Annotated in this window: 53 protein-coding genes and 1 tRNA gene; 20 read left to right on the top strand and 34 right to left on the bottom strand. The window is 63.5% G+C overall.

What is annotated here, in order from left to right:
• Positions 1-19: 19 nt before the first annotated feature.
• The 3 genes from rpmB (at position 20) to EOC94_RS03000 (ending at position 1,783) form a co-directional block, all read left to right on the top strand.
• Entirely contained in the window at positions 20-316 is a 297-nt protein-coding gene (gene rpmB, locus EOC94_RS03010) for a 50S ribosomal protein L28 (protein WP_006328411.1), read from the top strand.
• 81 nt (positions 317-397) lie between these two features.
• Positions 398-1,078 carry a queuosine precursor transporter gene (locus tag EOC94_RS03005; RefSeq protein WP_095485934.1) on the top strand — a complete coding sequence of 227 codons (681 nt, stop codon included), beginning with the start codon at positions 398-400 and terminating at the stop codon, positions 1,076-1,078.
• Positions 1,079-1,081: 3 nt separating this feature from the next.
• Entirely contained in the window at positions 1,082-1,783 is a 702-nt protein-coding gene (locus EOC94_RS03000; protein WP_126104719.1) for a hypothetical protein, read from the top strand.
• Between the two features lie 41 nt (positions 1,784-1,824).
• Here EOC94_RS03000 and EOC94_RS02995 read toward each other — a convergent pair whose 3' ends face one another.
• The 4 genes from EOC94_RS02995 to EOC94_RS02980 all read right to left on the bottom strand — a co-directional run bounded on the left by EOC94_RS02995 (position 1,825) and on the right by EOC94_RS02980 (position 6,503).
• Positions 1,825-2,856: an esterase-like activity of phytase family protein gene (locus EOC94_RS02995; protein WP_127288527.1), complete on the bottom strand. Its 1,032-nt coding sequence runs from the start codon at positions 2,854-2,856 to the stop codon at positions 1,825-1,827.
• Positions 2,853-4,751 carry a cobaltochelatase subunit CobT gene (gene cobT / locus EOC94_RS02990; protein ID WP_127288526.1) on the bottom strand — a complete coding sequence of 633 codons (1,899 nt, stop codon included), beginning with the start codon at positions 4,749-4,751 and terminating at the stop codon, positions 2,853-2,855. The genes EOC94_RS02995 and cobT overlap by 4 nt, the downstream gene beginning before the upstream one ends.
• A gap of 12 nt (positions 4,752-4,763) precedes the next feature.
• Positions 4,764-5,750 carry a cobaltochelatase subunit CobS gene (gene cobS, locus EOC94_RS02985; RefSeq protein ID WP_095485930.1) on the bottom strand — a complete coding sequence of 329 codons (987 nt, stop codon included), beginning with the start codon at positions 5,748-5,750 and terminating at the stop codon, positions 4,764-4,766.
• A 123-nt stretch (positions 5,751-5,873) separates the two neighbouring features.
• Positions 5,874-6,503: a J domain-containing protein gene (locus tag EOC94_RS02980; RefSeq protein ID WP_095485929.1), complete on the bottom strand. Its 630-nt coding sequence runs from the start codon at positions 6,501-6,503 to the stop codon at positions 5,874-5,876.
• Between the two features lie 193 nt (positions 6,504-6,696).
• Between EOC94_RS02980 and EOC94_RS02975 the strand changes: the two genes are divergently transcribed.
• Complete coding sequence (locus EOC94_RS02975) at positions 6,697-6,999, top strand: BolA family protein (RefSeq protein WP_127288525.1); 303 nt, start codon at positions 6,697-6,699, stop codon at positions 6,997-6,999.
• 3 nt (positions 7,000-7,002) lie between these two features.
• Here the strand turns inward: EOC94_RS02975 and EOC94_RS02970 are convergent, their stop codons facing one another.
• The 4 genes from EOC94_RS02970 to EOC94_RS02955 all read right to left on the bottom strand — a co-directional run bounded on the left by EOC94_RS02970 (position 7,003) and on the right by EOC94_RS02955 (position 10,559).
• A complete protein-coding gene (locus EOC94_RS02970) occupies positions 7,003-7,806 on the bottom strand; it encodes an alpha/beta hydrolase (protein ID WP_127288524.1) in 804 nt (267 codons plus the stop codon).
• Positions 7,807-7,888: 82 nt separating this feature from the next.
• The gene (locus EOC94_RS02965) at positions 7,889-8,782 is read right to left on the bottom strand and encodes a transporter associated domain-containing protein (RefSeq protein ID WP_127288523.1); all 894 of its coding nucleotides are present in this window, start codon (positions 8,780-8,782) and stop codon (positions 7,889-7,891) included.
• On the bottom strand, positions 8,779-9,957 hold the full coding sequence (aroB, locus tag EOC94_RS02960) for a 3-dehydroquinate synthase (RefSeq protein WP_127288522.1): 1,179 nt from the start codon (positions 9,955-9,957) through the stop codon (positions 8,779-8,781). The genes EOC94_RS02965 and aroB overlap by 4 nt, the downstream gene beginning before the upstream one ends.
• Positions 9,954-10,559 carry a shikimate kinase gene (locus EOC94_RS02955; RefSeq protein ID WP_127288521.1) on the bottom strand — a complete coding sequence of 202 codons (606 nt, stop codon included), beginning with the start codon at positions 10,557-10,559 and terminating at the stop codon, positions 9,954-9,956. The genes aroB and EOC94_RS02955 overlap by 4 nt, the downstream gene beginning before the upstream one ends.
• A gap of 147 nt (positions 10,560-10,706) precedes the next feature.
• On the opposite strand from EOC94_RS02955, the gene EOC94_RS02950 reads away from it, so the two are divergent.
• The 5 genes from EOC94_RS02950 to EOC94_RS02930 all read left to right on the top strand — a co-directional run bounded on the left by EOC94_RS02950 (position 10,707) and on the right by EOC94_RS02930 (position 14,680).
• On the top strand, positions 10,707-10,859 hold the full coding sequence (locus tag EOC94_RS02950; protein WP_095485924.1) for a histidine kinase: 153 nt from the start codon (positions 10,707-10,709) through the stop codon (positions 10,857-10,859).
• Positions 10,860-10,883: 24 nt separating this feature from the next.
• A complete protein-coding gene (locus tag EOC94_RS02945; RefSeq protein ID WP_095485923.1) occupies positions 10,884-11,801 on the top strand; it encodes a site-specific tyrosine recombinase XerD in 918 nt (305 codons plus the stop codon).
• A gap of 99 nt (positions 11,802-11,900) precedes the next feature.
• Positions 11,901-12,851, top strand: coding sequence for an acetyl-CoA carboxylase carboxyltransferase subunit alpha (locus tag EOC94_RS02940; protein WP_095485922.1), 951 nt, complete (start codon positions 11,901-11,903; stop codon positions 12,849-12,851).
• A 198-nt stretch (positions 12,852-13,049) separates the two neighbouring features.
• Positions 13,050-14,378, top strand: coding sequence for a murein L,D-transpeptidase family protein (locus EOC94_RS02935; protein ID WP_095485921.1), 1,329 nt, complete (start codon positions 13,050-13,052; stop codon positions 14,376-14,378).
• A gap of 11 nt (positions 14,379-14,389) precedes the next feature.
• Positions 14,390-14,680, top strand: coding sequence for a sulfurtransferase TusA family protein (locus EOC94_RS02930; RefSeq protein WP_095485920.1), 291 nt, complete (start codon positions 14,390-14,392; stop codon positions 14,678-14,680).
• 14 nt (positions 14,681-14,694) lie between these two features.
• Here the strand turns inward: EOC94_RS02930 and EOC94_RS02925 are convergent, their stop codons facing one another.
• On the bottom strand, positions 14,695-15,810 hold the full coding sequence (locus tag EOC94_RS02925; RefSeq protein WP_127288520.1) for a GTP-binding protein: 1,116 nt from the start codon (positions 15,808-15,810) through the stop codon (positions 14,695-14,697).
• A gap of 4 nt (positions 15,811-15,814) precedes the next feature.
• Positions 15,815-16,987, bottom strand: a complete 1,173-nt coding sequence (locus tag EOC94_RS02920) for a D-alanyl-D-alanine carboxypeptidase family protein (protein WP_127288519.1) — start codon at positions 16,985-16,987, stop codon at positions 15,815-15,817.
• A gap of 224 nt (positions 16,988-17,211) precedes the next feature.
• On the opposite strand from EOC94_RS02920, the gene EOC94_RS02915 reads away from it, so the two are divergent.
• On the top strand, positions 17,212-18,375 hold the full coding sequence (locus tag EOC94_RS02915) for a M20 aminoacylase family protein (protein WP_127205111.1): 1,164 nt from the start codon (positions 17,212-17,214) through the stop codon (positions 18,373-18,375).
• Between the two features lie 326 nt (positions 18,376-18,701).
• Here EOC94_RS02915 and EOC94_RS02910 read toward each other — a convergent pair whose 3' ends face one another.
• Positions 18,702-19,001: a DUF768 domain-containing protein gene (locus EOC94_RS02910; RefSeq protein WP_095485916.1), complete on the bottom strand. Its 300-nt coding sequence runs from the start codon at positions 18,999-19,001 to the stop codon at positions 18,702-18,704.
• A 149-nt stretch (positions 19,002-19,150) separates the two neighbouring features.
• Between EOC94_RS02910 and EOC94_RS02905 the strand changes: the two genes are divergently transcribed.
• Positions 19,151-19,227: transfer RNA gene (locus EOC94_RS02905), tRNA-Arg, on the top strand.
• A gap of 270 nt (positions 19,228-19,497) precedes the next feature.
• Here the strand turns inward: EOC94_RS02905 and EOC94_RS02900 are convergent.
• The 3 genes from EOC94_RS02900 to EOC94_RS02890 all read right to left on the bottom strand — a co-directional run bounded on the left by EOC94_RS02900 (position 19,498) and on the right by EOC94_RS02890 (position 22,189).
• Positions 19,498-20,127, bottom strand: coding sequence for a hypothetical protein (locus EOC94_RS02900; RefSeq protein WP_245465473.1), 630 nt, complete (start codon positions 20,125-20,127; stop codon positions 19,498-19,500).
• Positions 20,128-20,158: 31 nt separating this feature from the next.
• On the bottom strand, positions 20,159-21,196 hold the full coding sequence (locus tag EOC94_RS02895; RefSeq protein WP_281032959.1) for a hybrid-cluster NAD(P)-dependent oxidoreductase: 1,038 nt from the start codon (positions 21,194-21,196) through the stop codon (positions 20,159-20,161).
• A 135-nt stretch (positions 21,197-21,331) separates the two neighbouring features.
• Complete coding sequence (locus EOC94_RS02890; protein WP_127288516.1) at positions 21,332-22,189, bottom strand: LysR family transcriptional regulator; 858 nt, start codon at positions 22,187-22,189, stop codon at positions 21,332-21,334.
• A gap of 133 nt (positions 22,190-22,322) precedes the next feature.
• Between EOC94_RS02890 and EOC94_RS02885 the strand changes: the two genes are divergently transcribed.
• The 6 genes from EOC94_RS02885 (at position 22,323) to EOC94_RS02860 (ending at position 29,136) form a co-directional block, all read left to right on the top strand.
• The gene (locus EOC94_RS02885) at positions 22,323-23,405 is read left to right on the top strand and encodes an amidohydrolase family protein (protein WP_127288515.1); all 1,083 of its coding nucleotides are present in this window, start codon (positions 22,323-22,325) and stop codon (positions 23,403-23,405) included.
• Positions 23,406-23,417: 12 nt separating this feature from the next.
• Positions 23,418-23,771, top strand: a complete 354-nt coding sequence (locus EOC94_RS02880; protein WP_023797723.1) for a Rieske (2Fe-2S) protein — start codon at positions 23,418-23,420, stop codon at positions 23,769-23,771.
• A 114-nt stretch (positions 23,772-23,885) separates the two neighbouring features.
• Positions 23,886-25,493 (top strand): ABC transporter substrate-binding protein, encoded by a 1,608-nt coding sequence (locus tag EOC94_RS02875; protein ID WP_245330031.1) that lies wholly within the window; start codon positions 23,886-23,888, stop codon positions 25,491-25,493.
• Positions 25,494-25,566: 73 nt separating this feature from the next.
• The gene (locus tag EOC94_RS02870) at positions 25,567-26,613 is read left to right on the top strand and encodes an ABC transporter permease (RefSeq protein WP_127288514.1); all 1,047 of its coding nucleotides are present in this window, start codon (positions 25,567-25,569) and stop codon (positions 26,611-26,613) included.
• Positions 26,610-27,494, top strand: a complete 885-nt coding sequence (locus EOC94_RS02865; RefSeq protein WP_095488653.1) for an ABC transporter permease — start codon at positions 26,610-26,612, stop codon at positions 27,492-27,494. Before EOC94_RS02870 ends, EOC94_RS02865 begins: the two co-directional genes overlap by 4 nt.
• Positions 27,484-29,136, top strand: coding sequence for an ABC transporter ATP-binding protein (locus tag EOC94_RS02860; protein ID WP_095488654.1), 1,653 nt, complete (start codon positions 27,484-27,486; stop codon positions 29,134-29,136). Before EOC94_RS02865 ends, EOC94_RS02860 begins: the two co-directional genes overlap by 11 nt.
• 294 nt (positions 29,137-29,430) lie before the next feature.
• Here the strand turns inward: EOC94_RS02860 and EOC94_RS02855 are convergent, their stop codons facing one another.
• Positions 29,431-30,063, bottom strand: a complete 633-nt coding sequence (locus EOC94_RS02855) for a tyrosine-type recombinase/integrase (RefSeq protein WP_127288513.1) — start codon at positions 30,061-30,063, stop codon at positions 29,431-29,433.
• 930 nt (positions 30,064-30,993) lie between these two features.
• On the opposite strand from EOC94_RS02855, the gene EOC94_RS02850 reads away from it, so the two are divergent.
• A complete protein-coding gene (locus EOC94_RS02850; RefSeq protein ID WP_127288512.1) occupies positions 30,994-32,535 on the top strand; it encodes an acetolactate synthase large subunit in 1,542 nt (513 codons plus the stop codon).
• A gap of 100 nt (positions 32,536-32,635) precedes the next feature.
• Here the strand turns inward: EOC94_RS02850 and asnB are convergent, their stop codons facing one another.
• A complete protein-coding gene (asnB, locus tag EOC94_RS02845; RefSeq protein WP_127288598.1) occupies positions 32,636-34,540 on the bottom strand; it encodes an asparagine synthase (glutamine-hydrolyzing) in 1,905 nt (634 codons plus the stop codon).
• 337 nt (positions 34,541-34,877) lie between these two features.
• On the opposite strand from asnB, the gene EOC94_RS02840 reads away from it, so the two are divergent.
• A complete protein-coding gene (locus EOC94_RS02840; protein WP_127288511.1) occupies positions 34,878-35,072 on the top strand; it encodes a hypothetical protein in 195 nt (64 codons plus the stop codon).
• 173 nt (positions 35,073-35,245) lie between these two features.
• Entirely contained in the window at positions 35,246-36,961 is a 1,716-nt protein-coding gene (locus EOC94_RS02835) for a hypothetical protein (RefSeq protein WP_127288510.1), read from the top strand.
• 7 nt (positions 36,962-36,968) lie between these two features.
• On the opposite strand, the gene EOC94_RS33980 is transcribed toward EOC94_RS02835, so the two are convergent.
• The 18 genes from EOC94_RS33980 to EOC94_RS02750 form a co-directional block, all read right to left on the bottom strand.
• Positions 36,969-37,139 (bottom strand): hypothetical protein, encoded by a 171-nt coding sequence (locus tag EOC94_RS33980; RefSeq protein WP_185928135.1) that lies wholly within the window; start codon positions 37,137-37,139, stop codon positions 36,969-36,971.
• 528 nt (positions 37,140-37,667) lie between these two features.
• A complete protein-coding gene (locus EOC94_RS02830) occupies positions 37,668-38,120 on the bottom strand; it encodes a VOC family protein (RefSeq protein ID WP_127288509.1) in 453 nt (150 codons plus the stop codon).
• Positions 38,121-38,156: 36 nt separating this feature from the next.
• Entirely contained in the window at positions 38,157-38,918 is a 762-nt protein-coding gene (locus tag EOC94_RS02825) for a pyrroline-5-carboxylate reductase dimerization domain-containing protein (RefSeq protein ID WP_281032958.1), read from the bottom strand.
• A complete protein-coding gene (locus EOC94_RS02820) occupies positions 38,911-40,152 on the bottom strand; it encodes an ATP-grasp domain-containing protein (protein WP_127288507.1) in 1,242 nt (413 codons plus the stop codon). Before EOC94_RS02820 ends, EOC94_RS02825 begins: the two co-directional genes overlap by 8 nt.
• Positions 40,153-40,465: 313 nt before the next feature.
• Positions 40,466-41,755, bottom strand: a complete 1,290-nt coding sequence (locus tag EOC94_RS02815) for a Gfo/Idh/MocA family oxidoreductase (RefSeq protein WP_127288506.1) — start codon at positions 41,753-41,755, stop codon at positions 40,466-40,468.
• A complete protein-coding gene (locus EOC94_RS02810) occupies positions 41,752-42,447 on the bottom strand; it encodes an SDR family NAD(P)-dependent oxidoreductase (protein WP_127288505.1) in 696 nt (231 codons plus the stop codon). Before EOC94_RS02810 ends, EOC94_RS02815 begins: the two co-directional genes overlap by 4 nt.
• Entirely contained in the window at positions 42,444-42,716 is a 273-nt protein-coding gene (locus EOC94_RS02805; RefSeq protein ID WP_127288504.1) for a hypothetical protein, read from the bottom strand. The genes EOC94_RS02810 and EOC94_RS02805 overlap by 4 nt, the downstream gene beginning before the upstream one ends.
• Positions 42,717-42,719: 3 nt before the next feature.
• Positions 42,720-43,562 (bottom strand): hypothetical protein, encoded by an 843-nt coding sequence (locus EOC94_RS02800; RefSeq protein WP_127288503.1) that lies wholly within the window; start codon positions 43,560-43,562, stop codon positions 42,720-42,722.
• Positions 43,535-44,458 carry an aminotransferase class IV gene (locus tag EOC94_RS02795; protein WP_127288502.1) on the bottom strand — a complete coding sequence of 308 codons (924 nt, stop codon included), beginning with the start codon at positions 44,456-44,458 and terminating at the stop codon, positions 43,535-43,537. Before EOC94_RS02795 ends, EOC94_RS02800 begins: the two co-directional genes overlap by 28 nt.
• Positions 44,455-45,087, bottom strand: coding sequence for a class I SAM-dependent methyltransferase (locus tag EOC94_RS02790; protein WP_127288501.1), 633 nt, complete (start codon positions 45,085-45,087; stop codon positions 44,455-44,457). Before EOC94_RS02790 ends, EOC94_RS02795 begins: the two co-directional genes overlap by 4 nt.
• Entirely contained in the window at positions 45,084-46,121 is a 1,038-nt protein-coding gene (locus EOC94_RS02785; protein WP_127288500.1) for an HAD-IIIC family phosphatase, read from the bottom strand. The genes EOC94_RS02790 and EOC94_RS02785 overlap by 4 nt, the downstream gene beginning before the upstream one ends.
• Positions 46,118-47,233, bottom strand: coding sequence for an acyl-CoA dehydrogenase family protein (locus EOC94_RS02780; RefSeq protein ID WP_127288499.1), 1,116 nt, complete (start codon positions 47,231-47,233; stop codon positions 46,118-46,120). Before EOC94_RS02780 ends, EOC94_RS02785 begins: the two co-directional genes overlap by 4 nt.
• The gene (locus EOC94_RS02775) at positions 47,230-47,472 is read right to left on the bottom strand and encodes a phosphopantetheine-binding protein (protein ID WP_185928134.1); all 243 of its coding nucleotides are present in this window, start codon (positions 47,470-47,472) and stop codon (positions 47,230-47,232) included. The genes EOC94_RS02780 and EOC94_RS02775 overlap by 4 nt, the downstream gene beginning before the upstream one ends.
• Complete coding sequence (locus EOC94_RS02770) at positions 47,465-48,316, bottom strand: 3-hydroxyacyl-CoA dehydrogenase family protein (protein WP_185928133.1); 852 nt, start codon at positions 48,314-48,316, stop codon at positions 47,465-47,467. The genes EOC94_RS02775 and EOC94_RS02770 overlap by 8 nt, the downstream gene beginning before the upstream one ends.
• On the bottom strand, positions 48,313-51,162 hold the full coding sequence (locus tag EOC94_RS02765) for a type I polyketide synthase (protein WP_127288496.1): 2,850 nt from the start codon (positions 51,160-51,162) through the stop codon (positions 48,313-48,315). Before EOC94_RS02765 ends, EOC94_RS02770 begins: the two co-directional genes overlap by 4 nt.
• Positions 51,159-54,398, bottom strand: coding sequence for an amino acid adenylation domain-containing protein (locus EOC94_RS02760; protein WP_127288495.1), 3,240 nt, complete (start codon positions 54,396-54,398; stop codon positions 51,159-51,161). Before EOC94_RS02760 ends, EOC94_RS02765 begins: the two co-directional genes overlap by 4 nt.
• Entirely contained in the window at positions 54,391-55,362 is a 972-nt protein-coding gene (locus EOC94_RS02755) for a hypothetical protein (protein ID WP_127288494.1), read from the bottom strand. Before EOC94_RS02755 ends, EOC94_RS02760 begins: the two co-directional genes overlap by 8 nt.
• On the bottom strand, positions 55,340-56,617 hold the full coding sequence (locus EOC94_RS02750; protein WP_127288493.1) for a hypothetical protein: 1,278 nt from the start codon (positions 56,615-56,617) through the stop codon (positions 55,340-55,342). Before EOC94_RS02750 ends, EOC94_RS02755 begins: the two co-directional genes overlap by 23 nt.
• Between the last annotated feature and the right edge of the window lie 259 nt (positions 56,618-56,876).

The raw sequence follows: 56,876 nt of genomic DNA, 5'->3' as shown, positions 1-56,876 counted from the left end.
GAACTGAAGGTTTAGAACCATGTCCCGCACCTGCGAACTCACTGCCAAGGCAGTCATGTCCGGCAACAATGTGAGCCACGCCAACAATAAGACCAAGCGTCGCTTCCTGCCGAATCTCGTCAATGTGACGCTGATCTCGGAAGCGCTGAACCAGAATGTGCGCCTGCGCATTTCCGCCAACGCGCTGCGTTCGGTCGAGCATCGCGGCGGCCTTGATGCGTTCCTGGCCAAGGCCGACGCCAAGGAGTTGTCGCAGCGCGCCCGCCTGCTGAAGAAGCAGATCGCCAAGAAGCTGGCCGAACAGCCGGCCGCTTAATTTTTCAAGCGGCTGCCTTCCAAGGAGTGTCGTCCGAACTCGGCATGACACCCCGCTGGTTCCATTACCCAGGATAAAAAAATGAGTTTCTTCTCCCGATATCTACCCTTTGTTGCGGCCATGGCGCTTGTCGTCGTGGCGTCGAACATCCTCGTGCAGTTCCCGGTGCAAGGTGCGATCGGCGGCCTGTCGCTGGCCGACATTCTGACCTGGGGCGCCTTCACCTACCCCTTCTCGTTCCTGGTCACCGACCTTGCCAATCGCCGCTACGGCCCGGCCGTGGCGCGCCGGATCGTCTTTGTCGGCTTCATGGCGGCGGTGATCTGCTCGATCCTCATCCCGCCCTTGCTGTTCCACCACGGTCTGATCGAATTCGAGACGGCCGCCGACCGGCTGGTGCGCATTGCGGCGGCTTCCGGCGCCGCGTTCCTGATCGCGCAATTGCTCGACGTGACCGTATTCAACCGGCTGCGCCGGCAGAGCTGGTGGCGCGCGCCGATCGTCGGCACGCTGGTCGGCTCGGTGTTCGACACCGCCGTGTTCTTCACCGTCGCCTTTTCGGCGGCCTTCGCCTTCGCTGGCCCGAACGATGGCTTTGCGCTCGAAACCGCGCCGCTGATGGGCGTGCTGCCGGTCGAGACCATGCGCTGGGTGTCATGGGCGCTCGGCGACCTCGGCGTGAAGCTGATCATCGCCGTGGTGGCGCTGATCCCCTATCGGCTGCTTGCCGCCCGCTGGAGCCAGCCGGCACTGGCGGCATAGGCAGTGATCCCATGGGTCCAGCTCGACACTGCAAAAACGCCTGACGGCGGCCAGGAGCTTCGCCTGAAACGGCGCGGCGCCGAGTTCTCGATCATGCTTGGCTCGAACGAGCTGATGAACAGCCGCCTCAGCGGCTCCGAGGAAGCGCTGGCCAGCCTGACTTGCCAAAGGATTGCCGGCCGCAGCCAGCCGAAAATCCTGATCGGCGGGCTGGGCATGGGCTTCACGCTGCGCGCTGCCCTTGCCGAGCTTGGCGCCGATGCCGGTATCGTTGTTGCCGAGTTGGTGCCCGCCGTCGTGGCGTGGGCGCGCGGCCCGATGGCCTCGGTGTTCGGCGGCTGTCTCGACGATCCGCGTGTGATTGTTCGCGAAGCGGATGTCGGGCAGCTCATGCGATCGGAAGCCTCTGCCTGGGATGCCATTCTGCTCGACGTCGACAACGGGCCGGAAGGAATCGTCCACAAGGCCAACGATGCTCTTTACAGTCTAGCCGGGTTGAACAGCGCGAGAGCAGCGCTCAAGCCCGGCGGCGTACTGGCGGTCTGGTCGCAGGGACCCGACAGCGGTTTTACCCGCAGGCTCAAGCAGGCAGGCTTCGCGGTCGAGGAAGTCAAGGTCCGCGCCAACGGCAAGCGTGGCGCGCGCCACGTCGTCTGGGTCGCGATCAACGGACTCCGGCCTGCGGCAGCCAGCGCGAAGCTTTAGACTTCTTTTCGGCTTATCGGCCATCCCTCGCCGACCGCCTCTCAATCCTCGTGCAGGACGAATTCCAGGTAGAGGTTGCGTTGCAGCATCGAGTGGTTGTCGTCCGAGATCAGCGACACCATCAGCGCGCCATCGTCGCGGGTCCAGACGTCGAGCCCTTCCATATTGTCGATCTGGTAGGCCATGTCGGCTTCCATCAGCACCGGCCCGTCGGCGACGGCGCCCTTCTCGACGCTTTCACCATAGATGCGCCTCAGCCGCATCTTGACGCCGCCGGCCATCGAGAAGCTGCGCTCCAAAAGCAGAAGGTCGCCGTCCGGCAGGAACGCACCGTCGGTGATGTCGAATTCACCGTTGCGCTTGACGGTGAAGACGCCCTTGTGCGGCCCTTCGATGACAGCCGCATAGATATTGCCTGATTTGTCGAGGCTCTTTTCCGACACCACGACCAGCCCGCCCTCGTGCTGCCCGTGAGGATTGGCATGGGTGCCTGTCTCAAAGCCGCGATTCCGACGAAGCTCCCAGGCCGGAATCAGGAAGTCCAGTTGCTTCAACGGCGCCTTCATATCGTGCGGATCGAATTTGAACTGGGCGACACGGTGGTTGCGCTCGAAGCCGACCGTGGCAATGCCGTCCTTGACCGCAAGGCCTTCGGCGTCGACCTCCCATTTCTCGTCGATCGGCTGGCCTGATGCGTCGATCATCTGCTGCATGCGGAAATTCTGGATGCCCGACGGGCGCTTGTCGGCATCATGAGTGACCGTGCCGAAGAACCAGAAACCGGTGTCGGCGACGCCGATGAAATCACTGCCGGGCTTGAGGAAGCGAAACGCCGACAGCGCGCCGAAATCGCGTGACGGCGAAGTCATTTCCAGCCCGCCGACGAATTCGAGCGGACCGAACCGCTTTTCGTCACGGCCGATGTGAAACCGGGTTATCGGCCGTGCCGAGATTTCGATCGGCTCGACCGAAACCGGGCCGACGGCGATGGAAGGCGACAAGGCGATGCCGGCAACGAACAGCGCTGTGGCGGCGAAAAGCGTCTGCCGAAAGCCGCCCCGCAAAAAAATCATCCGGCACGCCGCATGCCGCCGCGTCGCGTGTCCCGCGCGCTTTCCTCGCCAAACAGCGACGCGAGCTGCTCGGTCATGGCGCCGGCCAGTTCCTCGGCGTCGACGATGGTGACGGCGCGCCTGTAATAGCGGGTGACGTCGTGGCCGATGCCGATGGCCAAGAGCTCGACCGGTGAGCGCGTCTCGATCAGTTCGATAACGGCGCGCAGATGCCGTTCGAGATAGTTGCCCGGATTGACCGACAGTGTCGAATCGTCAACCGGCGCGCCGTCCGAGATCATCATCAGGATCTTGCGCTGCTCCGGCCGGGCGATCAGGCGGTTATGCGCCCACAGCAACGCCTCGCCGTCGATGTTTTCCTTAAGCAGGCCCTCGCGCATCATCAGGCCCAGATTGCGGCGTGCCCGCCGCCACGGATGGTCGGCGGATTTGTAGATGATGTGGCGCAAATCGTTGAGCCGCCCGGGATTCGGCGGCTTGCCTTCCTTCAGCCATTTCTCGCGTGCCTGACCGCCCTTCCAGGCGCGGGTGGTGAAGCCGAGGATCTCTACCGAGACGCCGCAGCGCTCCAGCGTCCGCGCCAGAATGTCGGCGCAGGTGGCGGCGACCGTGATCGGCCGGCCGCGCATCGAGCCCGAATTGTCGAGCACCAGCGTCACCACCGTGTCGCGGAATTTGGTGTCCCGTTCCTGCTTGAAGGACAGCGGCTGCATCGGATCGATGACGACGCGCACCAGCCGCGCCGGATCGAGATAACCCTCTTCGAGATCGAAATCCCAGGACCGGTTCTGCTGCGCCATCAGGCGGCGCTGCAGCCGGTTGGCCAGCCGGCCGACAACACCCGACAGGTTGGCAAGCTGCTTGTCGAGGAAGGCGCGCAGCCGATCCAGCTCCTCTTCCTCGCACAGGTCTTCCGCACCCACCGTCTCGTCGAAGGCGGTGGTGAAGACCTTGTAGTCGATCTCCTTCGACAGATTGGCGAAGGGATTGTCGTTGCGGCGCGCCTCGCCGGGCGTCTCGGCATCGGCGTCGTCATCGTCGGACAGGTCGTCGGCGGTGGCATCTGACGCCTCCGTCTCGGCCGATTGCTCGTCGTCGGACGACGCCTCGGTGTCGTCGGACTGCGACTGCTCGGAGCCGGAATCGTCCTCGCCGCCCTCCTCGCTCTGCTCCTCGCCTTGCGGCTGGTTGTCGTCATTGTCCTCGGAGTCTTCGGTCTCCTGGTCGTCGCCGAGCTCCTCGGCCATTTCCATGGAAGCCAGCATCTCGCGCACGACACGGGCGAAGGCCTGCTGGTCGTCGAGCTTTGCCGACAGCCCGTCGAGATCGGCACTGGCCTTCTCCTCGACCCACGGGCGCCAGAGGTCGACCAGCCGCTCGCCGCTCTTCGGGACAGTGCGGCCGGTCAGCTTTTCGCGCACCATCAGGGCCAACGCCTCCTCGATCGGAGCATCCGCCTTGTCCTTGACGTCGATGAGGTTGGCTCTGGCGTATTTGTCCTCGAGCATCGAGCCGATATTGTCGGCCACACCTTGCATGGCGCGGGAGCCGATCGCCTCGACGCGGGCCTGCTCGACCGCATCGTAGATGGCGCGGGCCTGCTTGCCTTCCGGCGCCAGCCTGGTGTGGATGCGCGCGTCGTGGCAGGCGCGCTTCAGCGCCATGGAATCGCCGAGACCGCGGGTGATGGCGATATCGGCCTTCGACGCCTTCTTCGGCAGTTCAGGCAGACGGGCGCGGCTGCCGGCGAGCGCCGGCCGGTCCTTGGCGAAACTGACCTCGAGTTCTTTGTCGCCGGCAATCGCGCGCATGCAGACGGTGACGGCACGCTTGAAGCTGTCGGCTTCAGACCCCGTCTTCGACTTGTTGCGCGTGTTGTCGCCCGGACCCGCCATCGAGAACTCTGTTTAGCCCAGCACCACATTGGCCGCCGATTCCGGCAGATCTTCGCCGAAGGCACGCTGGTAGAACTCGGCCACGAGCGAGCGTTCCAGCTCGTCGCACTTGTTGAGGAAGGTCAGCCGGAACGCCATGCCGATATCACCGAATATCTCGGCATTCTCGGCCCAGGTGATGACCGTGCGCGGGCTCATGACAGTCGAAAGATCGCCGTTGATGAAGGCCGAACGCGTCATGTCGGCGACGCGCACCATCTTGTTGACGATCTCCTTGCCCTTGCCGTCGCGGTAGTGCTTGGCCTTGGCCAGCACGATGTTCACCTCATTGTCGTGCGGCAGATAGTTCAGCGTGGTGACGATCGACCAACGGTCCATCTGCGCCTGGTTGATCTGCTGGGTGCCGTGATAAAGGCCGGTGGTATCGCCCAGCCCGACCGTGTTGGCGGTGGAAAACAGCCGGAACGCCGGATGCGGGCGGATAACCCGGCTCTGGTCGAGCAGCGTCAGCCGGCCGGACGATTCCAGCACGCGCTGGATGACGAACATCACGTCCGGACGGCCGGCATCGTATTCGTCGAAGCACAGCGCGACATTGTGCTGGTAGGCCCAGGGCAGGATGCCGTCGCGGAACTCGGTGATCTGCAGCCCGTCCTTGACGACGATCGCATCCTTGCCGACGAGATCGATACGGCTGACATGGCTGTCGAGATTGACGCGCACGCACGGCCAGTTGAGACGGGCGGCGACCTGCTCGATATGCGTCGATTTGCCGGTGCCGTGATAGCCCGACACCATGACGCGGCGGTTGTAGGCGAAGCCGGCGAGGATCGCCATCGTCGTGTTCTTGTCGAACAGATAGTCCGGATCGATGTCGGGCACATGCTCGCTCGTCACTGAGTAGGCCGGCACCACCATCTTGGACTCGAAGCCAAATTTCTCCTTCACCGACACCGTGGTGTCGGGCAGGTTGGCGATGTCGCGATCGACCTTGTTCATCACTATCAACGTCTCCACGGGCGAAACGCCTGATTTCGCCGGCAATCTATTTTGTCCGGGGGCGGTCTTAGAGCCTTTTCCAACCTTATGAAAGTTGGAAAACGACACGAACCGTAAGGTCGCTCAGCACAATCCTGCCTGCTTGAGCACGCGATATGCCTGGAGCACATCGCGGAACCGGTCTTCCGAACCTCTGTCGCCGCCATTCGCATCCGGATGGTGGCGTTTCACCAGTTCCTTATAGCGCGCCTTGATATCCTTGCCAGTCGCCTTTGTATCAAGGCCAAGCGTTTCCAGCGCCTTGGCCTCAAGCGGCTTGGCCTTGCGCTCGCGCACCTCGCGCGGATCCTTCGGACCTTTGAACAGGTCGAACGGATCGCGCATGCGGTTGTAGTAGCCGGCGCGGCCGGAACGCTGCTGGGCGAAATCCGGCGAGGAGCGCGTCGAGGCGCCGTTGACGCCCATCTTCCATGTCGGCCGGTGGCCGGTCATCGCTTCCTTCTGGAAGCGGGCGATCTCGGTGTCGGGGACGCCGGAGAAATAATTGAAGCCCTTGTTGTACTCACGCACATGATCGAAGCAGAACTGAAAATATTCGCCCTCCTTCATGCGCCCGACCGGCGCGCGATGGGTGCCGGCCTCCTTGCAACCGTCCCACTGGCAGATCGGCGAGCGCGACTTCAGCTCCGCATCCTTCTCCGGGCGGATGCGGATTTTCTCGAAATATTTGGGGTACGGTTTCATCTCACCCATTTATGGGCTGTTCGCCGGTGCGAAACAAGAATTGACATTTTCGCGATGATCGCCCTAACCGCTGAATCGCGGCATAAAGCGGGCGATTGGCGAATTTTGTCGCGGCGACGGCATTGCGCGTCCTCCTGGACGCGCAAAGAGCACCGATTTTCGGGGATCATGCGCCAGCCATATGTGGTGAAGGGAAGTACGAATGTCCATACAGTCAACGATGGAAGGCAAGTTGAAGAAGGCGTTCTCGCCGGAGCGGCTGGTCATCATCAACGAAAGCCATCTCCATGCCGGCCATCACCATCAGGACTCCGACCATCACGGCACCTATGACGGCACCGGCGAGACGCATTTCCGCGTCCGCATCGTCTCCTCGGCCTTTGCCAGCATGAGCCGCATCGAGCGTCACCGAGCGGTCAACGAATTGCTGGCCGACGAGCTGAAGGCCGGTGTCCATGCGCTGGCGATCGAGCCGGCCGCGCCGGACGAAAAGACCAGGTGGTAGGCATCAGCCGAGCGCTGCCTTCAGGAAAATCATCACCGCACGGGTCAAGGCATCGCCTTCGTCGCCGAAATCGCGATTGATCGACATGTGCGAATAGGCGCTGCCGTCGAACAAAATGACTTCCGTTCCGGTTGCCCGCAGGCGCTCGGCGAAGGCCTGTGAGGCTGCCGCACGACCCGCTGCTCGCGAATAGGCGACGAAGGCAGGCGGATGCTTGCGGCTCCCGACGTGGAAGGCTGGCGACAGCGCGCGCCATTGCGCCGGATCGGGAAAGGCCCGGGCATAGGCCCGTGTCATGCCACCGCTCCTCGCAAGTGCCTCCAAATCATAGGCTCTGGTATCGTTCAGTACCAGCGCCGCAACACCGGGCAGACCGCCGCGCAGCCCGGTCAACGCAGCGAGATGGCAGCCGGCCGAATGGCCCATGACCGCTATCCGGTTCGGATCGCCGCCGTGTCTGGCGATGTTGGCGCGCACGTAGCGATATGCCTGCTCGACGTCGTCGGCCTGGGTGGCGACATCGGCCTTGGGCAGCATCCGGTAGTCGATGGAGACGAAGCAGAAGCCATTGTCGAGCAGGAAGCCCGGCTTGACGTCGACGTTGGTGCGGTTGCCGGCCCGCCAGGCACCGCCATGGATGAAAATGACCACAGGCAGGCCGCTTGCGCCATCGCGCGAGTAGATGTCGAGCTTGGCCGGTCCGTAGTCGAACGTTTGCGGAGAAAGAGAGCGCCGGCGCGATGACGCTGAAGCGCTGGCAGGCAGCAAAGCCATCGACATCAAAAGCAGGGTTCGCCGATCGATCACCGTCATCTCCAGACAGCCCAGTCGAAAGTGCACGCGAGCGCGGCGAGCGTCCAGTCAAGGATTGGTTAGCCGGGACAAGAAGCTAAATGTCGCCGGCCGGCCTGATCCTCAGCCTTGCGATCCGGTTCTTGTCGCGCTTCATGACGACGAAGCGCTTGCCGTGAAAGGTGAAAGCCTGCTTCTCGTCCGGGATCAATTGCGTCTCGTGGATGACGAGACCGGCAATGGTGGTGGCTTCCTCGTCCGGCAAGTCCCAGTCGAGCGCCCGGTTCAGGTCGCGGATCGGCACAGTGCCGTCGACGACGACGGAGCCGTCGGCTTCCTGCTTGACGCCCTGAATGTCGATATCGTGCTCGTCGGCGATCTCGCCGACGATCTCCTCGATGATATCCTCCAGCGTCACCAGCCCCTCGACCTCGCCATACTCGTCGACGACGATGGCGAAATGCGCCTTGCGACGCAGGAAGGCGTTGAGCTGTTCCTGCAGCGTCGTGGTGTCGGGCACGAACCACGGTTTTGTCGCGATCTTCATCACGTCAATCTGGGAAAAGTCGTTGCCGACATCGTTCAGCGCGCGCAGGAGGTCCTTGGCATGCAGCACGCCGACGATGTTGTCGAGTGAGCCCTTCCACAAGGGCATGCGGGTATGCGGGCTCTGCAGGATCTCGCGCACCACCGCTTCCGGCGGATTGTCGGCGTTGACCGAGCGCATATTGGTGCGGTGGACCATGACATCGGACACTTCGAGCTCGTCGAGATCGGACAGGCGGCCGATGCGGCCGCGATCCTCGCGCACCGCCTGGCCGTTGCGCCGAACATCATCGACGGCGCCGCGCGATTCATCATGGTTCGAATGCTGCGGCTCGATGCGCTGCAGTTCATAGCCGAAGGCGGCGAGCAGGCGCGCGCGAAAGGCGAAAGCGAGCAGGCCGAGCCCGGCTAGGACAGCAGCGACAATCCAGCCGGTCTCGTTCATCCCGGGCGGCTTTTCTGCTGACCCGGGCGGCTTTGCTGACCCGGGCGGCTTTGCTGACCCGGATGGTTCTCCCTTAGAAACGACAGCACCTCCGATGCCGGCACGTCCCTGGCGATGAACGCCTGGCCGATGCCGCGCGTCAGGATGAAGGTCAGCGCGCCGCGCGACACCTTCTTGTCCTGGGTGATGAACGCAAGCAGCGCCTCGGCATCAGGCAATTCGCCCGGAATATCGGCCATGCGCCAAGGCAGGCCGACGGCGCGAAGATGCGTCTCGACGCGCGCCGCATCGTCGGGACTTGCCAGATTGAGGCGTGACGAAAAGCGACAAGCCAGCGCCATGCCGATGGCGACCCCCTCACCGTGGACGAGACGGGCGCTGTCATAGCGGGTGGCGGCCTCCAGCGCGTGACCGAACGTGTGGCCGAGATTGAGCAACGCGCGGTCGCCGGTCTCGAACTCGTCGCGGGCGACGACATCGGCCTTGGCGCGGCAGGCTTCGGCGATGGCTTCGGCCCGCTCCGGGCCGCCGGCAAACACTTTGCCCCAGTTTTCCTCCAGCCAGGCGAAGAAGCCAGGGCGATCGATGAGCCCGTATTTGGCGAGTTCGGCATAACCGGCCCTAAATTCCCGGATCGGCAGCGTGTCAAGCACTTCGGTATCGGCCAGCACCAGTTTCGGCTGATGGAAGACGCCGACGAGGTTCTTGCCGCGCGCGCTGTTGATGCCGGTCTTGCCGCCGACCGAAGAGTCGACCTGCGCGAGCAGCGAAGTCGGTATCTGCACGAAGTTCATGCCGCGGCGCACGATGCCGGCGGCAAATCCGGCCAGGTCGCCGATGACACCGCCGCCGAGCGCGATGACGACATCGCCGCGCTCAAGCCTGGCTGCCAGCACGCCGTCCACCACCTCCTCGAGATGCGCGAAACTCTTGGTCTTTTCCCCAGCCGGCAACGTGATGACGGCAGGCTGAATGCCGCCCTTTTCGAGGCCGGCCTTCAACGTTTCGAGGTGTGCTGCGGCGACATTGTCGTCGGTGACCACCGCGGCGCGCGTGCCTGGAAGGCGACGCGAAATCTCGGTGCCCGCGCGCGAAAGCAGGCCGGAGCCGATTAAAATGTCATAGGCACGATCGCCAAGCCCGACTTCGACGGTGACTGTCGCATTGACGCTCACGACCGCACCTCGCCTGTCGCGGCCGCAACGCCGAAATACCCGCAAAGCGCGCTCACCACCTCGGCCGCAATGACCTCCTTGCGATCGTCGCGGGTCGGCACGGTGACATCGGCGCCTGCGTAGACCGGATAGCGCTCGGCCATCAACCGCTCGATCACGGCGCGGGGATCGGCGCTTTTCAAGAGCGGCCGGTTCTGCTTCTTGGAAACGCGGTCCATCAAGAGGTTGATATCGGCCTTCAGCCATACCGACAGGCCATGGCCGGCGATCGCCTCCCGCGTCTGCGCGCTCATGAAGGCGCCGCCGCCCGTCGACAGCACCTGCGGGCCGTGCTCCAGCACGCGCAGGATGACGCGCTGCTCCAGCGCCCGGAACTCGGTCTCGCCATAGCGTTCGAACAATTCCGGGACACTCATGCGCGACACGCTTTCGATCTCCTGATCGCTGTCGATGAAAGGCAGTCCCAGGGTCCCCGCCACCTTGCGGCCGATCGCTGTCTTGCCGGCGCCCATGAGGCCGACAAAGACGATGGAACGGTTGCCCAGCCGGCTGAGCAGCTCGGCATGGCTCTCATCAGGAGGATTTGCTGGTAGCGCGCTCATACGGACCTCGTTGCCGGCGTATCGACATCAAAAGCCTGTTTGCGTCAAGCGTGGCGCGCGCCGAGCTTCGTCCTTGAATTGGCCGGATTGGCGTCTCATAAGGGCACAGGGTTTGGAAACGCAGAACAAGAAGACGGGCGAAAATTGATGCCGACACTGTTCCGCTTTGTCGTGACGCTCACGATTCTGGCCGGCATTGTCTATGGCGCGATGTTCGCTCTGGCGATGTTCGTCGAGCCGAGAAAGGCCGAAATGAGCGTGCGCATTCCTCCGGAAAAGCTCAATCCCAAGAAAAACTGATCCTAGGAAAACTGACCCAAAGAAATGAACAGCGCGGCCCGCATCGAAGCCTTTCTGGAAATGATGAGCGCCGAGCGGGGCGCAGCCGAAAACACGCTTTCCAGCTATCGCCGCGACCTCGAAGACGCTTCGGCCGAGATCGGCGGCGGGCTTGCGGGCGCCGCAGCCGCCGATATTCGCGCCTATCTCGACGATATCGCCGCACGCGGTTTTGCCGCCACCTCGCAGGCACGCAAACTGTCGGCGATCCGCCAGTTCTTTAAATTCCTTTACGCTGAAGGCCTGCGCGGCGACGACCCGACCGGAACCCTGGACAGCCCGAAGAAAGGCCGGCCGCTGCCGAAGACGATGAGCGAGGCCGATACCGGCCGGCTGATCGACCGTGCGGCGCAAGAGGCAGCTGACGCCTCGCTGAACGACGGCGACAGCCTGGCGGCGCTGCGTCTGCATGCACTGGTCGAGGTGCTCTACGCCACCGGCCTGCGCGTTTCCGAACTGGTCGGCCTGCCGGTGACGGTAGCGCTGCGCGACGATCGTTTCTTCATGGTGCGTGGCAAGGGCGACAAGGAACGAATGGTGCCGCTGTCGGCAAAGGCGCGCATGGCGATGCGGACCTGGCTCTCTGCCCGGACCAAGGTGCCGGCTTTCGCAGATAGCCCGTTCCTGTTTCCGGCAGCAAGCGACAGCGGCTATCTCTCCAGGCAGGTCTTCGCCCGCGACCTGAAGGGCCTTGCAGCGCGGGCCGGCATCGCCTCGGCGAAAATATCGCCGCATGTGCTGCGCCATGCTTTCGCCAGCCATCTCCTGCAGAACGGCGCCGACCTCAGGGCCGTGCAGCAGTTGCTTGGCCATGCCGATATTTCAACGACGCAGATTTACACACATGTGCTGGAGGAGCGGCTGGTGCGGCTGGTCAACGATCATCATCCGCTTGCCGACTAGGCGTCATATCGCTATGTGAGGACCACGTTCCATCGCCCGGAGCCTCTGTTTCCTGGGTTCCGCCAGTCATTGCCTCCCGGTCTATCGGTCCGCTCAAGAATGTACAATTACCTCGATTTCGAAAAGCCGGTCGCCGATCTCGAGGGCAAGATCCTCGAGCTGAAGAAACTCGCCGAGAATGGCGAGGCGGTCGATGTCGGCGATGAGATCAGCCGTCTTGAGAAGCGTTCGCGCGACGCCCTGCGCGACGCCTACAAGGCGCTGACCCCGTGGCAGAAGGTGCAGGTGGCGCGCCATCCGGACAGGCCGCATTGCATCGACTACATCAAAGGCCTGTTCAACGATTTCACGCCGCTTGCCGGCGACCGCAATTTCGGCGAGGATCAGGCGATCGTCGGCGGCTTTGCCCGCTTTCGTGGCGAGCCGGTGGCGATCATCGGCCAGGAAAAAGGTTCGGACACGGCCAGCCGGCTGAAGCACAATTTCGGCTCGGTGCGACCGGAAGGCTACCGCAAGGCGGTGCGGCTGATGGAACTCGCCGACCGTTTCAACATCCCGTTGCTGACGCTGGTCGACACGGCCGGCGCCTATCCCGGCGTCAACGCCGAGGAGCGTGGCCAAGCGGAAGCCATTGCCCGCTCGACATCGGCCTGTCTCGGCCTGAAGGTGCCGTCGATCTCGGTGGTCATCGGCGAAGGCGGCTCGGGCGGTGCCATCGCGATCGCCACCGCCAACCGGGTCTACATGCTCGAGCACGCCATCTATTCGGTGATCTCGCCGGAAGGCGCCGCTTCGATCCTGTGGCGCGACACCACCCGCTCGAAGGATGCAGCGACCAATATGAAGATCACCGCCCAGGATCTGCTGGAGCTGAAGATCATCGACGCCATCATTCCCGAACCGCTGGGCGGCGCCCATCGTGGCCCGGAAGCGGTCATCGCCGCCACCGGCGACCTCATCGCCAAGACGATGAAGGAATTCTCCGGCGCCAACACCGATTTTCGTGAGCAGCGCCGCGAGAAATACCTGGCTATGGGGCGAAACCTTTAGCAAGACGAGGTTCGGCGCCGCAATGTGGCGAGATTGAGCACGTCCGCCACAAAAATGCCGCGGCATTCGGTTCAATCAAATTGCCGTAAGGGGATGCGCCCGGCGCTTGCGGTAAGGAATTTTCAAGGTTAACGGGCTTAGGGTTGGGCCTGGCGGCGCTGATGCCTGCGGTCCGAAAGAAAAGACATAGCCATACCCATGTTTGCCAAGCTCGCCCGCACCGGACTTCTGATTGCCGCGATAGGGGTCGCCGGCTGCAATGATTCTTCGATGAAGGATTTTGCCCCCCAGGCCAACAAGCCGCTGCCCGACAAGATCCTGGCCGGCATGAAGGCCAAGGGCATGACCCGCACCTCGCCGGTGATGGCCCGCATCTTCAAGGAAGAGGGCAAGCTCGAAATCTGGAAGGCCAAGACCAACGGCCGCTACGACTTGGTCGCCAGCTACGACATATGCAAATGGTCGGGCAAGCTGGGTCCCAAATTCACCGAAGGCGACCGCCAGGCGCCGGAAGGCTTCTATACGGTCCGTCCGGCGCAGATGAATCCGCGGTCGAGCTACCACCTTGCCTTCAACATCGGCTATCCCAACGCCTACGACCGCGCCAATGGCCGCACCGGTTCTCATCTGATGGTCCATGGCGCCTGCTCGTCGTCGGGCTGCTATTCGATGACCGACGCGCAGATCGAGCAAATCTACGCCTTCGGCCGCGATGCGTTCCAGGGCGGGCAGACCGAATTCCAGATCCAGGCCTTTCCGTTCCGCATGACCGCCGCCAACATGGCGCGTTATCGCAAGGATCCGAACTACGAATTCTGGAAGATGCTGAAGGTCGGCTACGACAATTTCGAGATCACCAAGGTGCCGCCGAAGGTCGACGTCTGCGAGAAGCGCTACGTCTTCAACCAGGTCGCGGCCGACGGCGCGACATTCGATCCGGCCGGCGCCTGCCCCACGACGACGCAGCCGGATTCGTTGAAGAGCGCCTTCAATGCCTACCAGAGCACCTACGAAGCGGCTTTCAACGGCGCGGTCAAAGCCAGCGTGCCGGCCCCCAAGCCAACCATCGCCGGCATCAAGGAAGCCAGCATCGTTTCCGAGTGGTCGAAAAAGCGCGCCCGTGGCGAACGCGTGCCGATCGAGCCGCCGTCGTTCAACGCCGACGGCTCGGTGACAGAGACGGCGCGCATGGGCCGCATCGATTCGCCGGCCGGCCGGAAGATGGCCGCGCTGGATGCGGAGAAAGCCGCCAAGCAGAAGGCCGAAGAGCAAAGGCTTGCCGCCATAGAGGCGGCCAAAGCCGAGAAAGAGGCGGCCAAGGCTCAGGCTCTGGCCGAAACGGAAGCGGCCAAGATTAATTCGCTGGCCGAAGAGGGGGATGCCGTGGCCGCGGCCGAAGCGCCTGTCGCCACCGCGACAATCGCGTCGCCCCAAGCTGCCGCCCCGGCCGAAACGCAGGCGGCCAATGCCGATCAAAGCAGGGTGACAAAGCTGAAGAACAAACTGCTCGGCATGTTCGGCGGCTGAGGTTCTCGCGCTTGGCCAAGCCTACTTCCGTCTATGACCTCAAGGGCCTGAACTGCCCCCTGCCTGTGCTGAAAGCAAAAAAGCGGCTGGCTGCGATGCGGCCGGGCAGCAGGCTCTGGCTGGAAACCACTGACCCGCTGGCCGTCATCGATATTCCTGCTTTCTGCACCGATGCCGGCCATCGCTTGGTCGAAACGGCAGCGGTTTCGGGCGCCCATCGCTTTCTAGTCGAGCGCGGCGAGCAGTCGCTAGACCATGATCCCGAAAAGTGGAATCCGGTTTTCGGAAAAGATCGTGGTTAACCAATAGGTTAAAATCAACGCCCGGCGATGGCCAGCGGGTTGTTTTCCAGCGCTGCGCGGTCGGGTGTGTCTATCGACGGCCGGTTGGTGAAGGCGGCAAACAGCCGGCGGACATAGTCCTCCGGCATGTCGAGCGTGATCAGCACCAGCCTTGTGCCGCGTTGGCCGTCCGGCCAGGACGGCAGCCGCGCCGGCGGATGCAGGATCTTCTGCACGCCGTGGACGACCAGCGGCCGCGCCGGGTCTTCCAGCAACTCGATGACGCCCTTCATGCGCAGCAGGCGCTCGCCATGCGCCGATCGCAACAGGTCGAGGAACATCTCGATCGCCGAAAACGGCACCGGCCCGTCATGAACGAGCGAGTAGGAGCGCACGCGGGAATCGTGCCGATGGTCGTTATCGTGGTCATGGCCATGGTCGTCGTGGTCATGGTCGCCATGGTGGTGATCATGGGCGGCTTCCTCGCCGAGCCAGCGTTGCACCTCGGCGGACTTGGTGGCTGGGTTGTAGAGGCCGCAATCGAACAGCGCCGCTACATCGGTCCTTTTGTCACCGGCCTCGAGCAGTTCGGCACCCGGATTGATCTGCCGCAGCCGGGCCCGCAAGGTCTCGACGTCGCGCGGATCGGTGACCAGATCGGCTTTCGTCAGCACGATGCGGTCGGCGACGGCCACCTGCTTCACCGCCTCGACATGGGCGTCCAGCGTCGCATTGGCGTTGACCGCGTCGACCAGCGTGATGACGCCGTCGAGCCGAAAGGCCTGGACCAGCGCCGGATGCGCCATGATCGACTGCAGCACCGGCGCCGGATCGGCGAGGCCGGTGGTTTCGATGACGACGCGGGCAAGCCGGGCGATACGGCCGGTCTGCAGCCGGTCGACGAGATCAGCCAGCGTGTCGACCAGCTCACCGCGCACCGTGCAGCAGAGACAGCCGTCGGAGAGCTGGATGATGCCGTCGGAGGCCTGTTCGACCAGGAGATGGTCGATTGCCACCTCGCCGAACTCGTTGATGATGACGGCGGTATCGGCGAGTGCTGGATCCCTGAGCAGCCGGTTGAGCAGCGTCGTCTTGCCGGCGCCGAGAAAGCCGGTCAGCACCGAGACAGGGATTGGGAAGCCGCTGCTCATCAGGCTAGTTCAAGGCCTTGGCGGGCTGGCCGCCTTTGGCCGCCGTGGCGGAACCGATAACTGTGGGCTCGGCACCGGGCGGCGTCGGCAGGTCGGGGCGCCAGCTCGGCAACGGCACGTCGGCATATTCCCGGCCCGATGTATCGAGCATCGCCTTCGGCTTCGGCCCGGTGGCGCCGCCAAGGCCGACGGCGACCAATGTCGGCACATGGTCGAGCTTTTCCCGATAGGGCGATTTTGGCGCATCCTTATCGCCGACGGGGACGGCAGCTTCCGACTGCTCCTTAGCCGGCTTCTTCTTGCAAAGCTCGTCACGCAGGTCATTGACCGATGTCGTGTCGCCATAGGCAGGCAGCGCCGCGACCGTGACCCAGTTCGGCTCTTGCGCCGTGAAGCCCTGGTCGAGCAGTCTCGCCGTGGTCTCGGCGCGGGTGATGGTCGACTGTTCGCCAAGCACGACGGCGACCAGCGTGCGGCCGTTTCGCGTTGCCGAGCCAATCATGTTGAAGCCCGAGGGGCAGACGAAGCCCGTCTTCATGCCGTCGGCGCCCGGATAGCGGCCGATCAGAAGATTGTAGTTCGAGATCTGCTTCTTGCCGACGGCGAGGCCCTCGATCGAGAACCATGGGGCATATTGCGGGAATTCCGTGCGGATCGCCATCACCAGCAAACCGAGGTCGCGCGCCGTCGTATACTGGTCCGGCGAAAAGAGCCCGTTCGGATTGACGAAATGCGATCCGGTCATGCCGAGCCGGCGTGCCTCGGTGTTCATGCGTTCGGCGAAAGCGGCTTGCGAACCGCCAATGTTCTCGCCGACGGCCATGGCGACGTCATTGGCCGATTTGACCAGCATCATCTTCAGCGCATTGTCGAGCCGCATGACCGAGCCCGGCTTGAAGCCCATTTTGCTCGGCGGCTCGCTGGCGGAACGTTTCGTGACCTTGATCGGCGAATCGAGCTGGACCTCGCCCGCGGCAATCGCACGAAATGCCACATAGGCGGTCATCAACTTGGTCAGCGAGGCAGGATACCAGCGCTTGAAAGCCTCCTGATGCTGGAGGATCTTGCCATTCCCCAGGTCGAACACGATCGTCGGATTGGCGAGAGCCGGACCGGCCAGCACCGGAAGCGCCACGGCGCCCGCCAGCAATAGTCTAGGGAAATGCTTGTACCGCATGGAATCCGAAATCGCCTCTTGCCGCAGTCGCCTCTGGCTCCGTAAGATTGTTACGCGATCGCCAGCATAGTGATCCGGCCCTCTACCCGGATCCCAGTCTTGCGGTGCTATTTACCCTATGTGACGTCAAGATGGCAAAGTGCCTGAATGACAATTGTAACAGTAGGCACAATTGCAAAGCAGCAGGCAGAACCCGTCTGCTCCAACAGCGAGATGGAACCATCATGCCGATCCTGAACCGCGCCGCCGAAATGCAAGACGAGGTCGCCGGCTGGCGCCGCCATTTGCACCAGACGCCAGAGCTGAATTTCGACGTCTTCAAGACCGCCGCCTTCGTCACCGAGAAGCTGAAGGCCTTCGGTTGCGACGACGTGGTGACCGGGCTCGGCAAGACAGGCGTCGTCGGCATCATCCGCGGCCGCCTGGGCGAAGGTACGACCATCGGCCTGCGCGCCGACATGGACGCGCTGCCGCTCAATGAGATCACCGGCAAATCCTACGCCTCGACCGTTCCGGGCAAGATGCACGCCTGCGGCCATGACGGCCACACCGCGATGCTGTTGGGTGCTGCCAAATATCTTGCCGAGACGCGCAATTTCGCCGGCTCCGTTGCTGTGATCTTCCAGCCCGCCGAAGAGGGCGGCGGCGGCGGCAACGAGATGGTCAAGGATGGGATGATGGAGCGCTTCGACATCTCCAAGGTGTTCGGCATGCACAACATGCCGGGCCTGCCGGTCGGCCAGTTCGCCATCAAGCCGGGCCCGATCATGGCGGCCACCGCCGAATTCACCATCACCGTCAAGGGCCGGGGCGGGCATGCGGCGATGCCGCACGGCACGATCGACCCGATCGTCATCACCAGCCAGCTCGTCGGTGCTCTGCAGACGATCGCCTCGCGCAGCACCGATCCGGTCGAAGCTGTCGTGGTATCGGTAACGAAATTCCACGCCGGCGACGCCTACAACATCATTCCCGAGAGCGCCGAGATCGCCGGCACCGTGCGCACGCTGAAGAAGGAGGTCGCCAGGAAGGCGGAAGAGCGCGTGCGCGCCATCTGCGAGGGAGTAGGCGCGGCCTTCGGCGCAACGATCGAGGTCGATTACAAAGCCAATTATCCCGTCACCTTCAACCATGCTGAAGAGACGGTCTTTGCCAGTGACGTCGCGGCTGATATCGCCGGCGACGCCCATGTGCACCGAGCCATCCAGCCGGTGATGGGCGGCGAGGATTTCTCTTATATGCTGGAGGCGCGGCCGGGCGCCTTCATCTTCATCGGCAATGGCGACACCGCGGGTCTGCACAACCCGGCCTACGACTTCAACGACGAGGTCATCCCGCACGGCATGAGCTATTGGGTGAAGCTGGCGGAGACGGCGCTGGCCGCCTGATGAATGTGCCTGAGCCCGTCCTCGGCTTGACCTGAGGGTGCGCTGCGATTTTGAGATGGCGACAAGGCCATCGAGTTCAGGACGTGACGATGCTCCGATCGTCACTTCCGACCGGACGGCTTCCGCGCAAGACCGAAGGCAATGCCTAGCGCAATGCCGATCCCGATACCCGCAATGATGTTGTCCAACGCGACGCCGATTGCCACGCCGATCACAATGCCGAGTGTGATGTGTTTGGCATCTATCATACCGGGTTATGTAGCGTGGAAGGGGAGAGCCGCAACCGCTGGCCATCCGTCGGCTACCAACCGATGTTGCCTGGATCGCTACGGGCCGCTCTTCGAGTCGTCGACCTTCAGCGCTTCCATGACGGGCGCCAGATCACTCTCTTCGACCGGGTCTGTAGCCTGCGGCTGTTCGCCTGTCCGGGCCTTGTGCAGGGCTTTCTCAATGGCCTCTTCGATGTCGCCGATCTCGTCTTCGCGTACCTCGTGACCATAGCCGGCCGCGTCGGCATCTTGCTCGAATTGCTGCACCAGGACGGCCACGCTCACTTCGCTCTCGGCGGGCAGATCGCCGACGTTCTCCCGGAGCCAGGTTTCAAAGAACTCTTTTGTGGCGCTCATGCGGTATCTCCTTCGGCACACTAAATCGCAGCGGTGGTCCGAAGTTCCGCCATCCCCAGGTTATCTTTGCGGTCCACTCGCAACCGGCCGATTGCATCGAGCCCGCCTCTTGGCGAAACGGTCCGAAGCGGTTATGTGTCGGGCCGCGTGGTCCCGTAGCTCAGTAGGATAGAGCGGCAGATTCCTAATCTGTAGGTCACAGGTTCGATTCCTGTCGGGATCACCAACGATTCCAGAGACTTAGGTTGGAAAGTGCCGTACTTTTTTGCGACCTAACCACGGCAATTAGTACGGAGAATTTCGTAGACCTACAGACTCTGGGCACACATGTTACAAGAACGAAGCGGCGCAATCCGTTGCGAAGCGTCGGCCAAGCGTCGGAAATTGGCCTACTGAAAGTCAGGAATTGGCCGGAAGCGGTCAATCCGGAGCGAGTTGTGGGATGACCGCAAAAGCGGAATACCATCGGCGGTCTCTCGCCAGTCTTGGAATCCGATCAATCCGTCTTCCGCATCGCCTGCGCGATCAGTCCGCCGGCAGCCAAGCCCAGAGCAAGCGCGACATACGTGGCGGCGATCGAGCGCTTCGAAAGCACGGTCTCCCAGCCTGGGGTGAGCCGCTTCGGTACGACGAGATAATCCACGACGGCTGCAATCAAGGCCACTGCCGAGGCATCGCGCAGCATCAGCAGCGGCGACCGCTGAGGGTTTCGGGCGAGCCAAGCCTCGAACGGAGCGGCCCAGAACATGGCCGAGGCATGGTGGGTGCCGAAGCCCACCGCAGTGTGTGCGAGGTCGGCTTTCCTGACCGCACCGGCCTTATCGCCGTGCAGCCAGTGGCTGGTGGCGTTGGTCGGCTGCAGTGCGGATTTGCCTTCGGCTTTGGCCAGAAGGGCTAGAACCGCCGCCGTCACAAAGCTTACGACCGTGCCCGTCACGGCCGTCGAAAGCCCCACATTCAAAAACCCGTTCACCTCAAACCTCCGCAAAACCAGTTCGCCCTCCTTTAATTGCCGAACCGAACCTCGGTTCCGTGTGTCGGCGATGCCGTGGCCTGAGCTGCTGGACCGCCCGCCGCTGGACAGGCCTGGCGCGAGGCAAGGCACAACCGGCTCGTGCGCGAGCACCCGGGCTTTCCATCAGGATTCGCAATGAGATTCAGAGATCGAGGCAAACAGTGCCTTGCGGCCGGCTGCAGCAGGCCAACACATAACCGGCCGCCTTCTCTTCAAGGCTGAGCCCTCCAAGGTCGTCCATCGCGACTTCACCCGAAAGCTTGACCGTCCGGCAAGTTCCGCAAATACCCTGCTGGCATGCGGTGGGAATGTGGAGCCCGCAATTGCGCGCCGCATCGAGCAGGGTCTCTTCGGGCGCACAAAGATGCTCTGCGCCGGACCGGGCGAAGCGGACGCGCTTAACGCCAGCGACAGCCGATTGCAGAGGCATGGAATTACCCACGGCGCCGCCGAAGCTTTCCTCGTGGTACTGCGAGGGTGCGATGCCGATCTCCGCGACACAGGTCCGAACCGTCTGCATAAACGGCTCGGGGCCGCAAACGTAAGACGTGCGCTGGTGAAGGTCCGGAGCCAGCCGCAAGAGCATGGGGCCGTCGATGCGACCCTTAGGGCCCTGCCACACCGAACCTTCCTGGCTGCAGATGAAGCTTACTTTGACATTGGAGAATCGCGCGGCGAGCGCCTCCAACTCGGCGCGGAAGGCGATGTCGTCCGCCGTCCGAGCGCAGTGAATGAAACGGATGTCATGGCCAGATGCCCGGTCGGTTAGCGCCCGCAGCATCGACATAACGGGAGTGATGCCGCTGCCGCCGGAAAGGAAAAGCGGCTTCTCGCATGGTAGATCGTCGAAGTTGAAACGTCCGACCGGCCCTTCGATTTCAATGTCGTGGCCCGGCCGGAGATTGTCGTGAAGCCAGTTGGAAACAAGCCCGCCCTTCACCCGCTTCACCGTGATCTGCAGGTCGAGCGGTCGGGTCGGCGGCGAGGAAACCGAGTAGGATCTCGTTACCGTGGCGCCGTCGATCGTCAGGTGCAGTATCAGATATTGGCCTGCACTGAAGCTGAACATGTGGCCCGAAGCGGTGGAAAAGACGAATGTGCGGACATCGTGCGTCTCGTCGATGACGCGCCGGCAGCGGACGAACTGTCTTGCGCTCTCCGCCCATTGCCGTTGACGCATCGCCAGAGCGAAATCGGCAGTTGAAAAGGGAATGTGCGCGTTCATCATTTGACTCTGGTTTGCCTCGGCCAGAATGGCAGCCGGGATACTTTCAAAAAAGTGGCAGATGTCGGCTTTACAATCGGGTATTTCGATCTAACTTTCCATGGACATAACAGCCAGATGGAGCGCGCGAATCCCTCTGCGGATGATCGGCTCATGCTTGCGGCGCGCCAAAATAGCGGTGTGAACCGGCTGCTGAAGCGTGGGCGCACCCTCTACCACAAAAGATGGCCGCTCGGCGGTATACCGCCGAGCGTCGTCACTGCGCATATAGCAAGTGCCACCCATGCGCCGCAGCATCGCTTCGGCGAGCGTTTCCGAGCCCATCGAAAGACGGCCTATCGCCAATTGCGGCAGCGCCTCGGCGTGGGCTTTTTCAAGCGCGACCGTGTAGCCTGGCCGGATGTACGTGTCCGGATTGACCTCCGACAGGATACTGGCCGCAGTAGACACCATCACATATTCTTCGACCATCAGAGGATCGTAGGCGATTTCAGGGAGGTATCTGGGCGCGTAGACCACAGCAATATCGAGGTTTCCCAAGCTCAAATCGGAAATCATCTGCGGCGAATAGTCGGATTCTACGTGAATTGACGATTTCGGCAGCACTTGGAACAACGTCTCCACCCAACCTGGCAATATCGAGCGCGTCATCCCGACCTGGGCAGCGACGCGCAAGGTGCCTTCGAACCGGTTAAATGCCCGCACGTCATGGCGGGCCTGAGACCATGTCGACAGCATGGCGCGCGCATAAGCTTCAAAACGCCGCCCCGCCGCAGTCGGCTCGGCGCCGGCTCGTCCTCGCAGGAAGAGCTCCGAACCGATGGCCTGCTCCAGGTTCTTGATGCGGGTGCTCACTGTTGACTGCGTTACGCCCAAACGATCCGCAGTGCGGTTAAAATTTCGCGACTCCATGATGTCGAGAAAGGTCTCGATGTGATCCAGCTGCATGTCGCCTCCCAATCGAAAAACCCGATCGTATTAGCCCAAATCACAAGCTTGATCAAATAATGCCCAAGGCGGAAGCTGCCGTTGAAGAAGCCGGCAAGGTTAGCCGGCCTACCACGCCAGGGAGTTGGATAGGGTGTTCATAGTCGATTGCGATTGTCACAATTACTGGTCGAGCGCGACGGTGCTCGAGCCCTATCTTTCCGGCGTCTGGAAAGACATGTTCATGGAAGGCGAAAAAACTGGTCCGAGAGGCGCCTTCCCGCACGGGCACCGTCCCTGGTTTCACCCGCAGGACTTTTCCCGCAAGGATGTCAGGCCCGAGACCGAAGCCGACAATTATCTCATCATGAAGGAAAAGCACCTCGACAAATATAATATCGGGGCCGCCATCCTCACCGGCGACGAGCCGATAGAGGCTTCCACGCTAGCAAACCCATATTACGCTAGCGCGCTGGTCAGCGCCTATAACGACTACCAAATCGCCGAGTGGCTTCCCAAAGACAGCCGCTTCATGGGTTCGATCATCGTCGCGCCGCAGGATCCGAAGCTCGCAGCAGCCGAGATTCGCCGCCTCGGCAACCACCCCCGTATGGTCCAGGTTCTAGCCTCCCAAGGCTCGGTCAAACCGTACGGCGATCCCTTTTACCACCCCATTTTCGAGGCCTGCGCCGAAGTCGGGCTGCCATTTGCAATTCATCTGGGCGGTCATGGCGGCATAAACTGGAACGCGGTCGCGCCGGCTCCGACGACCTTTTTCTGGGAGACGCACGCAATTCTTCACATGTCGGCCTTGTCGCATGTTGCAAGCATGATCGCGCATGGCGTTTTCGAGAAATGGCCGGATCTATATTTCGTGCTCATCGAGTGCGGAGTGGCTTGGGTTCCGTCGGTATTGTGGCGACTGGACGCAGACTACAAAGCTCTGCGCAAGGAAACGCCGTGGCTGAAGATGCTGCCCTCCGAGTATTGCCGGCGCAATATTCGCTTCTCCACGCAACCACTGGAGCAGCCCGCGAACATTCAGCATCTCTGGTCCACTCTCGAAGCAATGGACGGCGAGAACGCGCTGATGTTCGCCTCCGACTACCCGCATTGGGATTATGACGATGCCAACACGCTGCACATCCCGCCCGCCTGGAAAAGCAAGATCATGGGATTGAATGCGCTCGAGGTCTATAAACGCATTCCCCGCACGCAAGCGGCGAATGCCGCGTGACGGGAGCAAACCATGGCTGAGAAGACATACATTTGCCGCGTCGACGAAATCGAGACCGGAACTCCGTACATCGCCAAAATCCGCAGCCTTTCAGTCGGGGTTTTCCGCATCGGAGATTCATTCCATGCCTTGCTGAACGTTTGTCCGCACCGCGGCGCTCCGCTTTGCGAGGGACCGCAATGCGGAACCACGGCACCGGTCGACCAAGCGCAATTCATCTATCACCGCGAGAACGAAATCGTGCGCTGCGCCTGGCACGGGTGGGAATTCGACATAAAGACCGGTGCCGCTCTGGTCGACCCGGGCGTGCGTGCCCGAACATTCCCGGTCACGGTGGAAGCTGGTGAAATCTATGTAACGGCGTGAAATTTGCGTCAAACCGCCGGAAAAATCGAAAGGAGGCAAATCCGCTGAATCCACCAGATCTGCTCGATAAATGCCAACAACAAGAATGCGGGAAATCCGCAATGGGAGGAAGCAGTGTCGGAATCTGAATATAAACTGCGCTTAGCGCAAAACCTGATCGGCCGCGGCAAGGTTTCGCGCCGTGATTTCATCCATCTAGGGCTGGCGGCAGGCCTGACGGTCGCCGCCGCCGATATGCTCTTCGTGAGCGTGGCGCGGGCCGCACCGAAGCAGGGCGGCTTCGCCAAGCTCGGCATGGCGCATGGCGCGACGACGGATTCGATCGATCCGGCCGGCTATCCCGATACGTTCACGCAAACCGCCTTTTCGGGTGCTATGTCCAACAGCCTGACCGAGGTCGACGCGAAAGGCAGCATCCAGCCGGACCTTGCCGAGACCTTCGAGACCTCGGACGACGCGACAACATGGGTCTTCAAGCTGCGCAAAGGTGCGACCTTCCACAACGGCAAGACGATCACGGCGGACGACGTGGTCGCCTCTATGCAATATCATATGGGGGCCGACACCAAATCGGCGGCGAAGTCGCTGCTCGAATCGGTGACCAACATCAAGGCAGACGGCCCGGAAACGATCGTTTTCACACTAAACAGCGGGAATGCAGACTTTCCCTACATCATGAGCGACTATCACCTTGTCGTCATGCCTGCCAAGGACGGAAAGGCGGACTGGGAATCGGGCGTCCGGACCGGCGCCTTCGTGCTTGAGAACTTCCAGCCAGGCGTCTCGGCGAAGCTCAAGCGCAACCCCAATTACTTTAAGAACGGCAAACCCTATTTGGACGAGGTCGAGTTTATCGCCATCACGGACCTCGCCGCGCGTATGGCCGCGCTGTCAACCGGCGAGGTTGATTATATCGGCCGCGCCGACCTGAAAACGCTCGGCATGCTGAAGCGCAAGCCGAATATCGAGATCCTCGAGGTGACCGGCTACGGCCACTACACGCTGCCTATGAACGTGACGGTTGCGCCATTCGACAACCCCGATGTGCGCATGGCGTTGAAATGGGCCATCGATCGCGAGGAAATCGCGCAGAAGATTTTCCTTGGCCATGCAACTGTCGGAAATGACAACCCGATCGCACCGGCGATAAAGTTCGCCATCAATCCGGAGCCGCAGCACAAGTTCGATCCGGAAAAGGCGCGCTTCCATCTGAAAAAAGCGGGAATGGAAAATCTCAAGGTCGACCTTTCCGTCGCCGACGCCGCCTTCGCCGGCGCCGTGGACGCGGCCGCCCTCATCCGCGAGACGGCGGCCCAATGCGGCATCGATGTCAATGTGGTGCGCGAGGCCGAGGACGCCTATTGGGACAATGTCTGGCTCAAGAAACCGTGGTGCGCCTCCTATTGGAGCGGTCGTGCAACGGCCGACTGGATGTTCACGCAGGCCTACTCGGCGGATTCCAGCTGGAACGAGACGTTCTGGAAAAATGCCCGCTTCAACGAACTGCTGATCCAGGCACGCGCGGAGACCGACGAGGCCAAGCGCTCCGCGATGTATGCCGAAATGCAGCAGTTGACGCATGATGACGGCGGCGCCATCGTCCTGGTCTTCAACAATTTTGTAAGCGCCAAGTCCAAGAAACTGGCGCACGGCGAGCTGGCGCCGAACTGGGAGAATGACGGACTGAAGATGGCAGAGCGCTGGTGGGTAGCCAACGCGTGACGTTCGCCAGGCGAGGCCGCCCGCGGCGCGGGCGGTTCGCTCTTTTCAGGGGAAACGCTCGAAGGCACCGCCCATGAATCCGGTCGTTAGGACGGTTCTGCAGCGCCTGGGCCTCGGCCTGATCACGCTGTTCATCGTCTCCATCATCATCTTTTCGGCGATTGCCATGCTTCCGGGCGATTTCGCCAAGGCTATGCTTGGGCAATCCGCGACGCCCGAGACGGTCGCCGCATTCCAGCGCGAGATCGGCATCGATCGTCCGCCGGTTGAGCGCTATTTCGCCTGGGTCGGACAAATCGTGCAGGGGGATTTCGGCTCTTCCTTCGCAAGCCGCACCGGCTACCGGCGCACGGTCGCCGAGATCATTGCGCCCCGGCTCTACAACACGATGTTCCTCGCCGTGATGACTGCCCTTATAGCGGTTCCACTCGCGCTGGGACTCGGCATTCTCGCCGCTCTCTACCGCAACAGCTGGTTCGACCGTGTGGTGAACACGGTGACGCTGACGACGATTTCATTCCCCGAATTCTTCGTCGCCTATATGCTGGCCTATCTCATCATCTCGCGCGACACGTTCATTGGAACCGAATTCGCACAATCCCTGCCCGAGTGGCTCGCGGCTTCGATCAACTGGGTCCTGAACCTGGTTCCCAAATTTCCGACACTGGCGAACATCAGCGACCGAACGCCGTTCTGGGAGCACGTCTGGCGCGCAGCGTTGCCGTCCATCACCCTCACGCTGGTGATTGTTGCCCATATGATGCGTATGACGCGCGTTGCGATTATCAACATGCTGGCAAGCCCCTATATCGACATGGCGCGGCTCAAGGGAATGTCGCCGATGGCAATCGTTCTCAGACACGCCCTGCCCAATGCCTGGGCGCCTATCGTCACGGTAATTGCGTTCAACCTCGCTTATCTCATCGTAGGCGTGGTCGTCGTCGAGGTGGTGTTCGTCTATCCCGGCATCGGCCAATTGATGGTCGATGCGGTGAAGTCCAGGGATGTTCCGGTCGTGCAAGCCTGCGCCCTAATCTTCGCAGCAACCTACATCCTGCTCAACCTGACCGCCGACATCATTTCCATCGCCACCAATCCGAGGCTTTTGCATCCGCGATGACCAGCACCGAACATGCCGTGGCGGTTCCGAGACAGAGGCGCACACGCGCCTCCCGGATAAAAACCGCACTCAAAAAGGCTCCATTCAGCGCTTGGTTCGGCATCGTGGTCATCCTTGGCTATGTCTTCGTCGCGCTGTTAGCGCCCTGGATAGCGCCGTACGGAGAAACGCAGGTTTTCACCGAGGCTTTCGCGCCTTGGAGCCAGGAGTTCATCGTCGGGACCGACCAACTCGGTCGCGACGTGCTCACCCGGCTGATCTATGGCGCGCGCAATACGATCGGCATCGCCTTCGCGACTACGCTTCTGTCCTTCGCGGTCGGCGTCACGCTCGGTTTGCTGGCCGCGATGTACCGGGGGTGGCTCGACCAGATTCTGTCGCGCGCGGTAGATGTGCTGATGTCGATCCCGAGCCTCATCTTCGCGCTGATGTTGCTATCCATCTTCGGTTCGTCGGTCACCAGCCTGATCCTCATCATCGCCCTGCTCGATTCGACCCGCGTATTCCGGCTGGCGCGCGCGGTCGGGCTGAATGTTGCCGTCATGGAATATGTCGAAGCCGCGCAACTGCGTGGCGAAGGGCCGAGATGGATTCTGACCAAGGAGATCCTGCCCAACGTACTGCCGCCGCTGATCGCGGAATTCGGCCTGCGCTTCTGTTTCGTTTTCCTCACCATCGCCGCGCTCTCCTTTCTCGGCGTCGGCATCCAGCCGCCGACTGCCGACTGGGGCTCGATGGTGCGGGAAAACGCTACCCTCATCACCTATGGCGACATCACTCCGCTCTTGCCGGCAGGCGCCATTGCCCTTCTCACGGTCTCGGTGAATTTCGTTGTCGACTGGTTCTTGCATGCGACAAGCGGGTTGCGCGATGAAAAGTAAGAATTCTGGCCAACGCGAAAAGGGCACGAAACTCCTCAGCGTTCGCAACCTTCACGTCGAAGGGTTTTCCGACGAGCGCTGGCATCCGATCGTTCGCGGTGTGGATCTCTCGCTAAACCGCGGTGAGGTTCTCGGCCTCATTGGCGAGTCCGGCGCCGGAAAGTCCACCATTGGGCTTGCCGCGATGGGATATGCCAAGCCAGGCTGCCGGATCACGCAAGGATCCATCCTGTTCGACGGGGTCGACCTCCTCGCCATGACGGAAACCGCACGGCGGCGGCTCCGAGGCTCGCGCATCGCCTATGTCGCGCAAAGCGCGGCCGCTTCCTTCAACCCGGCCCATCGGCTCCTCGATCAGACCGTCGAAACGGTCGTGGCGCACGGGATCGCCAGTCGCGAGGCAGCGAATCGGGATGCCATCAAACTTTACCGGCGTCTTCACCTGCCGGATCCGGAGACCATCGGCTTCCGCTATCCTCACCAGGTCTCCGGAGGACAGTTGCAGCGGGCTATGACGGCGATGGCTATGGCCTGCCGGCCCGACCTGATCATCTTCGACGAGCCGACGACGGCGCTCGATGTGACCACACAGGTCGAGGTCCTCGCCTCGATCCGCCAGATTGTCGAAGAATTCAACACTGCCGCGATCTACGTCACGCATGATCTGGCCGTGGTTGCGCAGATGGCGGACCGGATCATGGTTCTGCGCCATGGCCGTACTGTGGAGGAGGCCGAAACACGCCAGATGCTTGCCGCGCCGGCCGAAGACTATACGAGGACGCTCTGGGCGGTGCGAAAGCTAGCCAAACCCGAAGTGCCGGCCGCGGACCATCTGCTCACGATCGATAACATCACCGCCGCCTACGCAGGGAAAGTCAAGGTTCTGCAGGATGTATCGATCAAGGTGCCGCGCGGACGGACGGTAGCGGTCGTTGGTGAATCTGGTTCCGGTAAATCAACGCTCGCCCGCGTCATCACCGGCCTGCTGCCGCCGGTCTCGGGCTCGATCTCATTTGCGGGGCATCGTCTGCCAAGAACACTGAAAGAGAGGCCCAAAGACATTCTGCGCCGCATTCAGATGATCTACCAGATGCCTGACAACGCGCTCAATCCGCGTCAGACCGTCGAGGAAGTCATCTCCCGGCCACTCGAGTTCTATCTCGGCCTCAAAGGGGGGGCGTGCGACCGCCGGGTTGGCGAACTCATGCACATGATCGAGATGGACGAAAGCTTCCTCGATCGTCTGCCGAGCGAACTCTCGGGCGGTCAGAAGCAGCGCATCTGCATTGCCCGGGCGCTGGCTGCTAATCCGGAGCTCATCATCTGCGACGAGGTGACCTCAGCCCTCGACCAGATCGTACAGGAAGAGATCCTGAAGCTTCTTATGCGGCTGCAACAAGAATTCGGAGTCAGCTACATTTTCATCACGCACGACATCGCGACGGTGAGGGCAATCGCCGACGAAATTGTCGTCATGCATCAAGGCAAAGTCGTCGAGCAGGGGCTCAAGACCGAAATCCTGACGCCGCCGCATGCTCCGTATACCGAACTGCTTCTCTCCTCCGTGCCGGAGATGGATCCAGACTGGCTGACGAAGCTGCTGGAAACCCGGGAGCGCAAGCGGGTCGGCGCGGCGAACTGAATCCCAACGTATTGACCGCTTGGCTCCATTTCTCGCGCGAACGTCGGTTATGCCGCAACCGCGACGTCCAGAATGGTCGCAACAATGTCTGCTTTCAGGCAGTAGCAACGGTCACCTCAACGGCCGATATGGGGCGCGTTCCCGTCGGCGCTCGTTGCCCAGAAGCATGGCCGCTTTCCGGGTGTTGTCGCTCAAAACTTGCCATTCAGCTTCCCACCCCAAAGCCGACAGGTGAGCAAACTAACCCCGCGTGATAAAGCGGCCATCCGCGCTGCGGCCGATGGCCGCCGAATGTCAGATTTCGGTTCGCTCGGCCAAGAGCAAAGCGTCCTCCACGTCGACACCAAGATATCGGACAGTATTCTCAATTTTGGAGTGACCGAGCAATATCTGGATGGCTCGGATATTGCCCGTCGCCTTGTATATCATTGACGCCTTCGTGCGCCGGAGTGAGTGTGTACCATACTCCTCTGGTCGCAACCCAATAGCCCTCACCCATTCGTCCACTAGGCGGGCGTACTGCCTTGTGCTCATGTGGTGTGCGTGATCGACTCGGCTCGGGAAAGCGTAGTCCTCGACCGTGCCGCCGCGCCGCTCGAGCCAGGCCAGCAGGCTTGCTCGTACGTCGCTGGTGATTTCGAACTGTACCGGCCGCCCGGTCTTCTGCTGGACGACGATAGCACGCTTCCTAATCTCCGGGCCGGCCACGACATCACGGATCTTGATCTTTACCAGGTCGCAGCCCCGAAGCTTGCTGTCGATCGCCAGATCGAACAGTGCACGGTCTCGGATGCGTCCTTCGCGATCGAGGAAGAAGCGGACGGCCCAGATTTGCTTCTGTGTAAGCGGGCGTTTCGTGCCCACTTGTTTGCCAGCGTTCCAAGCTGCGCGCTGCCGGCTAGCGTCGTCGTATTCAGAGTGACCCATGTGAGTTCTCCTCGGCCTTGATTGGCCGAAATAGAAACAGGGTCGCCAGCATAACAGCTTGGGGGCCGCCAGCCGTCCGTCTGGTTTGGCCACCACAATAGTCAAGCTGCCCTTGGTGGCACTCTAGCTTGCCCGTTGGGCCGACCCGGTCAGGCGGCCCTAGGTGACCACTCCCAAAAGCTGTTGTCGCAGGGTCACGGAGCGTAGCCGGCGGCGCCTTTCGCCGGGCGGTATGACATAGCGCGAGCTAGAGTCTTAGCAGCAATCCCGAGTTACCAAGCATTCGCACGACTGTCCCAGCTGCGACATGCGCAGAATGTCTGCCAGTCGAACTCATAAATGACTCGAGGGGCCATTCTTCATCGATCTTCACAATCAGAAGATGTTCAAAGAGCTGCTTCTCACGATCGACTGGCCGCTTTCCCCGCGTGATGGCGCATCGACGTTTGCCGTGTCCGGTGGAGCCAGCTGCAGGTTGGGCGTCGTGCGGCACCATTAAAGAATGCAACGGCGAGCTGTTCGGCGATCTGACCAACGATGATCGCAACGAAGTTTCAGTTCGACACCGAACGCGGCGCGGAGGCGATAAGATCGGCATCGGCCATCGCGGAGGTCGGGCTGAGCTGTCCGGCCGCTGGCGCCATCAAGCTCCGGACCGGACTTTTGCGTCAAGAGATATGACGACTTGCAAGCACCGGGGGTTTGGATTGTAACTGTGCCGGTCCGGCCCCACCTTATCTGCAATGGTCGCTGACGGCATGGCGGGCAATGGGAAGTAGAAAAACTATTTCCTGCCCCTTAAGAAGCTTCTTGACGGAGAAGCCTAGACAATGATTGGCTGATAGCTGGCGCATTGTGAAGCATGGACCTCATGACATCACTCGCGCTACCGCCCGCGATGCAACGTGGTTACCCAGCAGGAGGAGCGTGATGAACGGAGCGGAAAGCCTGGTCCGAACGCTTTTGAATGGTGGGGTCGACACCTGCTTCGCCAATCCGGGCACGAGCGAAATGCACTTTGTGGCTGCGTTGGACCGGATCCCCGGCATCCGTTGCATCCTGGGCCTCCAGGAAAACGTCGTCACCGGAATGGCGGACGGCTATTTCCGCATCGCGCGCAAGCCGGCGGCAACGCTGCTCCATTGCGGGCCTGGTCTCGCCAATGGCCTGGGAAACCTCCACAACGCCCGCCGTGCACGGTCCGGCATCGTCAACATCGTGGGTGATCAGGCGACCTATCATCGACCTCTGGACGCCCCGCTGACGGCGGACACGGACGGCATAGCACGCAGCGTCTCGGCCTGGTTGCGCACCTCCAGGCACGCCCAGGATGTCGGGCAGGACGCGGCACATGCGATCCAGGCGGCACGTACCCTGCCTGGCCAGATCGCGACACTCATACTGCCCTCGGATGCGAGTTGGGACGAAGGCGGCGTGGAGGCGGAGCTGCCGCCGATACCGGGGCCTGCCGCGATTGATCCCTTCGCTGTCGAGCAGTCGGCCCGAGCGCTGCGAGCCGACAAGCCCGTGCTCATCCTCTTGGCCGGACACGGCGTGCTCGCGCCGGCCCAAGCTTACGGGTGGCGTGTCGCCCAAGCCACCGGAGCCCAGATCATGGCCGACTACGGCACCTCGCATCTGTTACGTGGCCGGGGCCGCATCCAACTCGCTCGTGTTCCCTACAACACGGACACAGCCCGGCAGACGCTTGCGCCGTTCAAGACTATCATCCTCGTCGGCGCCAAGCCTCCTGTCGGCTTCTTCGCCTACCCGGGCAAGCCCTCCACCCAGTACGCTCCAGACACGCAGTTCATCGTTCTCTCTCGCCCGGACCAGGACGCTACGGCGGCGCTGGCTATGCTGACGGAGGCAGTCGGCGCTCCTCCGGTTGACATTCCCGACCCCGGTCCTCGCCCCGACGCACCGACGGGCAGGGTGAGTCCGGAAGGACTTGCACAGGCGGTGGCGGCGCTCATGCCCGAGAACGCCATTGTCTCCGATGAGAGCATTTCCTACGGTCGTGTCTTCTACCCGCATACGTACGCGGCTCCACCGCATGATTGGTTGCACATGGTTGGAGGTGCCATCGGCGACGGGCTCCCCGTCGCCACGGGCGCGGCCATTGGCGCCAACGGGCAGCGCAGGGTCATCAGCCTGCAGGCCGACGGCTCTGCAATGTATTCGCTGCAGTCGCTCTGGACACAGGCCCGCGAAGGATTGCCATGCACGACCGTCATCATTTCGAACCGCAAGTATTCCATTCTCATCGGCGAGTATGCGAATGTCGGGGCGAACCCGGGCCGGACGGCCGCGGACCTGCTCGACCTCGGCAACCCCAACCTCGATTGGATCAAGCTTGCCAACGGCATGGGCGTCGAGGCTGCAATCGCGACCGACCTCGACACGCTCTGCAATCTCATGCGCGGTAGCTTCGGTCGTGCTGGCCCATTTCTAATCGAACTCGTCGTCTGACCGCCCTAAGCGACGGCCCTGCCTGCAGAGCTGTCGACGAAACGGGAAAACGACCTCGTGTTTGTGGGCGGCGGAGAGCGGTAACCGAAGCCATCTCCTGTCACAGGCAGTAGCGCCGGTGTAGCACAGCCGTGCTTGAAATCAGGAGGAGCACCGGGAGCAGCCAGACGTCGCCGGGAGACTGTCGGGCCCGGTTTAGCAAGGCGTGCATTGCCGAGGTGTCGTAGAACGGCATGGACGCGAACGTCGGATCAGTCAAGCGCTCCTCCGCGAGTCGGAACAGCGCGCCACCGGCCTCAGCCGGGGCGAGGAACGGGTGCTTCCGGCGGCCATACACAGCAGCGGGCAGGTACGGCCGGGCGGCCTCGCGCAGCACGTGTTTTTCCGTCATCCCGTTGATCTTCATTGCCACCGGCATCCGAGCCACAGCTTCGGCGAGCTTGTGATCCAGGAACGGCGTGCGCGCCTCGACGGAGTGCGCCATTTCAACCCGGTCTCCGAGGTAAGTAAGCTGTCGGTTGGGCAGTACCGTCTTGGTCCACAGGTACATTGACTGGTGCAACGCCGAGCGCCCCTCCATCCCACCGGCGACGTCCACTCCGCCCAGGAGCACCTCGTACGGGTCGCGGTCGTCGAACGACGATCGGTAGTCGGGATCGAGCAGGCTCCGGATGATGGCTGCCCGGACTGCGAACTGCTCGATGAACTCCGGCACGAAACCGAGCTTGCGCCGAACGCCGTCGACAGAGGCCATCGGCCCGGCCGGGGCACGTCCTTCCCATCCGAAGTGGCGGTTCTGCTCACGCAGGGCGGCCAACCGCTGGCGTCGCACTGCGGGTGACACCGCCTCGTCATTCGCCAGCAAGTCGCTCCGGAAGACCGCGTAGCCCCCGAGCATCTCGTCGGCGCCCTCGCCGGTCAGCACGACCTTATGACCGGCGTCCCGCACGTGCCGGCTCAGGAGGTACTTGGCCGCGCAGTTCGCGTTAAAGGCCGGCACCTCGCACTGGACGATCGTGTCCTCCCAGTGCTGGGCCAGATCAGTCTCAGTCACGTGCATGGTGTTGAGCCTGGCTCCCGCATGCGCTGCCATCTCGACTGCGACGGCGCTCTCGTCGAGCGGTCCGGCGTCGAACCCAATCGTAAAGGCGTCGATCGGGTTGGCGGATAGCGACGACGCCATGCCGAGGATGGCACCGGAGTCGACGCCGCCGCTGAGGTAACAGGCAACGGGCACGTCGGCGCGCAGTCGCAGCTCGACGGCTTCACGCAGTTCGGCTCTCATGAGCTCGACCCATTCCTCGTCCGGACGCGAGGGTAGACCTTCGTTCAGCCGGGGATAGTGCAGGTCCCAGTACTGGATAACCTTGACGCGCTCGCCGTCGGACAACAGGTAGTGGCCTGGCGGCAACTGAGCGACCCCGGTGAATAGCGACCGGTCGGCGGTGAGCACGCCGTTGAGTTCCTGGAAGACGCTATCCCCGTCCCACCTAGCCACTATGCCCGCCGCGAAAAGGGCCTTGCACTCGGAGCCGAGGAACAGCGTGTCGGCACTGCGCGCGTAGTAGAGGGGTTTGACACCGAACCGGTCGCGCGCGGCGAAGAGTACCCCGGTGCGCTCGTCCCACAGCACGAAGGTAAACTCACCTCTCAACTCCGCGAGGCAGTCGACTCCGCGCTCCTTGTAGAGATGGACGAGAAGTTCGCTGTCAGATCGGCTCCGCAGACGGTACCCAAGCTCGATCATTTGACGCCGCAGCCGCTCGTAGTCGTAGAATTCGCCTGCTACGACTGCATGCACCAGATCGTCATCACTGGAGAGCGGCTGGGCACCGCCAAGGGGATCCATGATGCTCAGGCGCGCGTGCCCAAGCCCTACCCGGCCGTGCGGAGCTATCCAGGTTCCAGAACCATCGGGTCCTCGATGGCGCAACGCCCGGACGCCATTGACGAGCGACTCGCGTGAGACCCCCTGCTCGGACTGCAACGCGAAAATCCCGCACATAGCCGCTGAGGATCGCACCGGATGCTGATGCTGTCCATACTGCAGGGGAATCGCCTTTGAAAAAAAGTTCTGGCGCAAACGGCGAAGATCATCACGCCCTCACTTTCGGCCTGCACCGTCATCTTGATTCGTATGGCCGCCTTGTCAGGGCCCAAAGATGTCGCCGCGAACCGTTCTCGGCCAAATGCGATCGCCTTGATCCATGCTGTGGGTAGTGTCTCAGTTTGATGCTGTGACTTCCGTTGCGGCACCTAGGCACCTGTGCTAGATTTGATGGTGATCAGCCCGTCCAAAGAAGCCCGGCATGGCGCCTGGCATGGAGCATGAGGAGCTTGACATGGAGCAGAAAAAGCCTGGCACGGAGGCCTGGGATCCGCAGGTCCACTTTTCTCGGCAGCTGGCGGTGGTGGAGCAGGCCATCTCGGCACATCGGGCAGCTCTTGAGAGAGGCAAGATGAGTGCCGCGGAAACAATAGCGGTAACACGGTTCATCACTCAGCTCGAAGCGGCCGGTATCGCAAAATCCTGGTGATTCCCGGGATCGCGGGTTGGCCCGGCTCGGGCGATCGGATCGCCCGAGCGGTTTTGGTGGGATCTGTGCCGGCGGAGGTGGAGCAGGCCGTACGCGCATCCACTTCGTCAATCTCCGTAGACTCGTTGGTTGACGTAGCCGACGTGCTGGTACCCGGGCAGGGGACACTTATCGTGGTATCCGCTTCAGCGCTCCGCGCCGACGAGGTGCAGGAGATCCAAGCGCGCACCCTGTCGCTCGAGGCCGACATTGGGTTTCTGGTCGGCGACGAACAGGCGCCTTGGACGAGAGCGGTCGAGTCCGCCACGAAATCTTCCCCTCTGGAAACTGCGGCAACGTGCGCGTGGTTCGACGAGGATTTCGACCCGCCGTTTGGGGCGGCGGGGATCGATGACCCGAGCCTTACACCCGAGCGACTGCTGACCGAGCCTTGGCACGTCCTCATCGTACGCGGGCATGGTGACGGCAGCCACCTAAAGGCCGGGACCGCAATCCTCTGCGGTTGTCGCGAGCGGGCCGAGAGTGTTGCCGGGATCGCGGTGGCCGACGGTTGCCGCGCGCATCCGACGGACCCGTTCTGCAAGCGCAGCCGGATCGCGGGCTGGACAGCTGTGCCAGCGTCGAGCGTGGCGGCTCGCATTGTGGTCCTGCTGTCATGCAACAGCGTGGCCACCGATGGCGCGCTTTATCCGTCGGCGAGCTCGATCGCCCTTGGCATTTTGGAGGCCGGTGCCCAAGCCGTGCTCGGCACTACGCGTGCTCTCGACTTCGACGCAGCACTGATCGCACGCGTCTCAAGTGCCCTCGACGCTGGTGTTACGATCGGCGGCATCGCCCGGTTGCTAAATCGCGAGCTCGCGATGAGCGGCCAAGCGCCCGCATACACCCTACTTGGTTCCCCACAAGCCGGACTGTCGCGATCCGGGCCCTCGTTGGAATTCGTCCCGGCGCGGAGTGCGCGTCCTTCCTGGGACGTTGACGCGGAAGCTGCCGGCGCAGTGTTCTTGTCATCGAGCGGTGCCACGGTCATCGGCGACCGCTCCGCTGGGGTCGCCGACCGCGGCCTTGAGCTCGACCGCGTGTGCGACAATCTCGAGGACTATTTGGCGCGGATCGCGCGAATGGCACGGTGGGACTTCAACCTGCGAATGACTGCTGCGGCGGACGCAGCGGCTTCTGAGGAGCTGGTGGACCTCATCGCGGCCCGAGCCAGGGCCGAGGACGCTGTCCGGTTCTTGGACCTGTCGGTGGGCCAGGCGCTGAACTCGAGTCGCTGGCTTCCACAGATCGAGGAGTTCGGCTTGATGGTTCGCAACGCGCTCGATCTCTGGTCAGACGTGGCCGCGCGGCTGATCGAACGGTCTCTCATCTACGAGGTCGACGTCGAACGTGGCCGTCTTCGCGGCGATCGCGTCCACCAGTCACTCGTGCTCGGCGCACACCGACAGCGGGCGGACGAAAGGGCGTGTTGCGACAAGTGCTCTAGCTTGATGGCGACATGGCACCTGAACCTGGCCGGTCGCGGCGCACCGCCAACCGCGTTGCGGGAATGTCCAGTTTGTGGGCCTCGGTCAATCAGCGATACGCTGGAGGTGCGCACGTCACTGTCAAAGCCGTTTTCGCGCGGGACGCGTTCGAGATTCACAGTCTCGACCGTGATGCAGGGTGACGGCGACTTGGACGGCGAAGCCACCGCCATCGTGCAGGTGCGCGACAAGAGTCGCATGGATCCGGTGCTCACGCGACGCGTTCAGCTCGTGTCCGGTCGGGCAGAGTTCGATATACCCGTCGATGTCGGAGCCGGTTCGGACATGTGGTCGATTCGGACGGTGGCGGTCCACAGTGGCGCAATTGCCTATGACCGGCGGGTCGTAGCCTGCGTCAGCTAGAAGGGCTCTAATCGTCGCGCTGCTCTGCTGCGATCATAACGAGGCGCTGCCGCAGCGCGGCACATACCTCGGCAACGGTCGCCGGCGCTCGCTCCACGTGGAAGAACGCGTCGAACAGTCTGGCGCCCGTCTCCGGATCGACAGTCAAGGAATTCCAGCCGCCGTGCTCGCGCAGCAACGAGCCTCCTTCGGGCACAAGCCGCCGGGCAGTCTCGGCGTGCACTTGGGTGTACGCCGCGAACACGGCGCGCAAAGCGTCAGCGGGGCCCGCCCCGGTCTTCTTGGGGTCGCTGACGGCGCGTATAAGGTCCGGGAGTGGTGCGTAGTCGACCGACCAACGCCCTGTGAACCCAGGATTGCACCGGAGCATGGACGGGCGTAACACAGCGGCGTACACTTCGCTCGTGCACGACCCAGCATACCGCACCATCGCCCCGCTCGTACGGAGGAGAAGCTCTGTCTCGCGCACCAGGGCGTCTTTACGGTCGTGGTCTTTGGGCAACGCCATCAGGTTCATACCGACCAGACGCCAGCATCCTAAGCATGCCTGGTGCCCGGTGATCCACCGGAACCACGCGCGCTGCGCGTCGTCCGTAGGCATCGGGTCGAGCTCCGCCGCAGTCCCGTCAAGCCAGAGCAAAGGCGCATCCGACGGTGTGGGTTGCCATGCACTGGGTAAACGCATGCTAGCGATCTGAAGCATCGTTCAGCGCGCCGCATCGTCCGGGATATAGGTAAGCTCTATCTCCAGTCCGTTGATGTCCTCGACGTATAACGAGCCGACGCCGTCCTCGTCGAACACCACATCGGAGGGATCTGACCAGTGTGGCGCTTTGAACCGACCGCTGCGGGCCAGTTCAAACCAACGTTCGCGGTAACGAAGCAGTTCAGCGGCCGATTCGACGGCAAGACCGCAGTGCTGGAACTCTGGACCCGGCACTCGTCGATCTTGATTGATGCCCTCGCGGTCGTAAAAATGGAAGCGCACACCTTCGATCTGAAACTCGACGAGTCGCGAGATCCCGGGGAGCCGAGAGAGTGTGAGCTTCGAGAAACTATCGAGCGCCCAGTTTTCTTTCCCACCGTTGAAGAACTGCGAATACCACTCGAGTGTTGCGTCGATGTCCGCGGTCTGGACCCCGATATGGTGTACCTGCATTAGAGCCCCCCAAGCGTGTCAAACCACGCAGACAATCTAGTCACGGCGCCGCACCGCGTCCAGCGCCGCCCGTAGTGCCGCCCGAACGTCGTACTCCTCCAGAACGTGTAATCCGCGGCTTGTCGGCCCCCCCGGCGTGACCACCTCCCGCGTGAGCGCGCGTGGGTCGTCGCCCCGTTCACGCAAAAGGGCTGCGGAACCAGCGAAAGTGCCGCGGGCAATCCGTATCGCTACTTCCTTTGACACGCCGTACGCTACGGCCGCGTCAGCCTGAGCCTCGATTAGGAAAGCCACATAAGCGGGTGCGACGCCGATCAGCGCGCTGGTGACGGCCATCTCGTTCTCAGGGAGCACGACGACCTCGCCCAGCCGGGCGAACACCTCGCCCGCCTGCTCGGTTCCAGCCCCAGCTGCAAGGCAGGTTACGCCCTGCCTCAATTCTACTGCGAGGTTCGTCATCGCACGCACGGCGATTCCGGTGGGTAGCAGCGCGGCGAGTCGAGCGTGGTCGGTCTTCGCGAGTAGTGACACCACCAGCCGGGCATGATCCGCGATCTCGGACGCCACCGCGCTGAGCGCCTCGGGGGGATGGCAAAGGATTACAATGTCAGCCCGTTTCGCCAGCTCGGCGTTAGAGGAAGGCACCTCGCCGCCGACGGCGGCCACTAGCGCCGCGGCTCGCCCCGAACCGCCATCGGTGGCCAGGACCGGCCCGCCGAGCCCCTTGGCGACGGCGGAGGCCATGCGTCCACTCCCTATAAGGCCAATAACCGGGGGCAGCCAGCGGGGTTCATTCACGGCGCGCACTCAATTCGGCCGATTGTTCGAGAACGCGGACCCCTCGACGCGCTGCGGCCATCCGCTTCTCGACGTCGGTAGCGTCTGCACCGGAGACGAGCAGCCATCCGACACGACCCCAGGGGTCCTCTGGCGGTGGGGTCACTTTCTGCCCCGGCTTCGCCGTCGGGTGCCACCGGTCCAGCCACTCTGCCACGCGCAGGTCGGCCGCGAGCCGCAGGCCCCCAAAGACCATCATTTTGGGTGGGTATACGAAGACTATGCCGGCAGCCTGGCTCGCGGTTGCTGCACAGTCCGGTCGTCGACCCTGCGCGACAGTGGCCAGTGCGCGTCCCAGATCGATTCCCGACGACAGCGCAGCCATTCGCACCGCCTGGTCGCCTGCCGGTCTACCGTTTACCTCGAGCACGCGCGGCTCGCCATCTACGAGGATGAGTTCGACATCCGCGATCGTGCCGTCGAGTCCACAAGCTATCGCGGCCTGGCACGCCGCCTGCTCGATGCGTGCGAGCACGTCTTCGGACGCAAGGTCGCGGCCCATGACCCAACCACCGGTCAGCGCGCTCATCGAATGCGTATCCCACGCCCGTGAGGTCGACAATGCCCCTGCTTCGCCATGGAGCACCCAGCAGTTCACAGAGAAATGCGGGCCCACGAGAAGCTCCTCGACGAGCGCTCCGGCAGCGGGCACGATGGCGTCGCGCGGCTTGGTCGCGATTGTCGCGCGCCACGCATCGTCGAGGAGCTCTGGAGTCGCGGCGAAATGGACCCCAAGACCGCCCGAGAAATTGCGTGGCTTGATCACCACCGGGAACCCGATTTCAGCCGCGGCGACGCGTGCCTCGGCCAGACTCGTCACTCGGATGGAACGAGTAGGGCGCAGAAAGGCTGAACTTAGCGCCTCGCGCTGGAGGGACTTGTCACGCACGATAGCAGCGGCACTCCGCGATATCCCGCGCACGCCGGCACGCTCCGCAGTGTCGGCGGCGATCTCAAGCAGCGGCTCGAGATATGTCAGGATCCCACTGACCTGGTGGGCCGAGGCCAGACGAAGCGCAGCCGCCATAGTTGCCTCTCGATCGACGGGCGACACCTCCAAGGCGTCCTCAACATACCTGTGCTGCCACGTCACCGGACCCGGTTCGACAAGCAGCAGGTCGGTGTCACGGGTCAGCCCCGCCATAAGGTCGGCGTAACTAACCTCACTGCCCGATCCTAAAAGCAAAATCGCCATTTCTGTAGCCTATCAGCGCGCGAGCGTCGTGACTACCTGCCGGTATTGGCCTCAGCATCTAATTGCTGCTTCTGACTGTCCTCTAATTGTTGGATCGCTCCGTTGTCATGAGCATGAGCGAGCAAAAGCTGCGCAACTTCAGGAATTGTTCATGGCGTTCGCTACTGATGCGGTCGTCGAGTTCAGCGATATTTGACCTGCCAACGGCCCGGCCAAAGGCTAGATTGCCGTGCCCACCTCGCTTTCGACCATTGCTGCCGGCCAGCCGCGCCGGTCGTAGGACAGCACGTGCAGCCGACGGTATTAGACCAGTTCAGGCGAGATCACAGCCGGTGTCTGCGGATGTCTGTCCCGAGCGGGTACGGCCACAGTCACGGCAGATGTAGTTCCAGCCGTCCTTGAGGACTAGGACCCGTCCGGTTCTGGGGCAGACGAGACGTTGCGGTTGGTCCACCACGTGCCTGTAGTCCACCGCCGGTTGTCCGGCGATGGGGCGCCACTCCCCGAAAGGGCCAACCAAGGCGTCGAGGTATGCCATTACGCGCTCGGCCACGTCCAGGCCGCATCGGTCCGGAGGGTTGCCGGCACGCACCGAGTCGACGAAATGCCGGAGCTGGTGGAAGTATCCTTGCACAAAGTGTGAGCCGCCGTGCAGGTTGCCGAGCGAGAATTCGGGCTCCCAGAATCGTGGGCCGAGGTCGGCGGGACCTTCGGCCGGGAAGTAATTCGTGCTCGTGCCGTAAGGCCCGCGGTTTCCCGGCGGATAATACCTGAGATAGGCGCCGTTCTCGAGTACCGCGTTCGCGCCCTGGCCGACGACGTCGATCCGCTCGACGGGGGACAGTCCAGACGCCTCGGACGACAGTGCAACGGTTCCGATCGCGCCGTCCGCATGTTGATTGACGATGAGACCGGCGCCGGTAGGCCCCCGTACCGTCTGAACCAGTGCCGGCACCCCGATCAGGTGTTCGATCACCGAGGCGACATGGACGAAGTCGTCAAGGAATCGGCGACCGGACGGTGACCGGAGATTGCCGACCTCGGCAGGCAAGTCCACATCGTAGGAGTACGTATAGCGGGTGACCCGGCCGAACTCGGCCTGTCGGGTAAGTTGCTTTAGGCGACCAACCGCGGGCGAGAAGACCTTCTTAAAGCCGACCTGTGCGAAAGTGCCGCCGTCCCGCGCCGCGTCCGCCATCCGCCGTACCCCGGCGCGGTCGGCGGCCGGGGGCTTTTCCAGCCACACCGGTAAGCCCCGGCGCAGGATTTGCTCCACCACCGTCGGATAGAGCGGCTCGCCGGTGTCGTCGTCGAACCCCACGACGACCAGCAGCGCGTCCAGATTGGGCTCGGCATCGAGTAGAGTGCCCACGTCCGCGTACGACCTGGCGTTCGTCCCTTGGGTCTGCGCGTAGAGCTGAGCCTTTTCGATGTGCGTGTCGCAGAAACCGGTCATAACTGCTTCTGGTATTTGACGCAGCGGCGGCAGGACGTTGCGGTACGCGTGCCCGCCGCAGCCGACGAGCGCGAGCCGGGTCGGCGTGACGACGCGCAATTCACCCTCCCCGCCAAGCACATGGAGCGTCTCAGGTTTTTGGGTCATCGAGGGTTCTGCCGGGCGGGAAGTGGGCGCAGTACGATCTCGCTGACTTGGAACGGGTGGTCGCCAGTCGCCAGTCGGAGGATTTCTGCGGCCACGGCCTCGGGGGTCATCATCGACCGGGTTTTTCGGCCGAGGGAGACCATAGGGGTATCGATCAGGCCAGGCTGCACGACACAGACCTGCACGCCGGCCGCTTCTGCCTCAAGCCGCAACGCCTCCGCCAGTGCGGAAACGCCGTGCTTCGTCACCGAGTAGAGGTCACCGGGTACGACGGCCCGGCCGGTGACGGATCCGACGAGCACCATGGTGCCACGCGCCGCTGCGACCAGAGGGAGGGTGACTCGAGCAATCGCGGCGGTGCCGAAGATGTTGACGAGCACGGCATCGCGCCAGTCTTCGAGCGGCTCGTCGCCGGAGCCGAAGCTGTCCCGCACGGTCCTGCCGGCGCCGGCCACGACCACGTCGAGCCGATCAAGCCCAGCGGCCAGCCGGCGCACATCGGCGGGCTCGCGAAGGTCGGCTGCGATCGGAGTGACACGACCGCCCAACCGCTCAGCGAGATGCTCCAGCGCGGCTTGGTCTCGACTGGTCACGATAGTGTGGAAGCCAGCCGAGTGGAAGGCCTCTACAACAGCCCGACCAAGGCCACCGGTAGCGCCGGTGATTAGACAGCACGGCGGCGGCCTCTTCATAGACAAGACTCCGTCACTCGGCGGATTCGTTCTGAGTACAACGCCTCCGTTAGGCCGGCGATCCCGCTCTGACTCAGGCGTACCAGCAGCATCGGGTGGACGCCGAGCGTGAGCAGGAAGGCGACGTCGCCGGCGAGAATTGCGTTGCGCTCGGCGGACGACAGGTCGAACCGACTAAGCGTCCCAGGCAGGTCGCGCAGGGCCTCCGCCCGATGGTACGGTTCGATCGTCAGCCGATGGCAGAATTTTTCCACCTCATACACGGACATGCTCTACTCCCCTGACCACGATGCAAAGGCGAAGGCCTCGCCAGGTCGGTAGTCGACACTGGGCGCCAGCGACGCTGCGGCGCCGGCCAGAACGAGCCAGCTCAAGAGCTCACCCGCGACCGACCCCGCGTCCGCTATCAGCTTCGGGGTCGCCTCGTGCACGATCGTCTCGACGTCGCCAGCGGCCAACAACGCGGAGACGCGGGCAGCCCAGTCCGGGCGGGGCACAGACCAGTGCCTGCCGGGATCAACCCGTGGCCCGCCCACCTCCTGCGAGAAGCTGCCACTGGCCACGACAGCGACACGCCGATCGCCGGGCAGGCACGTGACCGCCTCAGCGAAGGCCACGCCGAGTCGGTGGCAGCGACCCGCGGCTGGCAGTGGGCGCACGTAGCCGTTAACGTGCAGGACGACCACCGGAACATCCGGCAGGCCCAAGAAGTGTAACGGGACGACGACGCTGTGGTCGAGCTCGACGTCAAGACTGAGCGTGAGGTCGAACCCGGTCGCAACTAGGTGTTCGGCGATCGCAGCCGCAGCCACCGGGTCGGTCCGGACGGAGACAGCCTCGATGCCCGGAACTTGGTCGATCGGACCCCGCAGGGCGTCGCCTAGGGCGATCGCGAACGTCGGAAGCCGATCAAGAAAGTAGGTGTTAAGGTGGTCATTGGCGACGACCGCCATCAGGGACGGTTGGCTGTCGTGCAGCACGCGACGAACAGCGGCATACCGTTCCGCGATATCACCGTCGCCCGCTGCGACGAGCTGCGGGAACGTGGGCACGTGCGGGACGCCAGCCGCGGCAGTGATCCTGGACGTCATCGAGGCCACACCGGTGTAAGCCATGCTGCCCGCTCGGGCCGCTCGCCCCGCACGAGGGCCCGATACTCGGTGCGCAGCTTGGCCGTGAGTGGGCCGATGCACCCGTCGCGCACTGGCCGGCCGTCGATCGCCACGATCGGCAATATCTCAGCAGAGGTCCCGAGGAACATGACCTCGTCGGCGAGGTATAGATCGGTTCGGTCGACGTCTCGCTCCACAACTCCTTTGCCGAGGTCCTCGCGAAGCAGATTGATCACAGTTGCGCGGGTGACGCTATGGAGGATGCCACTGCTGAGCGCCGGGGTGTGGAAGACGCCGTCTAGTACGAGGCCGATCGTCGCACCTGAGCTCTCGGTGACGTGGAATCGTTCGTTGAGGAAAATCGGCCAGTCGGCGCCGCGGGACTGCGCATCAATGTTGCCGAGCCGTCCGTTGTGATAGTTCGCGAAGGCCTTGGCTCGCGGCGGCGTAGCGTTCGCGCTTATCCGGCTCCACGAAGTCACGGCGGCCGTGCGGGTGCGTGGCTCGTGTAAGGCGCTGGCGAACGGCCACATGTCGATGACGGTCTCAGAGCGCGCTTCGGCGGGGACCATCTGCTCTGTCGGGTCGCCGGCGGCAAAGCTCCAGGGTCGGATGTGTACGTCGCTACGGACGTCGTTACACCGCAGCAACTCCAGTGTCGCGGCCTCGAGTTCCGCCACGGTGTGGCCGACCTCCAAGCGTGAAAGCTGGGTGGATTCGATTAATCGCTGCAAGTGGTCCCGCAGCCGGAACACGTGCAACTGATCGAGCGCATCGCTCCAATAGGCGTTGATGCCCTCGAAGACCGCCGATACCGAGGCGTGCCCTACAGATCGGACGTGGACCGTTGCCTCGTCAAAGGGCAAAATCCGACCGGATCGCCAAAGAAACCGGCTCATGAGGGCATCCTCCGGAACACGCCGAACCAGTGATACTGGCCGGGGCGTGTGGGCGTCGGTAGGTTCTGGTATACCTCCAAGTGCTGGCAGTTGAACCGGTTTGGAGGGAAGGTGTCGAAGATCTCGGAGGCGCTGATTCGGCGTGGCCCGGTCCCATTGGCCATCCGATCCGAGAACGCGCTTAGCAGAAACGTGGCTCCCGGCCGGAGGATACGATACACCTCGGCGGCGTACAGCGGGCGCGCCTCGTCGCTGACATTGTGGAAGACGAATGAGTCGTTTACTATGTCGGCGCACGCGTCCGGTAGCCCCGTGGCGAGTATGTCTCCCTGGCGGAACCCCACATCGACGCCGGCCCACGAAGCGAGGGTGCGCGCCCTGTCGAGCGCAGCAGCTGACGAATCGATCCCAACCACCCGGGCGCCGGCGGCGGCGAGGAACACGGCGTCCACGCCCGGGCCGCAGCCCAGATCCACAATGTCGCTGCCGCGCTTGATGAGTCCGTCGATCACCGCCTCGATCAGCTTGATACCGGGCGCTGCAGTGAACCAGGGCACCTCGGCCAAGGGGGTGGTGCCGTAAACCGTGTCGAACCGGTCGACCCAGCGGTCGATGAACGCGCGTGTCAATTCGATACCCCCCAACCTTGGACGGACACGTAGTCCGGTATACTCAACTCCTTCGGCCGGGGATGAGCAAGGACGGAAGCGTCGTCCTCGCGACCTTCAGGTCTGAAGCCGAGAAGTCCATAGGTGATACGGATCTGCCGGTTGCGCGGCGTCGGCCGGAACAGCGCCTTCAGGGTTACGCCGTGGTTCGCGGCCGCTTGCCCGATGGTGCCGAGCACTGCCGTGCCGATATTGCGGCCCATCACTCTGCAGGACATGAGCAGCACCTCAATCGTCCAGTGCTCGGATGCGCGGTCCAGCAGGCAGAGCCCAATCCGGCCGTAGTCGCCGAACCGGTCGGTGAGTTCGGCGACGAGCACGTCGCGCGTCTCGGTCTCGGCGTACCGGGCCAATTCGGCGGCAGTGAACGTGCGGCCGGTGGTGTTGAGCTGGTTCGTACGGCGGGTAAGCTCCTCGGCGCGCTCGAAGTCGTCCGCTGCCGCGGGCCGAATGGTGAGTCTCATGCCAAGCGACGAAAGGAACTCGATGGGCGTGCCCTCGAAGACCGTCTCCGCTTCGCGCCGGCTGGCCTCCTCGCGGTATGCCGCTGGACGCCGCGCCGCGTCGGTTGTCACTTTCAGGGGGATGAGTTCGTGCGTCCGGTCCAACGCCAGGAACTCGGGCAGGGAGTAGCATCGGATCCCCGGCACCCCGGCGGCGACCTCCTCCCGCTCGAATGACGAGTCGTCCAGGAATACTACCGTGTCGGCGGAGATACCGAGCAGGTCGATTATGCGGCGCAACGATGCCGACTTCGCCGACCAGGAAATCTGCGCGTATACGAATCTGCCGCACAGGTTGTGCGCGTGCAGCGCCTCGGCAGCGTCATGCGCGTCGTTCCGGCTCGCCACGGATTGGACGATGCCGGCTCGCTCCAGCCGGTCGATCAAGGCGAGGGCATCGGGTACCGGGCGTACCCTGTCTCCCTCCGGCAGGGTGCCCTCCCACAAGGTGTCGTCGAGATCCCAGACCACGCACTTCACCGGCGCCGTCATGCTGCTCTTCCCTCGCGCAACAGGCTCCGGCCCAGTGCCGAGGTCAGCGCATCGGCACTGCCCTCGACAATGCTGTATACCTGTGCCTGCGCGGCGTATCGCGACACCGCCGCGTCGACGGTGAGCCCGGCGGCGCCTTGCAGGCGAGCCGCATCGTGCGCGGTCTTGAGTGCGGCGTCCGTCGCGGCCAACTTCGCCACGATCGCCCGCCGGACGGCCTCGGGCGCACGATCGTCAACGGCCTCCGCGGCCTCCCGAGTGAGCAGCAGGCCCGATTGGATTCGTACATGCGCATCCACCATCGCCTGTTCCACCGCCTGATAGGTAGCGAGCGGACGACCGCCCACCAAGCGGCCGTTCGCGTGTACGGCGAGCTCCGCCGACGCCGCGGCGGCGACGCCGAGGGCTCCAGAGGCTACGAGGACGCGCCCGACGCTGAGGCAGCCCATCGCCACCCGGATCAGCCCAAGGCCGGGCGGACCCAGTCGGTGGTTCGGATCGACGACGCAGCCGCGAAGCTCCAGCGTAGCGAGGGAGGCGGCACCGAACGCGGTCATGGCCGGGGAGGGCAAGCGGCTGAGCCCTGCAGTATCACCGGGCAGGCAGTAGGCGGCAGGGCCCTGGCCGGTGCCGGCGAATACGACTATGAGGCCGGCTCGCAGACCCGAGCTGATCCAGCTTTTTGTCCCGTCCAGTCGGATCCCCTCATCCTCGAGAGTGGCGGTTGTGCGGATGTCGGCGAAGTCGCTGCCGCCGGTGGGCTCGGTGAGCGCAAACGCGCCGGGGCAATCACCCGTCGCCAGGACCGGCAGCCAGCGATCCGCGAGGGCAGATCCCCCGAACCGAACGATCGCATACACGGCCATCTCGTGGACCGTCAGGACGCTTTGCAGGCTGGGCGAGATGCCGCCAAGTTCCCTGTGCCAGCGGATCCGATCGGCGAGCGGCTGCCCGAGGCCGCCGTGCTTCGACGGAACGGCGAGGGCAAACAGGCCGCGCCGGCCGCACTCGCGATACAGCTCTTGGGTGATCTCGTCGTCCCGCCCGAGTTGCTCGCGAAACCCGGCGTCGCCGATCAGGTCTTGGACGTCCTCGACGCGGTAGCCGGTCATGTCGCACCGCTCTTCGCGCGTACCAGTGCTACGATAGCATCCACGGAATCGAAGTTCGCCAGCACCAGATCTTCGTCATCGACGACCACGGCGAAAGACCGCTCGATGAAGTCGATCAGCTGTACCGCGGCGATCGATTCCAGCAACTGCGAACTTATGATCGCCTCGTGCGGCTCCACCTGCCGGCCGGCCAGCCGGCAAACGTAGGCCGTGATTGCCGCCTCGGGCGCGTCAGTCACTGTCATCCTCCGTGCCGTAGTTGAAGAACCCTCTTCCGGTCTTCATGCCGAGCGAACGGGTACCCACCATGGCCAGCAGCCGTCCGGCCGGCGTGAAGACCGCGTCACCGGTGGCTTCGCGCAGCACGTCGAGGGTGTTGACCACCGTGTCGATGCCGATCAGGTCCGCGGTGCGCAGCGGGCCCATGCGGTGCCCGAGGCAGCCCTTGAACAGCAGGTCGATATCGGACGGCGAGGCAATGCCTTCGTCGGCGAGTTGGGCCGCCTGATTCACCATGACCATGAGGATGCGGTTGATGACGAACCCGGGCGCATCGTTGACCACGACCGCCCTCTTGCCCATGCCGGTCAGGAAGGCTCCGACGGCGTCCAAAGTCTCAACGGATGTCTGCGGGCCGCGAACCACCTCGACCATGTCGATCACCGGCACCGGGTTCATGAAATGCACGCCGACGACTCGGCCGGGGTCGGACGCCTCTCTCGCGAGCCGGTCGATCGGGATAGCCGACGTGTTGGCGGCGATGAAGGAACGATCGGCGCCCGCGAGGCGGAGGCTGGCGTACACCTCTCGCTTCGCCTCCCACGTCTCGGTTACGTTCTCTACGATCAGCTCCACCATCGCCACTTCCGCAAAATCGTGCGAGCATGTCAACCGAGCCAGGTCTACCCGGCGCCCCCGCGGCTCGGTGATCAGGCTCAGCCGGTGGTGGTGGCGCATTGCGGCATGCACCGATTCCCAGTCCTTGCCGGGCCGGTCGAGCAGCGTTACCTCATGACCGGCCCGAAGGCAGCTGTACGCGACCCCGGTGCCGATGACGCCCGCGCCGACAACCGCGACCTTCATTCGACCATCGCCGTCTCGTCGATCCATCGCTCCACCGCCCTTGCCATGCCTTTGAGCGAGCCGGATGCAAACACCACCGAGCCCGGGACGTTGGCACCGGTCATTTCGGCGATCGCGGCGATAAGGTGTCGGCCAAGCAATGAGTCCCCGCCAAGGTCAAAGAAGTAATCGCTTTCGTCGACGAGGTCTACTCCGAGTAGATCGCACCAAAGATCGGCTAGCCGCTTGGTGAGGCCAGAGAGAGCGGCGGACGGCGCCCTAATCGATGGCGAAGGGGAGGTATCATTGTCAAGCGGAAGTCGGGGATCAAAGACACGTCGGTGTAGGGCCGGCGATGGAGCTTGCTCCGAGAGGTGGGGGCGGGCCGCAGGGTCGCCTGGCCATTTCGGATCATGGCCATGCAGCCATAGCCGTGCGAGGGCCTGCTCGTAAACTGCTAGGTCAGGAACGCCCTCGTATGACAGGCGGCTGGTGCGCACGGCCTCTGCTTCGGGCGCGACCTGCATCGTCCAGGAGCGGACGTTACCCGGACCGATTTCGAGGACAACAGGGCAGCGGGCGGCCACGGCGGTGAGGGCTTCGCGGAAACGCACGACGGAGACGAGTTGCTCCGGCCAGTAGCCTGCCCCCAGGTCGGAAGCCCAGCCGCCGGAAAGGGCGGAGGCCAGCGGAAGCCTCGGTGCAGAGAAGGTGACCGCGGTTAGCGCCTCGCCGAGCGCCGCCGCGGCCGGCTCGAGCAGCCGGCTGTGGAAGGCGGCGGTGCCGCCAATGCGGCGCGAGGTGATGCCGGCGTCGCTCAACCGGGCTTCGAACACGTTGGCGTCTTCCTCTGTGCCGGAGATCGTGCAGTTGTTCGGGCTGTTGTCGGCGGCCAACGCCATCGTCCCGCCGAGCAATGGAGTTACGGCGTCCGCGGCGGCGGTGACAGCGAGTGTGACACCGGGCGGCGCCGCCTCGATGAGCCGTGCCCGGTGGGCGACAAGGCCCACCACCTCGGAACGGCTCAGTACCCCTGCGACCGCAGCGGCCGTCCACTCACCGAGGGAGTGGCCGAGCACGGCCGCCGGTGTGACGCCAGCCTCCGCCAGCATGTCGGCGAACGCGAGTTGAACGGCGAGGAGAGCCAGGTGCCGAGCTGGCAGATTGGGCAGAGGCCCGTCCGAGCATGGTTGCACGCGGCCGAGCATTCGGCGCAGGTCGAGCTTCGCCAGACCCTCCTGGTGGGCGAAGACCGGCGCGAGGTCGACGCCGAACTCGGCGGCCGAGGCGCTTGTCTCGGCCAGGCTTCCAGCGAAGCGCGGGGACACACGGGCGAGGCCGGCTCCCATGCCGACATACTCGCTGCCCACCCCGGGAAACACGAATGCGACGCGCACCGGACGCCGGGGGGCGCGGCGGGTCTCGACCTTGTCGGGCGCCATGTAACGCCGCAGCGGATGCCGGTGGTCGCGGGCGTGGGATCTGGCCGCCACGTCCTCCGTCGGCATGTCGCGCAGCGCCGCGGTGTCCGCCTCGAGAGTATCGGAGCGGTGGCTCGACAGTAGGATGACGCTGCGCGGCACGGCTTGCGTCGCCGGGCGCGGCGGTGGAGCCTCGAGCAGGAGGTGGCAGTTCGACCCACCGAGCCCGAATGCGCTGACGCCGGCTACGGTACCGTCCAACGGAGTGGCGTTGACGACCGGTTTCAGTTGCGAATCTGGTTGCGCGAGGTCATCCGGCAGGTCCGCAAAGTTGGCCGTCGGCGGGATGAGCCCGTGCCGCAAGCATTGGACCGCCTTGAGGAGGCCGGCGATACCCGCGGCTTCCCGGGTATGGCCGACGTTGCCTTTGACCGCGCCGACTTGCACCGGGTGCTTCCCGCTGCCGAAGATGCGGTGAAGGGTGGACCACTCGACAGCGTCGCCAAGCCGTGTGGCGGTGCCGTGGCTCTCCACGTAGCCGACCGCATCCGGGTCGAGCATCGCGTCGCGAAGGGCCGCCCGGATCACCGTTTCCTGCGAGGCCGCGCTCACGCCGGCGAAGCCGGGCTTGCGTCCGTCGTTGTTGGTCGCCGAACCGGCGACTACAGCGAGGATGTCGCAGCCGGAGGCGAGGGCATCGTCGAGGCGGCGCAGAACGACCACTCCGACGCCGTCGGCAGGCACGGTGCCGCATGCCCTCGCGTCAAACGGCCGGCACACCCCGTCCGGCGCGCTGATGTCGCCGGGCACGGACCAATAACCATGCCACTCGGGGAACCGTACCGATGACGCGCCAGCTACGACCACGTCCGCCTCACCGGCCTGCAGCGTCCTGCATCCGAGATGAACCGCGAGCAGCGCGGTGGAGCAGGCCCCGAGCACGTTGACGGCCGGGCCGCCAAGGTCCAGCCGATAGGCTACCTTGCCGGCGACGTAATCACGCGCGGTGCCGAGTTCGACGGCGAAGTCGTCTACGCCCTCGCTCGCTGCGAGATGCCGTCGCACGACCCTCTCGTAGTCGTTCTGGCCGGTTCCCAGAAACACGCCGGTGGCACGACGCTCGGATGCGGAGACCGCTGCGAGGTGCAGGGCCTCGTCGGTCACCTCCAGCAGGAGCCGCTGCTGTGGATCGGTGAGCAGCGCCTCCGCCGGGGACATACCGAACCGCTCGGCATCCAAGCTCGTGACGGTGTCAATCCGGCCGTAGGCGGGAACGAACGAGGCGTTCGACGGCACGCCGAGCGGATTCTGGCCGTCGGCGGGCAGGGCCGACGTACTCCGCGTGATGCTGTCCCGGCCGGTTAGCAGGACGTCCCAATACGCGGGGAGCGAGATCGCGCCGGGCAGCCGCAACGCCGCCGCCACGATCGCGATCCGGGCGCTCACGCCGCCTCCATAAGATACTGCGCAAGGTCACGCACGGTCGGCGCGGCGAGCAAGGCGGCAAGCGCGATCGGCCGGTCCAGTTCCTGCTCCAGCGCGATCCGCAGCAGCATGAACCGCAGCGAATCGCCGCCGACGGCGGTGAATGCGTCGTCTACACCGATATTCGTGGTGCCAAGGACCTTGCGCCAGACTGCGAGGATAGTCTCCTCGACCTCGTTTTCCGGCCCGGTGGGAGGGCCGAGCGCGTCGGGCCGGGGTGTGCCATGGGCGACGAGGGAAGCGCGATCGACCTTGCCGCTGGTCAGCAGCGGGAGCGAAGCGATCGGGACGATGTAGCGGGGGACCATGTAGTCCGGCAGCTGCGTGGCAAGGAATTTGCGCAGATCCTCGGGGCCGGCTCGACCGCCGGTGACGACGTACGCCACCAGCACGTGCCCCTGGTCGGCGTCGGGGAGGCCGGTCACGACGGCGTTCGCCACCTCCGGATGGCCGCGCAAGGCGTGTTCGACCTCTGTGGGCTCAACCCGCTGGCCGCGGATCTTCAGCTGGCCGTCGACGCGTCCGACGAACTCCAGCTCGCCGTCCGGTCGGAAGCGGCCAAGGTCTCCGGTCCGGAACAGCACCGGCGCCAGCTCCGGGTCTATGTGGTTGGGGACGAACCGTTCGGCGGTGAGCTCGGGCCGGTTGAGGTAGCCAGCCGCGAGCCCGGGCCCACCGGTGAGGATCTCTCCTGCGATGCCGGGCGGCACGAGGCGTCCCTCGTCGTCGCAAAGGTAGACGCGCATGTCGATGGGGCGCCCGACGGTCGAGCGGATGTCGCCGGGATCTTGCGGGCCGCCGCGGTGGCAGACGTAGTCAGCCTCGGCTAGAGTGTAGGTGACATGTACCGCGAGGCCCAGGGCGCGCAGCCGTCGTTCGAGGTCGAGGTCGAAAGCCTCGCCGGCCACGAAGAGGTGCCGGACGGGAAGGCCGGGCTCGCGGAACGCCGGGTTGGCAAGCAGCACACGCAGCATGGACGGCACGAAGCTGCACACTGTGATCCCATGCTGGCGGATCAGATCGAGAAGGTAGGCGTCGTCCCGCTCGCCGCCTGGCCGAGCCACCACGACGGCACCACCGGTCGCGAGGGCCCAGAAGAATTCCCGGAAAAAGGGCACCGATTTCATCAGGTGGCGATCGTCGGGGCCAAGAGAATACCTGTCCTGTTCCAGGGCGATCCGGGTGGTGTGCATGCGATGCGGCCGGACGACGCCTTTTGGCTCGCCTGTGGATCCGGAGGTGAACAGGATGTACGCTGCGGTGTCGGGACCCGCGATGTCGGCGATCGGGCCTCCGGGAGCGGCATCGTTCGCAAGCAGGTCGTCGATACAGAGCTGCGGGCCGTCGTGCGCCGGCGGCTGCGCACCGCGGGAATGTAAAACGACGACCGGGCGGGCTATCCTGCAGATCGTGGCGGTGCGCGGGGCGGGGGTCGCGGGATCGAGGTACAGGAAAGCGGCGCCCGCTTTGAGGACTCCGACCTTAACGACCAGGGTCGACGCTGACCGGAGGGCGCTCACGGCAATCACGTCGCCGGCTTGGGAGAGATACGGCCGCAATTGATGCGCGACCCGGTTGGAGGCCGCGTCGAGCTCTTGGTAGGTCAGCACCGTTCCGTCGTCGATGATGGCCGGCGCGTCCGGCGTGCGTGCCGCCTGCTCGACGAACATGCTGTGCAGCGTGGTGGCGGGGTAGTCGACATGCGGTGCGTTCCAGTCCCCGAGCAGCCGGCGGCGGTCCTCGTCGGTCAGCAGACGCACTGGGCTGGCGCGGGCAAGGATGTGCTCGGCGGCGGCGACCCCGGTCGCGGCGCCGTATGTCACGCCGATGATTTTCGAGGAGGCATCGCCGACGAAGTAAAGCCCTGGCTCGCTGGACTCCATGCAACCTGATAGGCTGAGTTCCGGAAAAATTCGCTCAATCACGGGCGCGGCCACGACGGCATCGTCGTTTACTAGGCCTGGGAAGGCTGTGTTGAGCCGGTCAATCATTCCGAGCACGTCCTCGACGAGGTGCTGCGGCAGGCAGTGCGTCAGAGACTCGTGCTGGAAGTTGATGAGGCTGGTGTCCAGCGCCGACGCAGAACTGCCGCGCAGCTCGCCGACCGTGCAAGCGACCGGCCGGCCGCCGCCACGCCGGTTAATTCGCCGCGCGAGTTCCAAGGCGTATTCCGTACCGTCCTTGCCATCGGCCATCAGGGCCGAGGTGACGATACCGAAGTTGGAGCGCGCGGTAGGTCGGGTCAAGCAGTGCTGCCCGTCTAACACGACCGTGTCCTCGAGGGCATACTGCATGATCCGGCCGCCGGCGCAGACGCAGAACGTCCGCACCGACTCGCCTCGTCCGTTAAGGTAGGCGAGCTTCGGGTTTGCGCAGTCTGCGGAGAGCGGGGCAAGCCTTTCCCGCGAAGCCTCTAGCCGTACTCCGACATCTACCCTTGCGGCCGGCCGAAGTTCTAGGCCCAGATGGGTTGCCGTCGCGCGCACCCATTGCATGCCTAGCTTGCCGACCGCGACCACCACATTGTCCGCCTTGATAGTCTGGCCGCCCAGCTCAACCTCGAACCGCGCGTTCTTGCCGCGGGAAATCTGCTCCGCTTTGGTCTGAAACCGCACCTCGCCACCGGCACTGACAAACGCATCCAGCAAATTCTCCACTACGTTGACTGCGGTATCCACGGTGATCGACTGCGAGTCGGTTAGGTCGGCGCCGGAAAACTGTTCGGCCAAGCGCGCCATGCGGTCGCCGCCCGGCGCGCGCGCCCCGTCGGACTCCTCCAGTCCGTATTTGTGCAGGACGTCGAAGACGCTGCGGACTGCCTGCTCCGCGCGGTGGAAGGAGCTGAAAGCGCGTTCAAGGCTGCTGTATGTACGGACTTGGCCGTCTTTACCTCGTTCGATCTTCGAGCGGCTGAGCATGCCGGAGTGGCCGAGGCTGGTGTCGAAGTGGAAGGCTGCGCCGCCCAACCCTGTGAGACAGGTGCAGCGCTGGCACTGCATCCGGAAGCGCTCGCTGGCCCGGACAAGCCGGCCGTCGAGGCCGACTTTCACCCGGGGGCAAAGGCTCTGCAGCATAGGTTTGCCGGCTTCAGCCAGCAGGGTACGCCGGCCGCCGCGGGCGAGGGTCCATGCGGCGAACAGCCCGGCTGGGCCGCCGCCTATCACGACCGCGTCATACTTCGGGGACATCTCATTCATCAGCGAGCTCCTCGACCCAGCGGGGTGCCATTTTGGTGTATCGGTCGAAAAAGTGCCGGTAGTATAGTGGAGCATGGTCGCGCCCCTCGGCGTTGATCCTGGCAATCAGCCACTGGCAATGGAACGGCAACAGGTCAATCACGAGGCGCGGGGGGGTTCCCACCCGCTCGGCATAGCGGACTACAAGGCGGCGCAGTAGGAGTGCATACCAATGCTCGCTCTCAAGCACCTGATTGTAAAGCCAGTCGTGACCGCGTTCCCGGTACTCGGGAAACACGACTAGGCCGAGAGTCACCAGCAGATTGATGATATCCATCGCGGCAATGCCGAGTGGACGATAGTCTTCCCAGTCGATAATGCTGATTTTACCGGTCGAAGGGTCGTGCCGCAGGTTCCACGGTGCCAAGTCGCCTTGAGTGGGTCCTAGCAAGGCGCCTTCGATCGCCGCGCGGAACTCGGAGCGGGCCGTGCATGGCTCGCTGACATACTGCCGGGCGACCGTCCATCGCCTTTCTGGATCGGGAAGCCGCACCGCACCGTGATTGTGCATTTGAGCGACCAGATCCACGGTGCGTTCGAGTAGAGCGGCGAAGTTGCCGGATTCGAGGAGGGCATCTGGCAGGTCGGCGGCAGGGACGTAAGTCATGATGAAGCCGGTCTCCGTCCGGGCAACGGGCCTAGCGTACTCGATCGTGGGCGGCAGAGACCCACTGGTGAGCTTGTCGAACTCGCCGGCGACCTTTCCGTCGTCGGCGTCTAAGGCCGACTTGGATACTAATTTCGGCTCCCCGTCGCGAGCCAGCAGTGTGAAGCGGCGCTTCTTCTTGGTGCGCGCGCCCACCGGCGTCCACGATCGGTAGGTGATGTCGCCTCCACCCATCGCCGCACACTCGTAAGCGTCGCGCAGTCGCTGACGTGCCAAGGCGTCCACCTCGTCCAGCTCAGCAGTTGCTGGCCTTCGCATCGCGGGTACCCTCCTTGATCTCGGACATGACGCCGGACTTGATCTCTGACATTATCCCTGCGATGGGCGTGCAGCTGAGTAGCGCGGCGAGTTCGTGGACGAAGCGGTCGCTTTCGTTCGGGGTCATACTTCGAAAGCTGGCCAGCCGGTCATCCATATAGGCGGCGAATTGCTGGAACAGGCTGGCGTCACGGTCGATAGCGGCAGCCACTTCGGCTAGGGCTCGCGTGCCTTCGAGGTCGGCGTCCGGGATGTCGGTGGCGAGCCCGAGATCGGAAAAGGTGGACGCGTGCCGAGCCAACTGCGTACCGCCCAAGCTCCGGCGATTGTGTGTGTGCCCGTAGTGCGCGTCGGGCAGCAGCATTACCGGTACGCAGAGCGGCACCGCTTCATGCAGCGAGGTCAGGCCTGGCGCGGCTAGGTAAACGGGCCGGGTGGCGAGCATGTCGAGAAGCTCAACGTGAGGGAGCATGCCGACGCGGAACAGCGTCTTGTTGACGATCTTCTGGTAAGGCTCGGCGAACGCACCGGAGCAAACCAGGATCTCATCGTATTCCCAATTGCTCTCGGCGCTGGCGATCAGCCAGCGCAGAATGATGTTGATGTACGAACCACGTCTCTCGTAATCCAGAAAAGTGTTGGTGAAGCCGCCCAGATTAACCAGCAACGTCCGTGAGCTGGTCGGCGCCTTGCTGCCAAGGCGGCGAAGCCGGTCGACGTCTATCATGGGGCCTGTAGCGGTGATCGTCTCCACGCCCAGCCGAGCCAGCATCGCGGTGCGCTCGGCCACCCCCGGCAGAGTTTGGACGTAAGAGCCGGTGGCAATTAGGTGCGACACGAGCATCGCTTGGTGAACGGGTAACGCTCGGAAAGCCTGCTCGGCCTCAATGTCCGAGCCCGCCCGCACGACGGACGCGATTTGCGACAGCTCCTCTAAGCTGCGCTCGGTCTGCCAGAAGCCAAACAAGCTGTCGAAAAAGTGGACCGGGCGACCGGCACGCACACATGCAAACACCAAGTTGGGTTCCATCACGCTGATCGCGACGGCGCAGCCGGCCACCAGCCCGCGCACGTCGGAGTTTGCGAGATCATATTCGGCGATGGTCGTGAAGTGTTCGTCGTTCAGCCGGACAAATCGCAGGGCGATGCCGCGTCCGACAAACGTCACCGGCAACGGAGCGAGGTGGCCGACCAGCCCGACGAGCTTGGCAGCCGGTCCAAATCCGAACGGCTGCGCGCTGGTCAACACATGCATGCGCTGCCTCCCCTTGCTACCTAAGCGTAGCATGTCAAGTTGACTAGCCCGAATTTGACGCTATGTTCTGGCGTCAGTCAATATTGCGACGCCTGACTCAGCGTATTTGAAGCCCTGACTGAATAAATGCGGCATTCCTTTGCATGCGAGATTCGCGTGGTCATGTGGGGATCAACGCCTTGCCTGGCGCAGTGCCGGCAGTCCGTTTTTGGTCCGCTGCCTCACGTCAATCCGATGTCGACGTATCCGCTAGGTCGCG

Source organism: Mesorhizobium sp. M6A.T.Ce.TU.016.01.1.1, from assembly GCF_003997065.1.
Taxonomy (GTDB): domain Bacteria; phylum Pseudomonadota; class Alphaproteobacteria; order Rhizobiales; family Rhizobiaceae; genus Mesorhizobium; species Mesorhizobium mediterraneum.
This window is presented reverse-complemented; position numbering and strand designations above follow the sequence as displayed.

Bases quoted from the DNA above. Each gene is read 5' to 3' on its own strand.
- EOC94_RS02840 (WP_127288511.1), top strand. From the start codon at position 34,878: ATGGAGCAGAAAAAGCCTGGCACGGAGGCCTGGGATCCGCAGGTCCAC.
- cobT (WP_127288526.1), bottom strand. From the start codon at position 4,751: ATGGCGGGTCCGGGCGACAACACGCGCAACAAGTCGAAGACGGGGTCT.
- EOC94_RS02785 (WP_127288500.1), bottom strand. From the start codon at position 46,121: ATGACGGCGCCGGTGAAGTGCGTGGTCTGGGATCTCGACGACACCTTG.
- EOC94_RS02940 (WP_095485922.1), top strand. From the start codon at position 11,901: ATGTACAATTACCTCGATTTCGAAAAGCCGGTCGCCGATCTCGAGGGC.
- EOC94_RS02965 (WP_127288523.1), bottom strand. From the start codon at position 8,782: ATGAACGAGACCGGCTGGATTGTCGCTGCTGTCCTAGCCGGGCTCGGC.
- EOC94_RS02860 (WP_095488654.1), top strand. From the start codon at position 27,484: ATGAAAAGTAAGAATTCTGGCCAACGCGAAAAGGGCACGAAACTCCTC.
- EOC94_RS02850 (WP_127288512.1), top strand. From the start codon at position 30,994: ATGAACGGAGCGGAAAGCCTGGTCCGAACGCTTTTGAATGGTGGGGTC.
- EOC94_RS02800 (WP_127288503.1), bottom strand. From the start codon at position 43,562: ATGGCTTACACCGGTGTGGCCTCGATGACGTCCAGGATCACTGCCGCG.
- EOC94_RS02925 (WP_127288520.1), bottom strand. From the start codon at position 15,810: ATGAGCAGCGGCTTCCCAATCCCTGTCTCGGTGCTGACCGGCTTTCTC.
- EOC94_RS02830 (WP_127288509.1), bottom strand. From the start codon at position 38,120: ATGCAGGTACACCATATCGGGGTCCAGACCGCGGACATCGACGCAACA.
- cobS (WP_095485930.1), bottom strand. From the start codon at position 5,750: ATGAACAAGGTCGATCGCGACATCGCCAACCTGCCCGACACCACGGTG.
- EOC94_RS03005 (WP_095485934.1), top strand. From the start codon at position 398: ATGAGTTTCTTCTCCCGATATCTACCCTTTGTTGCGGCCATGGCGCTT.
- EOC94_RS02755 (WP_127288494.1), bottom strand. From the start codon at position 55,362: ATGCGAAGGCCAGCAACTGCTGAGCTGGACGAGGTGGACGCCTTGGCA.
- EOC94_RS02815 (WP_127288506.1), bottom strand. From the start codon at position 41,755: ATGACCCAAAAACCTGAGACGCTCCATGTGCTTGGCGGGGAGGGTGAA.
- EOC94_RS02870 (WP_127288514.1), top strand. From the start codon at position 25,567: ATGAATCCGGTCGTTAGGACGGTTCTGCAGCGCCTGGGCCTCGGCCTG.
- EOC94_RS02995 (WP_127288527.1), bottom strand. From the start codon at position 2,856: ATGATTTTTTTGCGGGGCGGCTTTCGGCAGACGCTTTTCGCCGCCACA.
- EOC94_RS02950 (WP_095485924.1), top strand. From the start codon at position 10,707: ATGCCGACACTGTTCCGCTTTGTCGTGACGCTCACGATTCTGGCCGGC.
- EOC94_RS02750 (WP_127288493.1), bottom strand. From the start codon at position 56,617: ATGCATGTGTTGACCAGCGCGCAGCCGTTCGGATTTGGACCGGCTGCC.
- asnB (WP_127288598.1), bottom strand. From the start codon at position 34,540: ATGTGCGGGATTTTCGCGTTGCAGTCCGAGCAGGGGGTCTCACGCGAG.
- EOC94_RS02955 (WP_127288521.1), bottom strand. From the start codon at position 10,559: ATGAGCGCGCTACCAGCAAATCCTCCTGATGAGAGCCATGCCGAGCTG.
- EOC94_RS02760 (WP_127288495.1), bottom strand. From the start codon at position 54,398: ATGAATGAGATGTCCCCGAAGTATGACGCGGTCGTGATAGGCGGCGGC.
- EOC94_RS02795 (WP_127288502.1), bottom strand. From the start codon at position 44,458: ATGAGCCGGTTTCTTTGGCGATCCGGTCGGATTTTGCCCTTTGACGAG.
- EOC94_RS02820 (WP_127288507.1), bottom strand. From the start codon at position 40,152: ATGGCGATTTTGCTTTTAGGATCGGGCAGTGAGGTTAGTTACGCCGAC.
- EOC94_RS02805 (WP_127288504.1), bottom strand. From the start codon at position 42,716: ATGTCCGTGTATGAGGTGGAAAAATTCTGCCATCGGCTGACGATCGAA.
- EOC94_RS02980 (WP_095485929.1), bottom strand. From the start codon at position 6,503: ATGGGTGAGATGAAACCGTACCCCAAATATTTCGAGAAAATCCGCATC.
- EOC94_RS02975 (WP_127288525.1), top strand. From the start codon at position 6,697: ATGTCCATACAGTCAACGATGGAAGGCAAGTTGAAGAAGGCGTTCTCG.
- EOC94_RS02865 (WP_095488653.1), top strand. From the start codon at position 26,610: ATGACCAGCACCGAACATGCCGTGGCGGTTCCGAGACAGAGGCGCACA.
- EOC94_RS02855 (WP_127288513.1), bottom strand. From the start codon at position 30,063: ATGGGTCACTCTGAATACGACGACGCTAGCCGGCAGCGCGCAGCTTGG.
- EOC94_RS02915 (WP_127205111.1), top strand. From the start codon at position 17,212: ATGCCGATCCTGAACCGCGCCGCCGAAATGCAAGACGAGGTCGCCGGC.
- EOC94_RS02880 (WP_023797723.1), top strand. From the start codon at position 23,418: ATGGCTGAGAAGACATACATTTGCCGCGTCGACGAAATCGAGACCGGA.
- EOC94_RS02920 (WP_127288519.1), bottom strand. From the start codon at position 16,987: ATGCGGTACAAGCATTTCCCTAGACTATTGCTGGCGGGCGCCGTGGCG.
- EOC94_RS02935 (WP_095485921.1), top strand. From the start codon at position 13,050: ATGTTTGCCAAGCTCGCCCGCACCGGACTTCTGATTGCCGCGATAGGG.
- EOC94_RS02890 (WP_127288516.1), bottom strand. From the start codon at position 22,189: ATGCAGCTGGATCACATCGAGACCTTTCTCGACATCATGGAGTCGCGA.
- EOC94_RS02910 (WP_095485916.1), bottom strand. From the start codon at position 19,001: ATGAGCGCCACAAAAGAGTTCTTTGAAACCTGGCTCCGGGAGAACGTC.
- EOC94_RS02780 (WP_127288499.1), bottom strand. From the start codon at position 47,233: ATGACCGGCTACCGCGTCGAGGACGTCCAAGACCTGATCGGCGACGCC.
- EOC94_RS02945 (WP_095485923.1), top strand. From the start codon at position 10,884: ATGAACAGCGCGGCCCGCATCGAAGCCTTTCTGGAAATGATGAGCGCC.
- EOC94_RS02770 (WP_185928133.1), bottom strand. From the start codon at position 48,316: ATGAAGGTCGCGGTTGTCGGCGCGGGCGTCATCGGCACCGGGGTCGCG.
- rpmB (WP_006328411.1), top strand. From the start codon at position 20: ATGTCCCGCACCTGCGAACTCACTGCCAAGGCAGTCATGTCCGGCAAC.
- EOC94_RS02895 (WP_281032959.1), bottom strand. From the start codon at position 21,196: ATGCGTCAACGGCAATGGGCGGAGAGCGCAAGACAGTTCGTCCGCTGC.
- EOC94_RS02810 (WP_127288505.1), bottom strand. From the start codon at position 42,447: ATGAAGAGGCCGCCGCCGTGCTGTCTAATCACCGGCGCTACCGGTGGC.